Annotated in this window: 46 protein-coding genes and 1 riboswitch; of the genes, 15 read left to right on the top strand and 31 right to left on the bottom strand. The window is 68.0% G+C overall.

The genetic code is table 11. From position 1 onward, the window contains the following. Positions 1 to 410 precede the first annotated feature (410 nt). Together AWC31_RS18475 and AWC31_RS18470 are read right to left on the bottom strand one after the other, a co-directional pair. Positions 411 to 1,496 carry a sulfate/molybdate ABC transporter ATP-binding protein gene (locus AWC31_RS18475; protein ID WP_085145559.1) on the bottom strand — a complete coding sequence of 362 codons (1,086 nt, stop codon included), beginning with the start codon at positions 1,494 to 1,496 and terminating at the stop codon, positions 411 to 413. Further along, positions 1,493 to 2,287: an ABC transporter permease gene (locus AWC31_RS18470; RefSeq protein WP_067851856.1), complete on the bottom strand. Its 795-nt coding sequence runs from the start codon at positions 2,285 to 2,287 to the stop codon at positions 1,493 to 1,495. Before AWC31_RS18470 ends, AWC31_RS18475 begins: the two co-directional genes overlap by 4 nt. A 196-nt stretch (positions 2,288 to 2,483) precedes the next feature. On the opposite strand from AWC31_RS18470, the gene AWC31_RS18465 reads away from it, so the two are divergent. From AWC31_RS18465 to AWC31_RS18455, 3 genes are all read left to right on the top strand, one after another. Further along, positions 2,484 to 3,158, top strand: coding sequence for an SDR family oxidoreductase (locus tag AWC31_RS18465; RefSeq protein WP_085145558.1), 675 nt, complete (start codon positions 2,484 to 2,486; stop codon positions 3,156 to 3,158). Between the two features lie 18 nt (positions 3,159 to 3,176). After that, entirely contained in the window at positions 3,177 to 4,103 is a 927-nt protein-coding gene (locus AWC31_RS18460; protein WP_085145557.1) for an LLM class F420-dependent oxidoreductase, read from the top strand. Positions 4,104 to 4,200: 97 nt separating this feature from the next. Beyond that, positions 4,201 to 5,574: a type II NADH:quinone oxidoreductase Ndh gene (locus AWC31_RS18455; protein ID WP_067851859.1), complete on the top strand. Its 1,374-nt coding sequence runs from the start codon at positions 4,201 to 4,203 to the stop codon at positions 5,572 to 5,574. On the opposite strand, the gene AWC31_RS18450 is transcribed toward AWC31_RS18455, so the two are convergent. The 8 genes from AWC31_RS18450 to AWC31_RS18415 form a co-directional block, all read right to left on the bottom strand. Continuing rightward, positions 5,571 to 6,224 carry an urease accessory protein UreD gene (locus tag AWC31_RS18450; protein ID WP_085145556.1) on the bottom strand — a complete coding sequence of 218 codons (654 nt, stop codon included), beginning with the start codon at positions 6,222 to 6,224 and terminating at the stop codon, positions 5,571 to 5,573. The genes AWC31_RS18455 and AWC31_RS18450 overlap by 4 nt on opposite strands. Then, a complete protein-coding gene (gene ureG / locus AWC31_RS18445) occupies positions 6,224 to 6,910 on the bottom strand; it encodes an urease accessory protein UreG (protein WP_067851861.1) in 687 nt (228 codons plus the stop codon). Before ureG ends, AWC31_RS18450 begins: the two co-directional genes overlap by 1 nt. An 18-nt stretch (positions 6,911 to 6,928) precedes the next feature. After that, positions 6,929 to 7,564 (bottom strand): urease accessory protein UreF, encoded by a 636-nt coding sequence (locus AWC31_RS18440; protein ID WP_085145555.1) that lies wholly within the window; start codon positions 7,562 to 7,564, stop codon positions 6,929 to 6,931. After that, positions 7,565 to 9,286, bottom strand: coding sequence for an urease subunit alpha (locus AWC31_RS18435; protein ID WP_085145554.1), 1,722 nt, complete (start codon positions 9,284 to 9,286; stop codon positions 7,565 to 7,567). It abuts the gene before it with no gap. After that, positions 9,283 to 9,597: an urease subunit beta gene (locus AWC31_RS18430; RefSeq protein ID WP_067851864.1), complete on the bottom strand. Its 315-nt coding sequence runs from the start codon at positions 9,595 to 9,597 to the stop codon at positions 9,283 to 9,285. The genes AWC31_RS18435 and AWC31_RS18430 overlap by 4 nt, the downstream gene beginning before the upstream one ends. A 47-nt stretch (positions 9,598 to 9,644) precedes the next feature. After that, the gene (locus tag AWC31_RS18425; RefSeq protein ID WP_067851865.1) at positions 9,645 to 9,947 is read right to left on the bottom strand and encodes an urease subunit gamma; all 303 of its coding nucleotides are present in this window, start codon (positions 9,945 to 9,947) and stop codon (positions 9,645 to 9,647) included. 52 nt (positions 9,948 to 9,999) lie between these two features. Next, positions 10,000 to 10,404 (bottom strand): PaaI family thioesterase, encoded by a 405-nt coding sequence (locus tag AWC31_RS18420; RefSeq protein WP_085145553.1) that lies wholly within the window; start codon positions 10,402 to 10,404, stop codon positions 10,000 to 10,002. A 156-nt stretch (positions 10,405 to 10,560) separates the two neighbouring features. Continuing rightward, on the bottom strand, positions 10,561 to 11,331 hold the full coding sequence (locus AWC31_RS18415) for an iron reductase (protein WP_067851867.1): 771 nt from the start codon (positions 11,329 to 11,331) through the stop codon (positions 10,561 to 10,563). A 224-nt stretch (positions 11,332 to 11,555) separates the two neighbouring features. Here AWC31_RS18415 and AWC31_RS18410 point away from each other — a divergent pair, with 224 nt between their 5' ends. From AWC31_RS18410 to AWC31_RS18395, 4 genes are all read left to right on the top strand, one after another. Further along, on the top strand, positions 11,556 to 11,972 hold the full coding sequence (locus AWC31_RS18410) for a BlaI/MecI/CopY family transcriptional regulator (RefSeq protein ID WP_067851868.1): 417 nt from the start codon (positions 11,556 to 11,558) through the stop codon (positions 11,970 to 11,972). 14 nt (positions 11,973 to 11,986) lie between these two features. Beyond that, positions 11,987 to 12,943: a M56 family metallopeptidase gene (locus AWC31_RS18405; RefSeq protein WP_085145552.1), complete on the top strand. Its 957-nt coding sequence runs from the start codon at positions 11,987 to 11,989 to the stop codon at positions 12,941 to 12,943. Between the two features lie 51 nt (positions 12,944 to 12,994). After that, positions 12,995 to 14,449, top strand: a complete 1,455-nt coding sequence (gene gndA / locus AWC31_RS18400; RefSeq protein ID WP_085145551.1) for an NADP-dependent phosphogluconate dehydrogenase — start codon at positions 12,995 to 12,997, stop codon at positions 14,447 to 14,449. Positions 14,450 to 14,539: 90 nt separating this feature from the next. After that, a complete protein-coding gene (locus tag AWC31_RS18395; RefSeq protein ID WP_085145550.1) occupies positions 14,540 to 15,976 on the top strand; it encodes a GuaB1 family IMP dehydrogenase-related protein in 1,437 nt (478 codons plus the stop codon). Here AWC31_RS18395 and AWC31_RS18390 read toward each other — a convergent pair. Genes AWC31_RS18390 through AWC31_RS18380 form a run of 3 tightly spaced genes read right to left on the bottom strand, consistent with a single transcriptional unit; the run spans position 15,959 to position 19,587 of the window. Beyond that, a complete protein-coding gene (locus tag AWC31_RS18390; RefSeq protein WP_234816905.1) occupies positions 15,959 to 17,011 on the bottom strand; it encodes an ABC transporter ATP-binding protein in 1,053 nt (350 codons plus the stop codon). The genes AWC31_RS18395 and AWC31_RS18390 overlap by 18 nt on opposite strands. Continuing rightward, positions 17,004 to 18,539 (bottom strand): ABC transporter permease, encoded by a 1,536-nt coding sequence (locus tag AWC31_RS18385; protein ID WP_085145549.1) that lies wholly within the window; start codon positions 18,537 to 18,539, stop codon positions 17,004 to 17,006. Before AWC31_RS18385 ends, AWC31_RS18390 begins: the two co-directional genes overlap by 8 nt. Positions 18,540 to 18,543: 4 nt before the next feature. Continuing rightward, a complete protein-coding gene (locus AWC31_RS18380; protein ID WP_085145548.1) occupies positions 18,544 to 19,587 on the bottom strand; it encodes an iron ABC transporter substrate-binding protein in 1,044 nt (347 codons plus the stop codon). A 348-nt stretch (positions 19,588 to 19,935) separates the two neighbouring features. Between AWC31_RS18380 and AWC31_RS18375 the strand changes: the two genes are divergently transcribed. Genes AWC31_RS18375 through AWC31_RS18355 form a run of 5 tightly spaced genes read left to right on the top strand, consistent with a single transcriptional unit; the run spans position 19,936 to position 27,927 of the window. After that, complete coding sequence (locus tag AWC31_RS18375; RefSeq protein WP_085145547.1) at positions 19,936 to 21,315, top strand: hemolysin family protein; 1,380 nt, start codon at positions 19,936 to 19,938, stop codon at positions 21,313 to 21,315. Further along, on the top strand, positions 21,308 to 22,360 hold the full coding sequence (locus tag AWC31_RS18370) for a hemolysin family protein (RefSeq protein ID WP_067851876.1): 1,053 nt from the start codon (positions 21,308 to 21,310) through the stop codon (positions 22,358 to 22,360). Before AWC31_RS18375 ends, AWC31_RS18370 begins: the two co-directional genes overlap by 8 nt. After that, complete coding sequence (locus tag AWC31_RS18365) at positions 22,353 to 23,276, top strand: 3-methyladenine DNA glycosylase (RefSeq protein ID WP_085145546.1); 924 nt, start codon at positions 22,353 to 22,355, stop codon at positions 23,274 to 23,276. Before AWC31_RS18370 ends, AWC31_RS18365 begins: the two co-directional genes overlap by 8 nt. A gap of 51 nt (positions 23,277 to 23,327) precedes the next feature. Then, the gene (locus AWC31_RS18360; protein ID WP_085145545.1) at positions 23,328 to 25,556 is read left to right on the top strand and encodes a malate synthase G; all 2,229 of its coding nucleotides are present in this window, start codon (positions 23,328 to 23,330) and stop codon (positions 25,554 to 25,556) included. Between the two features lie 46 nt (positions 25,557 to 25,602). After that, positions 25,603 to 27,927, top strand: a complete 2,325-nt coding sequence (locus AWC31_RS18355) for a substrate-binding domain-containing protein (RefSeq protein ID WP_085145544.1) — start codon at positions 25,603 to 25,605, stop codon at positions 27,925 to 27,927. A gap of 67 nt (positions 27,928 to 27,994) precedes the next feature. Here the strand turns inward: AWC31_RS18355 and gcvP are convergent, their stop codons facing one another. The 11 genes from gcvP to secA2 all read right to left on the bottom strand — a co-directional run bounded on the left by gcvP (position 27,995) and on the right by secA2 (position 39,633). Further along, positions 27,995 to 30,826: an aminomethyl-transferring glycine dehydrogenase gene (gcvP, locus tag AWC31_RS18350; RefSeq protein ID WP_085145543.1), complete on the bottom strand. Its 2,832-nt coding sequence runs from the start codon at positions 30,824 to 30,826 to the stop codon at positions 27,995 to 27,997. 155 nt (positions 30,827 to 30,981) lie between these two features. Continuing rightward, positions 30,982 to 31,080, bottom strand: a riboswitch (glycine riboswitch). 92 nt (positions 31,081 to 31,172) lie between these two features. After that, on the bottom strand, positions 31,173 to 31,793 hold the full coding sequence (locus AWC31_RS18345) for a MerR family transcriptional regulator (RefSeq protein ID WP_067851881.1): 621 nt from the start codon (positions 31,791 to 31,793) through the stop codon (positions 31,173 to 31,175). 249 nt (positions 31,794 to 32,042) lie between these two features. After that, positions 32,043 to 32,537 (bottom strand): bifunctional nuclease family protein, encoded by a 495-nt coding sequence (locus AWC31_RS18340; protein ID WP_036439829.1) that lies wholly within the window; start codon positions 32,535 to 32,537, stop codon positions 32,043 to 32,045. A 96-nt stretch (positions 32,538 to 32,633) separates the two neighbouring features. After that, positions 32,634 to 33,377, bottom strand: coding sequence for a transcriptional regulator FtsR (gene ftsR / locus AWC31_RS18335; RefSeq protein WP_085145542.1), 744 nt, complete (start codon positions 33,375 to 33,377; stop codon positions 32,634 to 32,636). A 5-nt stretch (positions 33,378 to 33,382) separates the two neighbouring features. After that, complete coding sequence (gene garA, locus AWC31_RS18330) at positions 33,383 to 33,865, bottom strand: glycogen accumulation regulator GarA (RefSeq protein ID WP_085145541.1); 483 nt, start codon at positions 33,863 to 33,865, stop codon at positions 33,383 to 33,385. Positions 33,866 to 34,051: 186 nt separating this feature from the next. Continuing rightward, positions 34,052 to 34,447: a glycine cleavage system protein GcvH gene (gene gcvH, locus AWC31_RS18325; protein ID WP_085145540.1), complete on the bottom strand. Its 396-nt coding sequence runs from the start codon at positions 34,445 to 34,447 to the stop codon at positions 34,052 to 34,054. Positions 34,448 to 34,491: 44 nt separating this feature from the next. Next, entirely contained in the window at positions 34,492 to 35,238 is a 747-nt protein-coding gene (locus tag AWC31_RS18320) for a DUF881 domain-containing protein (protein ID WP_085145560.1), read from the bottom strand. Positions 35,239 to 35,356: 118 nt separating this feature from the next. Beyond that, complete coding sequence (locus AWC31_RS18315; protein WP_036439818.1) at positions 35,357 to 35,689, bottom strand: small basic family protein; 333 nt, start codon at positions 35,687 to 35,689, stop codon at positions 35,357 to 35,359. A 29-nt stretch (positions 35,690 to 35,718) separates the two neighbouring features. Then, entirely contained in the window at positions 35,719 to 36,618 is a 900-nt protein-coding gene (locus AWC31_RS18310) for a DUF881 domain-containing protein (RefSeq protein WP_085145539.1), read from the bottom strand. A gap of 28 nt (positions 36,619 to 36,646) precedes the next feature. Next, entirely contained in the window at positions 36,647 to 37,276 is a 630-nt protein-coding gene (locus AWC31_RS18305) for a CDP-alcohol phosphatidyltransferase family protein (RefSeq protein WP_085145538.1), read from the bottom strand. Between the two features lie 11 nt (positions 37,277 to 37,287). Then, entirely contained in the window at positions 37,288 to 39,633 is a 2,346-nt protein-coding gene (gene secA2, locus AWC31_RS18300; RefSeq protein WP_067851889.1) for an accessory Sec system translocase SecA2, read from the bottom strand. Between the two features lie 97 nt (positions 39,634 to 39,730). Here secA2 and AWC31_RS18295 point away from each other — a divergent pair, with 97 nt between their 5' ends. Together AWC31_RS18295 and AWC31_RS18290 are read left to right on the top strand one after the other, a co-directional pair. Continuing rightward, positions 39,731 to 41,662 (top strand): ABC transporter ATP-binding protein/permease, encoded by a 1,932-nt coding sequence (locus tag AWC31_RS18295; protein ID WP_085145537.1) that lies wholly within the window; start codon positions 39,731 to 39,733, stop codon positions 41,660 to 41,662. A 24-nt stretch (positions 41,663 to 41,686) separates the two neighbouring features. Beyond that, positions 41,687 to 43,597 (top strand): ABC transporter ATP-binding protein/permease, encoded by a 1,911-nt coding sequence (locus AWC31_RS18290; protein ID WP_085145536.1) that lies wholly within the window; start codon positions 41,687 to 41,689, stop codon positions 43,595 to 43,597. On the opposite strand, the gene AWC31_RS18285 is transcribed toward AWC31_RS18290, so the two are convergent. The 5 genes from AWC31_RS18285 to AWC31_RS18265 are packed head-to-tail and all read right to left on the bottom strand — an operon-like array spanning position 43,594 to position 47,305. Then, positions 43,594 to 45,069, bottom strand: a complete 1,476-nt coding sequence (locus tag AWC31_RS18285) for an FAD-binding protein (RefSeq protein WP_085145535.1) — start codon at positions 45,067 to 45,069, stop codon at positions 43,594 to 43,596. The two genes, AWC31_RS18290 and AWC31_RS18285, sit on opposite strands and share 4 nt — an antisense overlap. Next, entirely contained in the window at positions 45,066 to 45,560 is a 495-nt protein-coding gene (locus AWC31_RS18280; RefSeq protein WP_085145534.1) for a VOC family protein, read from the bottom strand. Before AWC31_RS18280 ends, AWC31_RS18285 begins: the two co-directional genes overlap by 4 nt. A 44-nt stretch (positions 45,561 to 45,604) precedes the next feature. Next, positions 45,605 to 46,243: an SRPBCC family protein gene (locus tag AWC31_RS18275; RefSeq protein WP_085145533.1), complete on the bottom strand. Its 639-nt coding sequence runs from the start codon at positions 46,241 to 46,243 to the stop codon at positions 45,605 to 45,607. After that, entirely contained in the window at positions 46,236 to 46,583 is a 348-nt protein-coding gene (locus tag AWC31_RS18270) for an ArsR/SmtB family transcription factor (RefSeq protein WP_085145532.1), read from the bottom strand. The genes AWC31_RS18275 and AWC31_RS18270 overlap by 8 nt, the downstream gene beginning before the upstream one ends. A gap of 32 nt (positions 46,584 to 46,615) precedes the next feature. Continuing rightward, entirely contained in the window at positions 46,616 to 47,305 is a 690-nt protein-coding gene (locus AWC31_RS18265; protein ID WP_085145531.1) for a TetR/AcrR family transcriptional regulator, read from the bottom strand. A 109-nt stretch (positions 47,306 to 47,414) separates the two neighbouring features. Between AWC31_RS18265 and AWC31_RS18260 the strand changes: the two genes are divergently transcribed. Further along, positions 47,415 to 47,855 carry a nitroreductase/quinone reductase family protein gene (locus tag AWC31_RS18260; RefSeq protein ID WP_085145530.1) on the top strand — a complete coding sequence of 147 codons (441 nt, stop codon included), beginning with the start codon at positions 47,415 to 47,417 and terminating at the stop codon, positions 47,853 to 47,855. Here AWC31_RS18260 and AWC31_RS18255 read toward each other — a convergent pair. Together AWC31_RS18255 and AWC31_RS18250 are read right to left on the bottom strand one after the other, a co-directional pair. Beyond that, a complete protein-coding gene (locus AWC31_RS18255; RefSeq protein WP_085145529.1) occupies positions 47,852 to 48,556 on the bottom strand; it encodes an Rv1815 family serine proteinase in 705 nt (234 codons plus the stop codon). The genes AWC31_RS18260 and AWC31_RS18255 overlap by 4 nt on opposite strands. Before the next feature lie 176 nt (positions 48,557 to 48,732). Further along, positions 48,733 to 48,941 (bottom strand): LysM peptidoglycan-binding domain-containing protein (locus tag AWC31_RS18250; RefSeq protein WP_133060184.1); only part of this gene is annotated, 209 nt, incomplete at its 5' end.

Genomic DNA, 48,941 nt, shown 5'->3' with positions numbered 1-48,941 from the left:
GGCGGAGCCGGCAGGAAGGTGTTGCCCGGCGCCGGAGGAGGCGGGGGCGGGGCGGGCTCCGCATGCGCCACCGTCGGCAGCGCAACGGCCACCGCGGTCGCGCCGGTCATCGCGGCCAGGGTCAGCTTCTTCGACAGGCCTCTGCGTCGATGAGACATCGCGTCCGACTCGTCCATGGGGAAGAAACTACCGTGTTACCGCCGTGACGCAAGTGTGAGTTGCTCTTAGAGTGTTTTTCTGGACGATTGCTGTGCACGCCAAACCCACACATCAACAGCGATCACCGAAATTGCTGGCACGACAAGGCCTCAGGCGCCACGCCCGAGCCCCGCAACAGCGGCCCGCAACACCTTAACGTCGATGAATCTGCCAGGAACATCGGCGCCCGGCGGCGTCCCGTTACGCACCCCTCACGGCGCCGGATGGACGGCCACTTCCTGAGCCTTGACCGAGAAGAACACCCGCTCCCCCGGTGCCAGGCGCAGCTCGGCGGCCGACTCGGCGGTGATGTCGGCGGCAAGCCCCGGCGCACCGTCCGGCTGCTCGTCGGCGCGCACCCGGATGCCCGGGCCGCGGCTGTCGAGTTCCGCGACCGTCACCGCGATGGTGTTCCGCGGACTGCCGTGCGGCTCGTCGCGATACACCGCCACCGCCGAAGGTGCGAACACCGCGACCGCACGCGCACCCGCCATCACGTCGTCGGCAGGCGTGCCGTGCCAGTGCGCGTTCCACGCCGTGGTGAGCACACCACCTTCGGCCGCCGTGCCGCCGATCAGGTTGACACCGGCGAAGCGGGCGGCGAAGTGGCTGCGCGGCGTCGCGAGAACCGTTGCCGTCGAACCGTTTTCAACGATCTTGCCCGACTCCAGGACGAGCACCCGGTCGGCGAGTGTGAGCACGTCGAGCAAATCGTGGGTGATCAGCACGGCGCATCGGGACTCCCGGGTCAGCACCCGGCGCAGCACCTTGCGCATCGCGCTGGCCGCCGCCACGTCCAGCCCCGTCAAGGGTTCATCGAGCAACAACACGTCGGGATCGGCGGCCAATGCACGGGCCAGCGCGACCCGTTGCGCCTGCCCGCCCGAGAGCTGACGCGGACGGCGCCCGGCCAGCTCGGCGGCGTCCACCTCGGCCAGCCACCGCTGCGCGGAATCGCGAGCGGCGGTTCGCGACGACCGGCGCATGCTGCGGGGGCCGAACGCGACGTTCGCCTCGACGGACAGGTGCGGAAACAGCAGCGGATCCTGCAACAACAGGCCGACCCGGCGGTCATGCGTGGCGATCTGCACACCGGCCGCGGTGTCGGTGAGCACCCGGTCCCCGACTCGGACCCGGCCGGCGTCCGGGTCGATCAGGCCCGCGATCACGTGCAGCGTCGTCGACTTGCCCGCGCCGTTGGCGCCCAGCACCGCCAGCACCTCGCCCGCGGCCACGTCGAAATCGATGTCGAGGCCCCGCTGCTCGACGACGGCACGCACCTGCAGACGCTGGGTCATGTCCAGCCTCCGGCCCGCAAGCGCCTGCTGCCCAGGCCGATCACCACCACGGCCGCCACCGCCACCAGCAGCACCGACAGTGCCACGGCCGCATCGGCATCGCTTTCGCGCTGCAGATAGACCTCCAGCGGAAGCGTCCGGGTGACCCCCGCGCGGGATCCGGCGAATGTGAGTGTGGCGCCGAACTCCCCGAGCGCACGCGCGAACGCCAACACCGCACCCGACACCAACCCCGGTCCGAGCAGCGGCAGCGTCACCCGCCACCACACCGACCCGGGCCGGGCGCCCAGCGTCGCCGCGACGACCTCGTAGTCCGACCCCGCGGTGCGGGCCGCACCCTCGAGCGAGATGACGAGGAACGGCAACGACACGAACGTCTGTGCCAGCACGACGGCCGCCGTCGTGAACGCGATCTGCACCCCCGCGGCCTCCAGGTACCGCCCGATCAGCCCGAGCCTGCCGAACGCGTAGAGGAGCGCGATCCCGCCAACGACCGGGGGCAGCACCAACGGCAACAGGATCAGCGGCCGGGTGAGCCGGACCAGCCTGCCGTCGTTGCGCGCCAGCACCAGTGCCAGCGGCACGCCCAGAAGCAGGCACAGCACGGTGCTCGCCGCAGCGGTCTTGAGACTCAGCACCAGCGCCGCGGTGGACGTGTCGCTGGAGATCAGTGTCCAGAACCGCGGCCAATCCACCCGGGCGGCCATCGCCACCAGTGGCAGCACCACGAACGCCGCGCCGAGCGCGGCGGGTAGGTAGATCCAGCGCGGCAGGCCGGGCGAAGTCCTCAACGTCCGACGGAGCCGACGACGGCCGTGGTCAGGGCAAGGGTTTGCCTCATTGGACAAACCCTTGCACACGCGCGGGCGAACTCGCCGGACAAGGCAGGGCGCGTCGAATTTCGCGACCTAGCTACTGTCCAGTAACATCGGTCGTTGATCGCTCCCAAACCGGCGCGGCGATCCCGGCAGTACATGGAGGTACATCATGGCGGAGGTGCTTGTCACCGGCGGCGATGCCGAACTCGGTCGCGTGATCGCGGCAGGCTTCCGGGACGCCGGCCACAACGTGGTCATCGCGGGCGCCCGCCGTGACGATCTCGAAGTGGCCGCCAAGGAACTCGACGTCGAGTCGATCGTGTTCGACAACACCGACGCGGCGAGCCTCGAAGCCGCCCGCGCCCAGTTCCCGCACCACCTCGACACCCTGGTGAACGTGCCTGCCCCGCTGTGGGAGGCCAAGGATCCCCGCACCTACACGCTGGCCGATCTGGCCGCGGCCTGGCGCAACAACCTCGACGCCACCGTGGTCTCGGCCGCGCTGACGGTGCAGATCGTCGGTGACCATCTGCGCTCGGGCGGCTCGATCATCAACGTCCTGCCCGACAGCCCGCGCGAAGGCAGCGCCGAAGCCGCGGTCAAGGCGGCCCTCTCGGATTGGACCGCCGGACAGGCGAGCTACTTCGGCACCCGTGGCATCACCGTGAACGCGGTCGCCGCCGGACGCAGCGCCGAACCCGGCTACGACGGTCTCGGCACCACCCCGCCGTCGGTCGCCGACGAGTTCGCCCGCCTCGCAATCTTTTTGAGCACGTCGTCGGCACGCCACATCACCGGGCAGACGCTGCACGTCAGCCGCGGTGCGCTCGCGACTTTGGGATAACGCGTTAGGGTCGGAGAAGTGACAATCCGACTCGGACTCCAGATTCCCAATTTCTCCTACGGCACCGGCGTAGCCGAGCTCTTCCCGACGGTCATCGCGCAGGCTCAAGAAGCCGAGAACGCAGGCTTCGATTCCGTCTTCGTGATGGACCACTTCTATCAGTTGCCCGGCCTGGGCACACCCGACCAGCCGATGCTGGAGGCCTACACCGCACTCGGCGGGCTGGCCACCGCGACCCAGAAGGTGCAGCTCGGCACCCTGGTCACCGGCAACACCTACCGCAACCCGACCCTGCTGGCCAAGGCGATCACCACGCTGGACGTGATGAGCCAGGGCCGCGCGATCCTCGGCATCGGCACCGGCTGGTTCGAGCTCGAACACGACAGCCTCGGCTTCGAGTTCAACACGTTCACCGAACGGTTCAAGAAACTCGACGAGGCGCTGCAGATCATCGTGCCGATGCTCAAGGGCGAACGCGTCACGGTCGACGGCGCCTACTACCGCACTCAGGAGGCGTTCGCCGAACCCCGGTTCCGCGAGCACATTCCGTTGATGATCGGCGGCAGCGGCGAGAAGAAGACCATCCCGATGGCGGCGCGGCACTTCGACCACCTCAACATCATCGCCAACTTCGACGAGCTGCCGCGAAAGCTCGACGTCATCCGGCAGCAGTGCGAGCAGATCGACCGGGATCCCGCGACACTGGAGACCAGCATGCTCGTGATCGCCCTGATCGGCGAGAACTTCACCGCCGACGCCATCCCGCCCGACTTCAAGCAGCGCGCGGTGTTCGGCAGCCCCGAGCAAATCGTCGAGCAACTCAAGACCAAGCTCTTCGACGTCGGCGTGGACGGGGTCATCCTCAGCCCGGTGACCATCGGCGGCTACGTGCCAGGCGGTGTCACCGAGGTTGGCGAAGCATTGAAACCGCTGATATCCGGGTAAACATTCAGTGCGGTTGCCTACGTCACCGCGCTGACCGGAATCGTGCCGACTAACCTATCGGTTGTATCAAGTGGGAAAACGTCCGCGAGGAGCAGCAATGAGCCATCCCGGAGCTACGGCGTCGGATCGGCATAAAGTCGTCATTATCGGATCGGGTTTCGGTGGTCTGACCGCCGCCAAGACCCTCAAACGCGCCGACGTCGACGTCAAGCTGATCGCCCGCACCACCCATCACCTGTTCCAGCCACTGCTCTACCAGGTGGCGACGGGGATCATCTCCGAAGGCGAGATCGCGCCTGCCACGCGCGTGATCCTGCGCAAGCAGAAGAACGCACAGGTGTTGCTGGGCGACGTCACCCATATCGATCTCGAGAAGCAGACGGTGGATTCGGTGCTGCTGGGTCACACCTACTCGACGCCGTACGACAGCCTGATCATCGCGGCAGGCGCGGGGCAGTCGTACTTCGGCAACGATCACTTCGCCGAGTTCGCGCCCGGCATGAAGTCGATCGACGACGCCCTGGAGCTTCGCGGTCGTATCCTCGGCGCGTTCGAACAGGCCGAGCGGTCGAGTGACCCCGTGCGCCGGGCGAAGCTGCTGACGTTCACCGTCGTCGGTGCCGGCCCCACGGGCGTCGAAATGGCCGGGCAGATCGCCGAATTGGCGGATCAGACGCTGCGGGGCAGCTTCCGCCACATCGATCCGACCGAGGCCAGGGTGATCCTGCTCGACGCCGCACCCGCCGTGCTGCCGCCGATGGGTGAGAAGCTCGGCAAGAAGGCGCAGGCCCGGCTGGAGAAGATGGGCGTCGAGGTGCAGCTCGGCGCCATGGTCACCGACGTGGATCGCAACGGTCTGACGGTCAAGGATTCCGACGGCACCATCCGGCGCATCGAATCGGCCTGCAAGGTGTGGTCGGCCGGCGTGTCGGCGAGCCCGCTCGGCAAGGATCTCGCCGAGCAGTCCGGGGTCGAGCTCGACCGGGCCGGTCGCGTCAAGGTGCAACCCGACCTGACCGTTCCCGGCCACCCGAACGTGTTCGTGGTCGGCGACATGGCGGCGGTCGAGGGGGTTCCCGGCGTGGCCCAGGGCGCGATCCAGGGCGGCCGCTACGCAGCCAAGCTGATCAAGCGCGAGGTCAGCGGCACCAGCCAGAAGATCCGGGCCCCGTTCGAGTACTTCGACAAGGGCTCGATGGCGACGGTGTCGCGGTTCTCGGCAGTGGCCAAGGTCGGCAAGGTCGAGTTCGCGGGTTTCTTCGCCTGGTTGTGCTGGCTGGTGCTGCACCTGGTGTACCTGGTGGGGTTCAAGACCAAGATCGTCACCCTGCTGTCGTGGACCGTGACGTTCCTGAGCACCAAACGCGGCCAGCTCACGATCACCGAACAGCAGGCGTACGCCCGTACCAGGATCGAGGAGCTCGAAGAGATCGCGGCCTCGGTACAGGAAACCGAGAAAGCGGCGTCCTAACTCGTGTCGTCGGCCGGCAGCCGGTCACCTTGCCAGGTGGCCAGGCTACCGCCGCGCGCCAGCGCGAGTACGGTTCCCGCACCGTCGAAAGATGGTGCGGGGTAACGCATTTCGCTGATGCATGCCCGCGGCGCGGCCAGCTCGTCGTCACCCACTGCCCCACTGCCGAGCTCGATCCGGTGCCTAAGCAGCGGCACGGGCGTATCCGCGCCGACGTCGGCGTGCAACGCACCCGACCAGAACCCCACCCGCTCCCCCGACCTGCCGATCTGGATGCGTTCGCGTATCCGCACCTCGGCGGTGCCTGCGAGCTGTAACCGCGTAGTGGTCCGGTGATCGGAACCGCCTGCCACGACCGTCGGCTGGGGGTCCAGATCGAGGTGGCCGGCGACTTCGATCGTCCAGCACGCCCGCGATTGCCGCGTGTGCGCGCCGGGTAGCACCAATGTCGCAGCGGCAGTCCGGATCCGCAGCGTGGCCCCGGCCTCGACGACCACCCGCACCGCGAGTGTGTCGCCGCCGAGCGGCGTGGCGGCGGTCGACACCAGGTGCACGGTGTCGGGCTCGGTGCAGCGGGCCGTGAGGCCGCCGGTGGCCTCGATGCACGGCAGGTGCCCCGGCCGCGCGACGATGACGAGGTCGGAGTGCATCAGACCGACTGTGCCCGGGCGACCTCCAACTGTTCGCGGACCCAGGCCAGCACCGGCCCCGCCGCCGGGTCCTCGGTGAGTGAGATCAGCACCGTCGGCCGGTCCTGGCGGACTTTGGCCGCATCGCGGCGCATCACGTCGAGATCGGCGCCCACAAGTGGGGCGAGGTCGGTCTTGTTGACCACCAACAGGTCTGAGTACGTCACTCCCGGCCCGCCCTTGCGGGGGACCTTGTCGCCGCCCGCGACGTCGACGACGAAGATCTGTACGTCCACCAGACCCGACGAGAACGTCGCGGTGAGGTTGTCACCGCCGGATTCGACGAGGATCAGATCCAATGCGGGGTTGCCCTCGATCAGATCATCGATCGCGTCGAGGTTGGCGGTGATGTCGTCGCGGATCGCGGTGTGCGGGCAGCCGCCGGTCTGCACGGCCGCGATCCGCTCGTCGGGCAGCACGGCGTGCCTGCGCAGGAAGTCCGCGTCCTCGGTGGTGTAGATGTCGTTGGTCAGCACGGCCAGTGACAGTTCGTCACGCAACTGCCGGCACAGTGCGGCCACCAGTGCGGTCTTGCCCGAGCCGACCGGACCGCCGATGCCGATACGCAACGGCTCGCCCGGTTGCCGTATCCGTTTCGGGCGTTCGGTATGAGCGTGCGGTTCACCGTCGAGGAAATGCGGTGGCATGAGGGGCCTTTCGTGATTTCAGGAAACGAACAGGGGACGTTCGCGTTCGGTGTGGCGCTGGGCCAGCACATCGAGCAGCGGATCGGACAGGTCGGCGAGGCCGGCGGTGGCTTCCCCGGCGACCGAGTCACACAGCGCGGACAGCGCGAAAGTCACTGCGGCGACGTCGCCGGGGTCGAGGGCGAGCAGGCGCTGCGCGGCGGTCGCCGAACCGGTCATCGTCGTGTAGACCACCGAAAGCGCCGTCTGGTCGGCCCGCAAGCCGGCGGCGGCGCCCGCCGCGCCTGCCGCGACCGCGAGATGAGGTCGCGGGCCCAACGCGGCCCACCGCTCCCCCGGCCACACCCGCCGCGCCAACCGGACCAGGCCCCGGCCCTGCGCCCGCGACGCGTCGCGCGCGGCCGGAGCCGGTGTGCGGGCATCGGTCTCGGCGTCGGCCGCGTCGGGAGTCAACGCACCGGAATGCACGGCGACCGCCAGCGAGGCGGCCACGAGGCCGTGACTGCGGATACGCCGGACGAGGTAGGCGTGCAGCGTCGGGATATCGGTGAGCAGGCCGCTGGTCACGGCCTCCTCGACGCCGCCGGAATGGACATGCCCGCCGGTCGGCAATCGCGAGTCGGCCAGGGTGAGAAGTGTTGCGAGACTGCTCATCTAGAACAGGAAGTATCGCTGTGCCATGGGTAGCTCGGCCGCCGGTTGTTCCTGCCACACCTCACCGTCGATGCGCACCGTGAACGTGTCGGGCTCCACCTCGATGTGTGGCAGCGCGTCGTTGAGTGGCATGTGGGACTTGCCGACCTGCCGAACGTTCTTGGTGGCCGCGAGTTTCCGGCGGATGTCGAGGCGACCGGCGAGACCGTCATCGATCGCGTGTTCTGAGACGAAGTGCACCGAGGTCGCGGCCGCCGCCGCGGGAGCCGCGCCGAACATGGGTCGCGGCAGCACGGGCTGCGGCGTGGGGATCGAGGCGTTGGCGTCGCCCATCGCGGCCCACGTGATCATGCCGCCCTTGAGCACGGCATGCGGGCGGACGCCGAAGAACGCCGGTTCCCACAGCACCAGGTCGGCGAGCTTGCCCACCTCGACCGAACCGATCTCGTCGTCGAGCCCGTGCGCGACCGCCGGGCAGATCGTGTACTTCGCGACGTAGCGGCGCACCCGATTGTTGTCCGCGCGGCTGTCGCCCTCCAGCGCACCGCGCCTGCGCTTCATGACATGTGCGGTCTGCCACGTGCGCAGGACGACCTCCCCGATGCGGCCCATCGCCTGCGCGTCACTGCCGATCATCGAGATCGCGCCGATGTCGTGCAGCAGATCCTCGGCGGCGATCGTGGACGGGCGGATCCGGCTCTCGGCGAATGCCAAGTCCTCCGGCACAGCGGGATTCAGGTGGTGACACACCATCAGCATGTCGAGGTGCTCGTCGAGGGTGTTGACGGTGTGCGGGCGCGTCGGGTTGGTCGAACTCGGTAGCACATTCGGATGGCCGGCCACGGTGATGATGTCGGGCGCGTGGCCGCCGCCGGCTCCCTCCGTGTGATAGGCGTGGATCGCGCGGCCCTTGATGGCGGCCAACGTGTCCTCGACGAAACCGGCCTCGTTGAGGGTGTCGGAGTGCAGATTGACCTGCACGCCCGCCACGTCGGCGACGGTCAGGCACGCATCGATCGCCGCGGGCGTCGTGCCCCAGTCCTCGTGCAACTTGAATCCCGCTGCGCCGCCCCGCAGTTGCTCCCACATCGACTCGGCGCTGACGGTGTTGCCCTTGCCGAGCAGGGCCACGTTCAGCGGCCACGAGTCGAGTGACTCGAGCATCCGGGCCAGGTGCCACGAACCGGGTGTCACCGTGGTGGCCTTGCTGCCCTCGGCGGGGCCGGTGCCGCCGGCGACGATCGTGGTGATGCCGCTGCCGAGCGCCTCCTCCATGACCTGCGGACAGATCAGGTGGACATGGCAGTCGATCGCGCCGGCGGTCAGGATGCGGCCGTTGCCTGCGATGATCTCGGTGGACGGACCGACCACGAGATCGGGATGCACGCCCGCCATGATGTCCGGATTGCCCGCCTTGCCGATGGCGGTGATGCGCCCGTCGCGAATGCCGATGTCGGCCTTGATGATTCCCCAGTGGTCGATGATCACCGCACCGGTGATGACGGTGTCGGGCGCGCCGTCGGCACGCGTCGCCCTCGACTGTCCCATCGATTCCCGCAGCACCTTGCCGCCGCCGAACACCGCCTCGTCACCGGCCAATCCCGGCCCGCCGCTGCGGTCCTCGGTGATCTCGACGAACAGGTCGGTGTCGGCCAGCCTGATCCGGTCACCGGCGGTCGGCCCGAACAACGCGGCATAGCGGGCCCTGGAGAGTTGCGTCATGAGGGGTCCAATCGGCCCGGAGGGTTGAGACTGATGCCGTGCACCTCACGCGCCCCGGCCAACGGCACCAGCGAGACACGCTGGGCCACACCGGGTTCGAAGCGAACCGCGGTACCGGCCGGGATGTCGAGCCGGTGGCCGTGCGCGGCGGCCCGGTCGAAGTCCAGCGCGGCGTTGGCCTGCGGCAGATGCACATGGCTGCCGACCTGCACCGGCCGGTCACCGGTGTTCACGATGTCGAGGGTCAGCCGTGCCGCACCGCGATTGAGTTCGATCACGCCGTCCCCGAACAGGATTTCACCTGGAATCATGCGCGGTCCGCCTTCGGCTACTCGCTGAGAAATCATGCGCGGCCGCCTCAAGCGATCGGCTGGTGGACGGTCACCAGCTTCGTGCCGTCCGGAAACGTCGCTTCGACCTGGACGTCGGGCAGCATTTCGGGAACCCCCTCCATGACCTCGTCCCGGGTCAGCACACTGCGGCCGCTCACCATCAATTCGGCGACCGTGCGGCCGTCGCGCGCACCTTCGAGTAGATGATCGGTGATCACCGCGACCGCTTCGGGATGATTGAGCCGCAGACCGCGAGCCTGCCTGCGGCGCGCCAGCTCTGCGGCATACGAGATCAGCAGCCGGTCCTGTTCATGCGGCGTTAAACGCATAGTGGGCGATACTGCCACGCCACCCGCACCGGCGCGCGCCGTACCGAAGCGGCTAGGCGGCCGGCATGTTCTGCAGGCGCACCTGACCGCGAGCCACCAGCCGGTCGTTCTCGTCGGTGATGGTGATGAGCCACAGCTGCTGGCGGCGCCCACGGTGGATCGGCGTGGAAACCGCTGTCACAGTTCCTGATCCGATCGCACGCAAAAAGTCGGTGTTGTTGTTGACGCCCACGACGGTGCCGCCGCCGTTCTCGGACAGCCAGATGTGACCGCACACGCTGGCAAGGCTCTCGACGATCGAGCAGTACACGCCGCCGTGCACGATTCCCCACGGCTGCAAGAGCTTGTCGTGGATCTTGAGCTCGGCGCGCCCACCATCCGGGGTGAGCTCGAGATAGGTCAGGCCGAGTTCGGAGTCGAATCCTTTACCCAGCCCTTCGGGCGCTTCTGTCGTCACAGTTCTCGTGTCTACACGGCGGGCCGCCATAAAGATGCGGGCGGGTCCCGTGCAATTCGCACGGGACCCGCCCTCGAGTGGACCGGGGGTCTCTGCAGCCCTCAGGACTCCGGCGCGGTCCGTTAGCCTCGTACCGAAAGAATAGGCAAGGCTGCCCTAATTTAGCAAGACCTTCCCTGCGCGACTCGCGCCGCGGACCGGCAGACCGAAGCCCACCAGCGCATCGAGCACCGCCTGACCGCGACGCATGCTGACCAATTCGCTGCAGCCGGCCAGCAGCGGCACCTGCGTCGCCGCGCTCACGACAGCCGCACCGACCATGTGCCACATGGCCGCAACCGACATCGCGCCGCCACTGATCTCCACCAAACGGGTGAAGAGCGGCTCCAGCGCACGGTGGCTGCGGTGCGCCACCCACGTCGTCAGCGCGGCCTCGCTCGGCAGCGCGACGATTCCGTCGTGGGCGGCGTCGGCGATGCGGGTCACGCCGGCGCGGAAATGCGGATCGTCGGGCAGGGCGCGCAGAATCGGATCGACGACACCTACCCAGTCGATCGCGCCCTCAGAGTCGACGTGCACCCACAGGTTCTCCAGGCCGGTATCCCAGGCCCGGCCCTCCAGCACCAACAGTGGCACCACCCGGCCGATGACGACGTGGGCCAGCGTGGCGGCCAACTGCTGGGCCACCGCGGCGCGGTTGTCGGTCTCGGCGATCGCGGTGTCGAACATCAGCTGCAGCCGATCGCCGCTCAGCGCCTCGGCCAGCGGCCACCACCGCCGGCGCGAGAGGTCGCCCATGACGGCAACACCGTAGACCCGTGGACACTCCGGATACAGCTCACGCAGGCGCCGACTGGACTCGTGCAGCGGCAGTGCCCGCTTGATGGCCATACCCGCGATCAGGGGGTCCTCGATCAAGACCGTCATGACACCTCCGAAGGCTCCAATGTGACTTAGGTTAGCCTTACTATAGTCACGAGATGATCGAGGGCTACCTGCTGTGACTCGATTCACAACAGACCCGTGAATGGTCGTTGACCTTGAAGTAGACGCTCGCCGACAACGGCGGGACACTTGCTCGTTGATGGATACGACACGCGGTAGTAAGCCCGTAGTACGCTGGCCTTACTGCTCAGGAGAGTGAACGGAACATGGCCAAACTGACGCGTCTTGGGGAATTGGAGCGCGAGGTGATGGATCACCTCTGGTCCGCACCGGAACCCCAAACTGTGCGCCAAGTCCACGAGGCGCTGGCCGCCCGCCGCGACTTGGCCTACACCACGATCATGACCGTGCTGCAACGCCTGGCGAAGAAGAACCTGGTCGTGCAGCACCGTGATGACCGTGCACATCGCTATGCGCCCACGCATGGCCGCGATGAACTGGTCGCCGGCCTCATGGTCGACGCCCTCGACCAGGCCGCCGATTCCGGCAGCCGCCAGGCCGCGCTCGTGCACTTCGTCGAACGTGTCGGCGCCGACGAGGCCGCGGCGCTGCGCCGGGCCCTCGCCGAGCTCGAGAGCAAGCATCGGATCCCACCACCGACTGGTAATTCCAGCACCGCCTGAGAGAGACTTACGGCGTGTCCGCGCTGGCTTTCACCCTCGTCGCGCTGGCCCTGGTTGGACCAGTGCCGGCGATGCTGGCGCGGGCGTCATGGCCGCTGCGGGCACCGCGCGCCGCGATCGTGCTGTGGCAGTCGATCGCCCTTGCGGCCGTTCTCTCGGCGTTCTCGGCAGGTATCGCGATCGCTAGCCGGCTGTTCGTCCCCGGGCCGGACGGGCGGCCCACCGCGACCATCACGAGTGAGATCAAGGTACTGGGCTGGCCGCTGTGGCTGCTCTATGTCGTGGTCTTCACCCTGACCCTGCTGATCGGTGCGCGGCTGTGCGTCGCGGTGATCCAGGTGGCCGTCGCGACCCGCAGGCGCCGGGCGCATCACCGCATGATGGTCGACCTGCTGAGCAGGTCGCGCGATGCCGTGCCGACTCACCTCTGTACCTCGGCCAGTGGCTTGCGCATCCTGGATGTGGCGCAGCCCCTGGCCTACTGTCTGCCCGGGGTGCGCAGCCGGGTCGTGGTCAGTGAAGGGACACTGAACACGTTGTCCGACAACGAGGTCACCGCGATCCTGACCCATGAGCGAGCCCATCTGCGCGCCCGCCACGACCTCGTCCTCGAGATGTTCACCGCCGTGCACGCCGCCTTCCCGCGGTTCGTCCGCAGCGCCAGTGCGCTCGATGCGGTGCGCCTGCTGATCGAGCTCCTCGCCGACGACGCCGCCGTGAGGACCGCCGGGCCCACTCCCCTGGCCCGCGCCCTGGTCGCATGCGCGGGCGGTCGCACACCGTCCGGAGCGCTGGCCGCGGGCGGGCCCACCACGGTGATCCGCGTGCGACGCCTCGGCGGCAAGCCGAACAGTCTGGTCCTGTCCGCGATCGCCTATCTGGCAGCGGTAGCCGTACTCGTCGTCCCCACTGTCGCGGTCGCCGTGCCCTGGCTCACCGAGTTGCACCGCCTGTTCGCCGGTCTGGGATAAGGCCATACCGGTCGGGCGTTCATCTACAACAAAACAACGAAAGGCTCCTGCATGACCAACACGAGCACTTCCGGCACGGCGCAGATCGGCGTCACCGGCCTGGCGGTGATGGGTTCGAACATCGCGCGTAACTTCGCCCGCCACGGCTACACCGTCGCTCTGCACAACCGGTCAGTGGCCAAGACCGATGCGCTGCTGGCCGATCACGGGTCAGAAGGAAAGTTCGTGCGCAGCGAGACCATCGCCGAATTCCTCGACGCACTCGAAAAGCCGCGCCGGGTCCTGATCATGGTCAAGGCCGGCGAGGCCACCGACGCCGTCATCAACGAGCTCGCCGACGCCATGGAAGAAGGCGACATCATCATCGACGGCGGCAACGCCCTCTACACCGACACCATCCGGCGCGAAGCCGCCATGCGTGAGCGTGGGCTGCACTTCGTCGGCGCAGGCATCTCCGGCGGCGAGGAAGGTGCCCTCAACGGGCCCTCGATCATGCCCGGTGGCCCCGCCGAGTCCTACAAGAGCCTCGGCCCGCTGCTCGAGGAGATCTCGGCCCACGTCGACGGGGTGCCCTGCTGCACCCACATCGGCCCCGACGGCGCCGGGCACTTCGTCAAGATGGTGCACAACGGCATCGAATACTCCGACATGCAATTGATCGGCGAGGCCTACCAACTGCTGCGCGACGGCCTCGGCAAGAGCGCAGGCGAGATCGCCGACGTGTTCGACGAATGGAACAAAGGCGACCTCGACAGCTTCCTCGTCGAGATCACCGCCAAGGTGCTGCGCCAGACCGACGCCAAGACCGGCAAGCCGCTCGTCGACGTCATCGTCGACGAGGCCGAACAAAAAGGCACCGGACGCTGGACGGTGAAGTCCGCACTCGACCTCGGCGTGCCGGTCACCGGCATCGCCGAAGCCGTGTTCGCCCGAGCCCTGTCGGGTTCGGTACCCCAGCGCAAGGCCACCGTCGGCCTGGCCTCCGGCGACCTCGGCGCCGCACCCGCCGACGCGGCCCAGTTCACCGAGGACGTACGCCAGGCGCTCTACGCCTCCAAGATCGTCGCCTACGCCCAAGGGTTCAACCAGATCCAGGCCGGCAGCGCCGAATACGACTGGAACATCACCCCCGGTGACCTCGCGACCATCTGGCGCGGCGGATGCATCATCCGGGCCAAGTTCCTCAACCGGATCAAAGAGGCCTACGACGTCGAGCCGGACCTCGCGACACTGATCGCCGCCCCGTACTTCCGCAGCGCCGTCGAGTCGGCGATCGACAGCTGGCGGCGCGTCGTGGTCACCGCCACGCAGCTGGGCATCCCGATCCCCGGATTCTCCTCGGCGCTGTCCTACTACGACGCACTGCGCACCGAGCGGCTGCCTGCGGCATTGACCCAGGGCCTGCGTGACTTCTTCGGCGCACACACCTACGGCCGCATCGACGCCGAACCCGGCCAGAAGTTCCACACCCTGTGGAGCGGCGACCGCAGCGAAGTCCCCGCCTGATTCTCGCCGCGAGCAGACACGGAATCGCGCTACCAGGGCCTGGTTCGTGCGACTCTGTGTCTGCTCGGCGTCCAACTAGACTCGGCAACGATGAGATTTCTTGACGGGCACACACCGCCCTACGACCTGACCTACAACGACGTCTTCGTCGTCCCGGGCCGGTCGGATGTGGCGTCACGCTTCGACGTCGACCTGTCGACCGTCGACGATTCTGGCACCACGATCCCCGTGGTGGTGGCCAACATGACGGCCGTGGCAGGCCGGCGCATGGCCGAGACCGTCGCGCGGCGCGGCGGCATCGTGGTGCTGCCGCAAGATCTGCCGATCACCGCGGTCAGCGAGACCGTCGAATTCGTCAAGAGCCGCGACCTGGTGGTCGACACCCCGGTGACCTTGGGCCCCGACGACTCGGTGTCGGACGCCACCGCGCTGTTGCACAAGCGTGCACACGGCGCGGCCGTCGTGGTTTTCGAAGGCCGGCCGATCGGGCTCGTGACCGAGGCCAGCTGTGTCGGGGTGGACCGATTCGCGCGCGTGCGTGACGTGGCGCTGTCCGATTTCGTCACCGCGCCGGTCGGCACCGACCCCCGCGAGGTGTTCGACCTGCTCGAGCACGCGCCGATCGACGTGGCCGTGATGACCGAGCCCGACGGCACCCTGGCCGGGGTGCTCACCCGCACCGCCGCGATCCGCACCGGCATCTACGCGCCCGCGGTCGACGCCGCCGGACGGCTGCGCATCGCCGCCGCCGTCGGCATCAACGGCGATGTAGCGGCCAAGGCCAGGGCACTGGCCGAGGCCGGCGTCGACCTCCTGGTCATCGACACCGCACACGGTCACCAACTCAAGATGCTCGACGCCATCAAGGCCGTGGCGTCACTGGATCTGGGCCTGCCGCTGGCGGCGGGCAACGTGGTGTCGGCCGAGGGCACGCGCGACCTCATCAGTGCCGGCGCCTCGATCGTCAAGGTCGGCGTCGGCCCCGGCGCGATGTGCACGACGCGGATGATGACCGGGGTGGGCCGGCCGCAGTTCTCCGCCGTCGTCGAATGTGCCGCGGCCGCAAGGCAACTCGGCGCGCATGTGTGGGCGGACGGCGGCGTGCGGCACCCGCGCGACGTGGCACTGGCACTCGCCGCGGGCGCATCCAACGTGATGATCGGCTCGTGGTTCGCCGGCACCTACGAATCTCCTGGCGATCTGTTGCACGACCGCGACGACCGGCCGTACAAGGAGAGCTACGGCATGGCGTCCAAGCGTGCGGTCGCAGCCCGCACGGCCGGTGACAGTGCGTTCGACCGCGCGCGCAAAGCCCTGTTCGAAGAAGGCATTTCGTCTTCGCGCATGGGTCTCGACCCGGCCCGCGGCGGCGTCGAGGATCTGCTCGACCACATCACGTCGGGCGTGCGCAGCACATGCACCTATGTCGGCGCATCGAACCTCGCCGAGCTGCACGAGAAGGTCGTGCTCGGTGTGCAGTCGGCGGCCGGATTCGCCGAAGGCCATCCGTTACCCAGTGGCTGGTGACGGGTAGGCCAGCACGTCGCCGACGACCTCGACGGTGACCGTACTGTCGGTGGCGACGCGAGCGTCTCCCGGGCTGCGCAACCGCAGGGCGGTTCCGTCGCGCAGCACGACGTGCACCACGGTGTCCGCACCGTAGAACCGGCTCGCGCACACGCGGGCCACAGCATCGGCGTCACCGTCCGGCGCGCGCATCCGTAACTGCTCGGGCCGCAACACCACCACAACCGGTCCATCGGCTACCGCGATGCGCACGGGATGGGCGCCGAGCGCGGTGTGTGCGACACCCGCGCGGCATGTCCCCGCCAATTCGACTGTGGCGCCAACGAATCGGGCGGTCGCGAGGTTGGCGGGCCGACCATACAGGTCGGCAGGCGCGGCGTGTTGGGCCACCGCGCCGTCGATCAGCAAGGCCACCGAATCCGCGAGCGACAACGCCTCGGTCTGGTCGTGCGTCACGAGGACGGCGGTAGTGCCTGCGGCACGCAGGATTTCGGCGATGTCCTCGCGGACCCGGGTCCGCAGCCCCGCATCGAGCGCGGCGAACGGCTCGTCGAGCAGCAGGACGCGGGGCTGGGCGGCCAGGGCCCGCGCGAGCGCAACCCGCTGTTGCTGGCCGCCGGACAATTCGTGCGGGCGGGCATCGGCCAGCCCGGGCAGACCGACGACGTCGAGCCAGTGGGCCACCTCAGCGGCCACGCCGTTGCGGGCCGCGAGACCGAACGCCACATTGCCGCCGACCGTCAGGTGCGGGAACAGCGCACCTTCCTGCGGCATGAGGCCGACCCGGCGCCGATGTGCCGGCACCACCGGCCCCCGACCGATCATCGGCTCGCCCGCGATGTGCACCGTTCCCGCGTCGGGGTCATCGAATCCGGCCAGGATGCGCAGCAATGTGGTCTTGCCGCAGCCCGACGGTCCGAGCACCGCGGTGATCGTGCCGGCCGGGACCTCGAGATCGGCCCCGGCGAGCACGCGCCGCCTGCCGTACGACTTGTGAATCCCAAGTGCCGCAACCCCTGCCGCGCCGTCAGTCACTGCGGACCCCGCTGCGGCCCGCGCTGAAGAATCCGAGTGCGGCGGTCGGGACGGCGGCGAACACCACAAGCGCCGCGGCATACGGTGCGGCGGCGGCGTAGTCGCTGACCGAGCTGTAGCCCCACAGCCGCGTCGCGAGCGTGTCGACACCGGTCGGGTGCAGCAGCAGGGTCACCGGCAGCTCCTTCATGCAGGTCAGCAGGATCAGTGCCGCGCCTGCCCCGATACCCGGCACCGAAAGGCGTGCGGTGACCGCCCCGAACGCGCGTAACGGGCTGCGCCCGAGCGACTGTGCGACCTCCTCGAGCCGCACCGGCGTCGTCTCGACGGCCGCCCGCACCGAGCCGACCGCCAACGGCACCAGCAGCACCGCGTACGCCAGGATCAGCAGCGGCGCATGCTGATAGAGAGGTCGCAGCAACACCACCCCGAGCGACACCATCGAGATACCGATGACGATCGCCGGAAGCCCGTGCGCCACATAGCTCGCGCCCTCCAGGACCCGGGTGGCCCGGTCGCGGTAGCGCGCCGCGAGCACGCCGAGCGGCAGCGCGGCGACTGTGCACACCACGGCCGCGATGACCGACAGCCACACCGTCGCGGCGAGCGCGGCCACCCATTCCCCGCCGTCCCACCGCGCACCTGCGGTCAGCAACCAACGCACCAACGCGAGCGTCGGTACCCCGATCGCGGCGGCCAGCACCGCCATCGGGACCAGCAGGGCGACCGGCCACCACCGCCGTAACCGGTTGAGCGGTGCGGGCCGCGGTGTGCCGCCGCCGATGCGGGCGGCGGCGATCCCACGCGCCCGCGCCTCGGCCAGCACCAACACCAGCGCCAGTACGAGCAACACGAGCGAGAGCACCGCCGCGCGCGACGGATTGAATCCCGACCGGTAGGCGCCGTAGATCACCCAGGTGAACGCCTCGTAGCGCATGGCGGCGACCGCGCCGAAGTCGCTGAGCACGTAGAGCGCCACCAGCAGGGCACCCGCCGTGATGGCACCCCTGGCCTGCCGCAGCGTCACCCGGAACAGCACCGAGAGACCGCCGTGGCCGAGTGAGCGGGCCACCTCCTCCAATGCCGGGTCCACCCGCGACAGCGCCGCGACGGTGGTGAGGAAGACGAGCGGATAGCTCACCAACACCAGAACCAGGCAGGCGCCCCAGAAACCCTCGACCGCCGGGTATACCGAAACCCAAAGGTAGGCAAGCAGATAACTGGGCATGGCCAGCGGGAGCGTCAGCGCGACGGCAAGGCCGCGCCTGCCTCGCAGATCGGTCCGCGACACCAATACCGCAAGCCCCACCCCGAGCACCACGCAGATCGCCGTGACCACGACGACCAGGGTCAGCGACCGCCCGACCAGCGCCGCGGTGCGTTCCTGCCACAGTTCGTCGACGACGAAGCCCCACCCCCGCTCCACGGCACGTTCACCGAGATAGACCAACGGCACCAAGGTCGCGAGTACGACCAGCGCCGCGGCACCCACCAACGGCACCGGAGCACGTCGGCCACGTCCGCTCATCGAGTCAGTTGGTCAGCAGGCCGGTTTCCACCAGCAGTTCCTGCGTCGCTTCCAGGTCCGACAGCGCCGACAGGTCGACGGGCGGCGGCTGCAGGTCGCTCAGTGGCGGCATCTCTCCCGACGGCGCCACCCCCGCGATCAACGGGTACTCCATCGTCTCGCCCGCGAAGTACTCCTGCGCCGACTTGCCGACCAGATACGATGCGAACTCTTGTGCGCCTTGAGGATTCGGTGCGGATTTGAGCACGCCGACCCCGGCCACGTTGATCAGCCCGCCCGGGTCGCCCGGGGCCATGAACTTGTTGCGCGCGGTCACCGCCTGCGCACCTTTGGCGTCGATCAGCTCATACAGGTAGTAGTGATTGGCGAGACCGAGCGGCAACTGGCCGGAGTCGACCGCGTCGCGCACCGCGACATTGTTCTCGTAGGCCCTGGGCTCCTGAGCCTTGAAGGCCTGCAACCATTGCCGGGCCCCGTCGTCACCGCGAAGCACCCGCAGGCCGGTGACGAACGACTGCCACGACGCATTGCTGGGCGCGAACCCGATCTTGCCCTTCCATTCCGGCGCCAGCAGCCCGTCGATGGTGTCCGGGGCGTTGGGTGCAAGCGTCGGGTTGTACACCACGACGCGAGCGCGGCCGGAGACCCCGACCCAGGTGCCGTCGGCAGCCGAGAACTTGGCGGGCACGGCCTTGAGCGTCTCCTCCTCGATCGGTGCGAACAGCCCCGCCTGGGTGACCGCGCCGAGCGCGCCGGCGTCTTGCGACAGGAAGACGTCTGCCGGTGATTTGTCGCCCTCGGTGATCAGCTGCGCGGCCAGTTCGCCCGAGCCGGCGTACCGGGTTTCCACCTCGATGCCGGTGTCGGTCGTGAACTGTTCGATCAGCGGTGCGACGAGTTCCTCACTGCGGCCCGAATACACCACGATCTTGTCGGCCGATTCCGCCGGCTGCGACCCGCACGCGCTCAGCGTGACCATCGCGGCAACGGCGCCGAGCACACCGGCCAGGCGGACAACATGCTTGGATCGAGCCAGGAAAGACGTCATGGAGGACCTGCCTTCGGCTGCCTGACGGGATGGGATGACCCTACCCGCGCAACTTTGGTTAGGCTGCGTAAACCGCAGGACAAGGCGCCATTTTGCAGGCACGACGTGGTGGTTGGCCGCGGCGACCGGCTACGTACGCGTTAGTATTGAGCTTCACTGCATCCATGGCCGGCCACGTCCGATGGCCGGCGCGAAAGAAAGGGCTCACGTGCCGCAGGCACCGACTGAGGCCTCCGGTTCTGAACCGGCCTTCCGGGCGGAGCAGCAATCAGTCCTGAACGCCGAAGCTGACGACCCCTCTCCTAGTTGGCCGGGCCTCGTGCCCGGCGCCCTGCGGGTGAGATCCCGATGAGTTCGAGCGTCGTTTTCTCGCTGTTGTCGATCTTGGCGGTCGTGCTCCTGACCGCCGGCACCGCGGTGTTCGTGGCCGCCGAATTCTCGCTCACCGCCCTCGAACGCAGCACGGTCGAGGCCAACGCCCGCGACGGCGACCGCCGTGACCAACTGGTCCGGCGCGCCCACCGCACCCTGTCCTTCCAGCTGTCCGGCGCGCAGGTCGGTATCTCGATCACCACCCTGGCCACCGGTTACCTCGCCGAGCCCGTCGTCGGACGGTTGATCCAGCCCGGCCTCGACGCGATCGGCGTACCGGCCAACCTCACCGGTGGCCTGTCGCTGTTCCTCGCGGTGCTGATCGCGACGTCGCTGTCGATGGTGTTCGGCGAGCTCGTGCCGAAAAACCTCGCGGTGGCCCGGCCGGTGCCGACGGCACGTGCTGCCGCGCCGTTCCAATTGCTGTTCTCGATGTTGTTCACACCGGTGATCCGGTTGACCAACGGCACAGCCAACTGGATCCTGCGCAGGCTCGGCATCGAACCGGCCGAGGAACTCCGTTCGGCACGCTCGGCTCAGGAGCTCGCATCGCTGGTCCGGAACTCGGCACGCAGCGGATCACTCGATCAGACAACGGCGTTGCTCGTCGACCGCTCACTGCGGTTCGGGGAGCGCACCGCCGAGGAGTTGATGACGCCACGGTCGAAGATCGAGGCGCTCAATGCCGACGACACCGTCGCCGACCTGATGACCGCCGCGATCGACACTGGATTCTCGCGGTTCCCGATCGTCGAAGGAGATCTCGATCAGACCATCGGCGTCGTGCACGTCAAGCAGGTGTTCACGGTGCCACTCGACGAGCGGTCCCGGACCCGGCTGGCGGGCCTGGCCCAGCCCGTCGCAACCGTGCCGTCCACGCTCGACGGTGACGCCGTGATGACCCAGATCCGCGCCAACGGTCTGCAGACCGCACTCGTCGTCGACGAGTACGGCGGCACCGCGGGCATGGTGACCGTCGAGGACCTGATCGAGGAGATCGTCGGCGACGTCCGCGACGAACACGACGATGCGACGCCCGACGTCGTGCCCGCCGGTCAGGGCTGGCAGGTGTCGGGGCTGCTGCGCATCGACGAAGTCGCCGCCGAGACCGGGTTCCGCGCCCCTGAAGGGGAATACGAGACGATCGGCGGCCTGGTCCTGCAGGAGCTCGGCCACATCCCCGAGACGGGCGAGGCGGTCGAGCTCACGGCATTCGACCCGGACAGCGGAGCCGACGAGCCGGCTCGGTGGCTCGCCACAGTGGTCCGGATGGATGGCCGCCGCATCGACCTGCTCGAGCTGACCGGCTTGGGCAACGGCAACGGCAGCGGCAACGGAGGTGAGCACCGTGGGTGACATCTTCGGCGTGCTGCTGACCGTGCTGCTGCTGGCGGCCAACGCGTTCTTCGTGGCCTCGGAGTTCGCGCTGATCTCGGCCCGCCGGGACCGGCTGCAGGCGCTGGCCGAGCAGGGCAAGCGAAGCGCCGTCACGGTGATCCGGGCCGGCGAGAATCTGTCGCTGATGCTGGCCGGCGCCCAGCTGGGCATCACGATCTGCTCGATCCTGCTCGGCCGCGTCGGCGAGCCCGCTGTCGCGCATCTGCTGGAGAAGCCGTTCGGTCTGCTCGGCGTGTCCGACGCGGTGCTGCACACGGTGTCGTTCTTCGTCGCGCTCGCCATCGTCGTGATCCTGCACGTCCTGCTCGGCGAGATGGTCCCGAAGAACATCGCGATCGCCGGGCCGGAGTCCGCGGCGATGCTGCTCATCCCGGCCTATCTGCTCTACATCCGGGCGGCGCGGCCGTTCATCGCGTTCTACAACTGGTGCGCCAACACGACGCTGCGGGCGTTCCGGGTCGAGCCGCGCGACGAACTCGAATCGGCCGTGTCCACCGTCGAGCTGTCGGAGATGATCGCCGAATCGGTTTCGGAGGGCTTGCTCGACCCCGAGGAACACCACCGGCTGACCCGTGCCCTGCAGACCCGCACGCGCACCGTGGCGGACGTCGCCATGCCGCTGGACGAGATCCACGCGGTCCAGGTTGCCGCGCAGGACACCGGACCGACGGTCGGCGCCGTCGAGCGGGCCCTCACCGAGACGGGTTACTCGCGATTCCCAGTGGTCGACATGTTCGGGGTGTTCATCGGCTATCTGCACATCAAGGATGTGCTGCCGCAGGTCAATGAACCCGACGCCGTGGTCGACCGCGCGATGGTGCGCCCACTCCCGCAGTTGCCGGCCACCCTGCCGCTGCCCGACGCCCTGTCGCGATTGCGCCGCAGCAACAGCCACCTGGCCCTGGCCACCTCGCCCGACGGCGCGGTGACCGCGATGGTCGCGCTCGAAGACCTGGTCGAGGACCTCGTCGGCACCGTCCGCGACGGAACGCACCGTGTCTGAGCTGGCGCCCGTCGCCACCCTGGTCACCCGGATTCTCGACGAATCCGAGTGGACCGCGGCCGAACAGCGTCATCGCGAGCGGGTCGAGACGTTTCTCGCGCCGCACGTGCGCCGGCAGGAACGCGGAGAAGCCCACCCGGTGTGGGACTTCCTGTTCACCTACTACAGCCTGCGGCCCCGTCAACTGCGTCGTTGGCATCCGGGGTTCCGGGTGGTGCTGTCCGGCCCGTCCGCACGCCGCTATCTCGACGCGAGCGGGTACGGCCGCTGCGCCGACGGCGTCACCGTCACCCGCGACCACCTCGCGGCCCGCACGGAAACGGTGCGGTTCATCGCGTCGCTGTTGCGCGCCACAGCCGCGCGCCCGGCCCGGCTGAACTGCTTCGGGCTGCACGAGTGGGCCATGGTGTATCGCACCGGCGCGGTTCGCCACCCGCAGGTCCCGCTGCGGCTCGGCGCGGCCGACACCGACGCCGTGGTCGACTCGATGCCGTTGCGGTGCAGCCACTTCGACGCGTTCCGGTTCTTCACCGAACCGGCCGCCGTCCGCAACGACCGCCAACTCAGCCGAGAAGCGCAGCTCAGCGCCGAGCAGCCGGGCTGTATCCATGCGGCGATGGACCTGTACAAGTGGGCGTACAAACTGGGCCCGCTGGTGTCTTCTGAACTGGTGGTCGATGCGCTCGAGCTCGCCGCCGACGCGCGGGCGGTGGACATGTGCGCGAGTCCATACGACCTGAGGCGCTATGGTTTCGAGCCGATCCCCATCGAAACACCGGCCGGGCGTGCCGAATACGTCCGGGCCCAACAGGAGATCGCCGAGAGGGCCGCCCCGCTGCGGGCCACTCTGGCAAACCGATGTGAGCTGTTACTCATCAGCGCGGACGGTGAAAAAGCCGACGTTACCGATGGGTAAGCTGGATAAACGGCAGGCGCCGCGCGGTGTCTGGAGCCGAGGGAGGAAAGCATGACCAGCGATCGTGTGACGGTCGGAAATCTGCGCGTCGCGCGCGTGTTGCACGACTTCATCACGAATGAGGCGCTGCCCGGAACCGGCATCGACCCCGACACCTTCTGGTCCGGCGTGGACAAGGTGGTCGCCGACCTCACCCCGCAGAACCAGGACCTGCTGGCCCGTCGCGACGAACTGCAGGCCCAGATCGACAAGTGGCACCGCTCGCACGTGCTCGAACCGGTCGACCCGGCTGCCTACAAGCAGTTCCTCACCGATATCGGCTACCTGCTGCCCGAGCCCGACGACTTCACGATCACCACGGCCGGTGTCGACGACGAGATCACCACCACCGCGGGCCCGCAGCTCGTGGTGCCGATCCTCAACGCCCGGTTCGCGCTCAACGCCGCCAACGCGCGGTGGGGCTCGCTGTACGACGCGCTGTACGGCACCGACGTCATCTCTGAGGAGGACGGCGCGGAGAAGGTACGGCCGGGTACTGACGGCGGATACAACACTGTGCGTGGCGACAAGGTGATCGCCTACGCCCGCAAGTTCCTCGACGAGGCCGTGCCGCTCGCGGCCGGTTCGTGGAGCGAGGCGACCGGCCTCAAGATCGACGACGGACAGTTGCTCGTGACCTACGGCGACGACCTGTCGAGCGGGCTCGCGACGCCCGAGCAATTCGTCGGCTACACCGGTGAGCTCGGCAAGCCCCAGTGGTCGGTGCTACTGCGCAACCACGGCCTGCACATCGAGATCCTGATCGACCCCGACTCCCCCGTCGGCGCCACCGACGCCGCGGGCATCAAGGACGTCGTGCTGGAGTCCGCGATCACCACGATCATGGACTTCGAGGACTCGGTCGCCGCGGTCGACGCCGACGACAAGGTGCTGGGCTACCGCAACTGGCTGGGCCTGAACCGCGGCGATCTGTCCGAAGAGGTCAGCAAGGGTGACAAGACGTTCACCCGCGTCCTCAACGAGGACCGCACCTTCACGACACCGGACGGCGAGGGTGAGCTCACGCTGCCCGGCCGCAGCCTGCTGTTCGTGCGCAACGTCGGTCACCTCATGACCAACGACGCGATCGTCGACGCCGACGGGAACGAGGTGTTCGAAGGCATCCAGGACGCGCTGTTCACGAGCCTGATCGCGATGCACGGCTTGAAGGACGGCGCGGACAACGACGGGGCCAACGGCCCGTTGCGCAACAGCCGCACCGGCTCGGTGTACATCGTCAAGCCCAAGATGCACGGGCCCGACGAGGTGGCGTTCACATGTGAGCTGTTCAGCCGCGTCGAAGACGTGCTCGGGCTGCCCGAGGCCACCCTCAAGGTCGGCATCATGGACGAGGAACGCCGCACCACGGTCAACCTCAAGGCGTGCATCAAAGCCGCCGCCGACCGCGTGGTCTTCATCAACACCGGATTCCTGGACCGCACCGGCGACGAGATCCACACCTCGATGGAGGCGGGCCCGATGGTGCGCAAGGGCACCATGAAGAGCCAGCCGTGGATCAAGGCGTACGAGGACGCCAACGTCGATGTGGGTCTGGCGGCCGGCTTGTCCGGCAAGGCCCAGATCGGCAAGGGCATGTGGGCCATGACCGACCTGATGGCCGACATGGTCGAACAGAAGATCGGACAGCCCAAGGCCGGTGCCACCACGGCGTGGGTGCCGTCGCCGACCGCGGCGACCCTGCACGCGATGCACTACCACCAGGTGGACGTGTTCGCGGTGCAGAAGGAGCTGACCGGCAAGAAGCGCGGCAAGCTCGAAGATCTGCTGACGATCCCGCTCGCCGACTCGTCGCTGACGTGGTCGCCGGAAGAGATCCACGAGGAGGTCGACAACAACTGCCAGTCGATCCTCGGCTACGTGGTGCGCTGGATCGACGCAGGCGTCGGCTGCTCGAAGGTGCCCGACATCCACGACGTCGCACTGATGGAAGACCGCGCCACGCTGCGTATTTCGAGCCAGCTGCTGGCGAACTGGCTGCGCCACGGCGTCATAACTGCCGAGGACGTCAAGGCGAGCCTGCGCCGGATGGCCGCGGTGGTCGACGAACAGAACTCGAAGGATCCCGCCTACCTGCCGATGGCGCCCAACCCGGAGGCCAGCATCGCCTTCGCCGCGGCGCAGGAGCTGATCCTGTCCGGCACCGAGCAGCCCAACGGCTACACCGAGCCGATCCTGCACCGGCGCCGCCGCGAGTTCAAAGCGAGCACCGCTGCCCAGTGATTAGACTTCGGCGGGGCCGGATGAGTGACGAGTCGAGGGGTTAGGAATGGGTAGGCACAGCATTCCCGACCCCGAAGACTCCGCGGACGAGCCCGATTTCGGGCCCGGCCACGACGCCGGGTACGAAACGCCGGGCCGTCACGAGTCGTACCGCGAGCCCGGGTACGAATCCGACTACGACCGGGGCGGCTACGGTCCGTCCGACTACGGGCGTTCGGAGTATCCGCAGGCCGACGAACCCGACCATGGGTACGAACGGGAGGCGGGGCATCGACCCGATCCCGGCTATCGGGAGGATCGCGGCTACCAGCCGCCGCAGCCCGAGTATCCGAGCGATCGTGGGTACCGTCCTGAACCCGGGCGCCGCCCGCACCGGTACGCCGATGACGCCGATGACGCCGACGATTATTCGGGCGGCGACTCCGACTACCCGGATTACTCGGATTCGGACTACACCGACGACTATGCCGACGAGTACGGCGATGATTACGCCAATGAGTATGCCGACGAGTATGCCGACGGCTACCCCGAAGACGACGACCGCGACGCTCCGACCGCGAAGCTGAGTGCGGCCGGACCACCACCTCCGCCATCCACGCCGTCCCGCCGGGCACGTGGCGGCGACTGGGACGGCGAATGGACGGGTAGCCACCGAGCGGTGGCGTCGGGACGCCGCGGTGTCAGCGTCGGGGTGATCGCGGCCCTCGTCACCGTCGTGGCGGTGGTCGCCGGGGTGATCCTGTGGAAGTTCTTCGGCGACGTCCTGTCGGATCGCAGCGACGCCGCGGCGGCACGCTGTGTCGCCGGTGAACTCGGCGTGGCCGTGATCGCCGATCCGACCATCTCGTCGCACGTCGAAACCTTGGCCAACAAGTACAACGAATCGGCGAGCCCGGTCGGTGACCGCTGCGTCAAGGTACGGGTGCAATCGGCCGAATCCGACCGGGTGGTGAGCGGTTTCGCGAACACCTGGCCGAGCGAACTCGGTGACCGACCTGCGTTGTGGATTCCGTCGAGCAGTATCGCCGCGGCCCGGCTCGAAGCCACCGCGGGCGCCGAGACCGTCAGTGACAGCCGGTCACTGGTCACCTCACCGGTTCTGCTCGCCGTCTCCCCTCAGCTCAAAGACGCTCTCGGCCGGCAGAACTGGGCGAAGCTGCCGGAACTGCAGAGCAACCCGGCCGCGATGAACGGGCTGCGGCTGCCGGGCTGGGGAACGCTGAAACTGGCCCTGCCCAACCGCAACAACGGCGATGCGGCGTATCTGGCCGCCGAAGCCGTCGCGACGGAGTCCGCCCCGCCCGGGTCACCCCCGACGGCAGGCATGAGCGGGGTCAACACCCTCCTGGGCGGACAACCCAAACTCGACGACGGTGAACTGGGGACCGCCTTCGACGCGATGCTCAACGCGTCCGATCCCGCGGCCGCTCCGGTCCACGCGGTGGCCACCACCGAGCAGCAGTTGTTCACGCATGCCGCGACTCTCGGCGACGCCAAGGACTCGTTGGCCGGCTGGGTGCCGGACGGGCCGACGGCCGTCGCCGATTACCCCGCCGTGCTGCTGGCCGGTGACTGGCTCGAGCAGGAACAGGTCACCGCCGCCAGTGAATTCGCCCGCTACCTGCGCAAGCCCGAGCAACTGGGCGAACTCGCCAAGGCCGGCTTCCGGGCCGAGGGCACCACGCCGCCCTCCAGCGATGTCACCGACTTCGGGCCGCTCGCCGCGCCGCTGTCGGTCAGCGACAACTCGATGCGCGTCACGCTGGCCAACGCGACGGCCGCCCCCGCCGAGAGCCCGGCCGTGACGATCATGCTCGACCAGTCGATGCCGACCGAGGAAGGCGGCAAATCCCGGCTGGCGAACGTCGTCGCGGCACTCAACAGCCGGCTCAAGGCACTGCCCGCGACATCCGAGGTGGGCCTGTGGACGTTCGACGGCACCGAGGGACGCTCCGAGGTGTCGCTAGGACCGCTGGCCGAACCCGTCAGCGGGCGCGCGCGGTCACAGGTGCTCAGCTCGACCCTCGACGATCAGTCCGCGTCGAGTGGCGGGGCGGTTTCGTTCACCACGCTGCGGCTTGTCTACAACGAGGCGATGGCGAATTACAAAGACGGCCGGGCCAATTCGATCCTGGTGATCACCACCGGCCCACACACCGACCAGAGCCTGGACGGTGCGGGGCTGCAGGAGTTCGTGCGCGGCGCGTTCGAACAGGCTCGTCCGGTCGCGGTGAACGTCATCGACTTCGGCGGCGACTCCGACCGTGCCACGTGGGAGGCCGTCGCCCAGATCAGCGGCGGCAGCTACCAGAACGTGGCCAGCTCGGCGTCGCCCGAACTGACCACCGCGATCACTACCCTGCTGGGCTGACCGCTTCCGCAGACGCGTTCCGGCCTACCTCGGCACAACAGACGAGGTAGGCCGGAAACAGCCGTCGCTACGCGAACGCCTCGACGGGCGGGCACGAGCACACGAGATTGCGGTCGCCGTAGGCTCCGTCGATGCGGCGCACCGGCGGCCACACCTTCGGCCGGAAGCCCTTGCCCAGCGGGTAGGCGGCCTGCTCGCGGGTGTAGGGGTGATCCCAGTCCGACACCAGAAGGCATTCGGCCGTGTGCGGGGCGTTGCGCAGCGGGTTGTCCTCCGCCGGCCACTCGCCCGAGCCGACGCGGTCGATCTCGGCGCGGATCGCGATCATCGCGTCGCAGAACGCGTCGACCTCGGCGAGGCTCTCGCTTTCCGTTGGCTCAACCATGAGCGTGCCCGCGACCGGGAAACTCATGGTCGGAGCGTGGAAACCGTAGTCCGCCAAGCGCTTTGCCACGTCGTCGACCGTCACGCCGGTGGACTTGGTGATGGCGCGCAGATCCAGGATGCACTCGTGGGCGACCATGCCGTTCTCGCCGGTGTAGAGCACCGGGTAGTACTCGTCGAGGCGGCGGGCGACATAGTTGGCCGACGTGATCGCGGTCAGCGACGCCGCGCGCAGCCCGTCGGCACCCATCATCCTGATGTAGGCCCAGGTGATCGGCAGGATCGAGGCCGATCCGTACGGCGCGGACGACACGGTGTGCTCGTCGGGTAGTTCGTCGGCCAGCGGATGGCCGGGCAGATACGGCGCCAGGTGCGACCGCACCGCGACCGGCCCGACTCCGGGGCCGCCACCGCCGTGCGGGATGCAGAACGTCTTGTGCAGGTTCAGATGGCTGACGTCGCCACCGAAGCGGCCCGGGCGGGCGAGCCCGACGAGCGCGTTCAGGTTCGCACCGTCGACGTAGACCTGGCCGCCCGCGTCGTGCACGGCGGCGCAGATCTCGGCGACGTCGTGTTCGTACACGCCGTGCGTGGACGGATACGTGATCATCAGTGCCGCAATGCGATCCGCGTGCTCGGCCACCTTGGCCCGCAGATCGTCGAGATCGACGTCGCCGTTCGACCGGCACGCGACCACGACGACGCGCATACCGGCCAGCGCCGCCGAGGCCGCGTTGGTGCCATGTGCGCTCGACGGGATCAGGCACAGGTCGCGGGCGTGATCGCCGCGGGCATCGTGGTAGGCCTTGATCGCCAGCAGCCCGGCGTACTCCCCCTGCGAGCCGGCGTTGGGCTGCAGTGACACCTCGTCGTATCCCGTGATGCCACTCAGCCAGGTCTGCAGATCGGCGATCAGCTTGCGCAGGCCCGGATTGTCGGATGCCGGCGCGAACGGGTGTTGACGAGCGAACTCCGGCCAGGTGATGGGTTCCATCTCGGCCGCGGCGTTGAGCTTCATGGTGCACGAGCCGAGCGGAATCATGCTGCGGTCCAAGGCGATGTCCTTGTCCGCCAGCGACCGCAGGTAGCGCATCATCTCGGTCTCGGTGCGGTAGCGGGTGAACGCCGGATGGGTGAGGAACTCCGACGTACGCGTGACGATGCCGGCGCAGCGCGGTTCGGCGGCGCTGACGCCGAACGCGTCGAGCACCGCGGCGACGTGGTCATCGGTCGTCGCTTCGTCGCACGACACCGAGACATGGTCGGCGTCGACGCGCCACAGGTTGATGCCCTTGGCTTTTGCGGCCGCGATCACCTCGTCGGCGCGTCCGGGGACGTTCGCGAGCACGGTGTCGAAGTACTTGTCGTGCACGAGCGCATCGCCCAGTGCCGCCGCGATCGCCTCGGCATGACCGTGGACACGGCGCGCGATGGCCGTGAGCCCCTCCGCACCGTGGTAGCTGGCATACATCGCGGCCGTCACCGCGAGCAGTACCTGGGCAGTACAGATGTTGCTGGTGGCCTTGTCGCGGCGGATGTGCTGCTCGCGGGTCTGCAACGCCAGTCGATATGCCGGTGCCCCGTCGCCATCCACGGACACGCCGACCAGGCGGCCCGGCAACTGACGGGCATGCTTTGCGTGCACGGCCAGATACCCGGCGTGCGGTCCGCCGAATCCCATTGGCACACCGAACCGTTGACTCGTGCCGAAGGCGACGTCGGCCCCGATCTCGCCGGGCGGGGTGATCACGGTCAATGCCAGCAGGTCGGCGCCGACGGCGACCAGGGCACCACGTTCGTGCGCCGCGCTGATCAGACCCGACCAGTCGTCCACGCGTCCGCTCGCGCCGGGCAATTGCACGATCACGCCGAAGAACTCACCGTCGGGCAGTCCCTCGCGGAGGTCGGCGGTGACGATCTCGATGCCGAGCGGTTGTGCCCGCGTGGCGAGCACCGCTGCCGTCTGGGCGTAGACGTCCACGTCGACGGCGAGGCGGTTCGCCGGGCCCTTCACGGCGCGGTGCATCAGGGTCATGGCCTCGGCCGCGGCGGTGCCCTCGTCGAGCATCGAGGCGTTCGCCACCTCGAGCCCGGTCAGGTCCGACACCATGGTCTGGAAGTTGAGCAGGGCCTCCAGCCGGCCCTGGCTGATCTCCGGCTGGTACGGGGTGTAAGCGGTGTACCAGGCCGGGTTCTCGAGGATGTTGCGTCGCAGCACCGGCGGCGTCAGCGTGTCGAAATAGCCTTGGCCGATCATCGACACCGCGATGGTGTTGGAGTCCGCGAGCCCACGCAGCTCGGCCAGCGCCTGTTCCTCGGTGGCCGCCGCAGGTAGCTGCGCGAGCCCGGGTGCGCGCCCCTCGCCGTCGAGGCCGTCGAGGATGCCTGCGGGCAGCGCCTTCTCGGCCAGCTCGTCGAGGGAGCTGACACCGATCACGTCGAGCATGGTGGCGACGGCGGAGGCGTCCGGACCGATGTGACGATCGACAAAACGCGGCAGATGCTGGTCGGACAAGATCTCTCCCCTGATCGAGGCGTAGACGTACGAGACGTACTACCGTCCCTCTCCCTCTGTCGTCGACCCGCACGGGCGCCTGAGAGATTCGGCCCAGGTCGTGGGCCTTTCCCCATGGGCGGGCGCCACAACGGCACCGCTTTCCAGAGGCATCGGGGCCTGGCGCGGTCCTGGGTGCCTGAGAGGTTGACGGAGAGGTGTTGCTCCTTCGGCGTCCGTGACTGGCGATCACGGAACTCTCCCGCACAAGGGCGATGCGCTGCTGATTCTACCGGTCCGCCCGCTCAGAGCGGGAAACGTCGGCCGCAACGCCGGAAGCGTTACCGCTCAGAGAGTTTGCGCGGGCTCAGCCGATCTTGCGATCGCGGCTCTTGCGCCGCGAGGCCAGTTCGTCCTCGGGGGTCGCGATCGACTCGCCGCCGTCGGCACGCTCGCCGGGGAAGTCGGCGATCGCGCCGGTCAACTCGCGCATGGCACCCGACACCGCGATGCCGAACACGCCCTGACCGCCCTGCAGGAGGTCGACGACCTCTTCTGCCGACGTGCATTCGTACACCGTGGTGCCGTCGGAGAACAGGGTGATGTTGGCCAGATCCTGGACACCGCGCTGACGCAGGTGATCGACCGCGACGCGGATGTTGTGCAGGGAGATCCCGGTGTCCAGCAGGCGCTTGACGATCTTGAGGACGAGGATGTCCTTGAAGGAGTACAGCCGCTGGCTGCCCGAACCGGCCGCGCCCCGGATCGAGGGCACCACGAGCGAGGTGCGGGCCCAGTAGTCGAGTTGCCGGTAGGTGATGCCGGCGATCTGGCACGCGCTCGGGCCGCGGTAGCCGACGAGTTCGTCCGGCACGGAGTCATCGGGGAACAACCCGGCTTGAACAGGTTCGCTGGACACCCTGACGGGCGGCTCCGCCCCACTTCCGGTGGTCAGATCCAGCTCTTCCTGCCGTGGCGTGTCACCCACTGTGAATCCTCTCGCCGTTCGAACTCGCCCGCGGTCTACCGCAACGACCTGCACTGCGGCGGTTTGCTACAAGCCCGAGTGTGTCGAGCATACGCTTCCCGTCGAGCCATGACTGCTCGCTGCAACCAAAGTATGGCTGCCGGATTCCCCGTTGAATGACTCCCGCGCCGCGTGTCGACACCGATGAGGCCAGTTGAGACGTATCCGTGACCTCAACCGGCACAGCCGGCTCAGCGACGCGGGGCGAGCTCATGTCGCCTTGAAATCGTCCGGCGACACGCTGTCGAGGAACTCCTTGAACTTCTCGACCTCGTCCTCGCGGACGGTGCCTGCCGCTTCCTCGTCGTTCTCGTCGGGGATCAGCAGCCCGGCCTCGGCCAGCACTGCCTCCTCGACGTAGATCGGCACGCCGACCCGCAGGGCGATCGCCACCGAGTCCGACGGCCGGGCCGACACCTTGATGTCGCGGTCGAAGATCAGGTCGGCGTAGAACGTGCCTTCCTGCAGGTCGACGATGCGCACCTCTTTGAGCGAATGCCCCAGCGCGGCAATGAGATCTCGGATCAGGTCGTGCGTCAACGGCCGGGCGGGCTCGACGCCCTGCTGTTCCAGCGCGATCGCGGCGGCCTCCGACTGGCCGATCCAAATCGGCAGGTAACGGTCACCATTGGACTCGCGAAGCAGCAGCACCGGCTGGTTCTGCGGCTGCTCCACGCGAATGCCGACAACCCGAACCTCAGCCATCTGTGCCTACCCTCCGCACCGCTGTGCTGTTTCGTCCGTGATTCATCCGAAGCGGACCTGACCTTGACGAAGTAGCCGTCAAAACGAGTCTAATCCTCAGCGATCCAGAACGTCGCGTACGGCCGACTTGATCAGCGACGTGTGCAACGTGATCGCCAGCGCCGCCACTTCGCGGGCCAAATCGTCGGCCCGGTCCCTGGCGCCCGCCTTGTCCGCCTTGACCACCGGTCCGGCGATCTGGGCGATGAGGTCCGACTGCCGGTCGGCGGCCGAACGGAAGGCCCGCAGATGCCGGGGCTCCACCCCGTAGTCGGCCAGTGCTCTCGCGCATTGGGCGATCACCACCGAATGCTCGTCGAACAGGCCGGCGGGCCCGGTGGTGATGACGCCGTTCTTGACGAGGGCGCCCAACAACTCCTCGTCGATGCCCGATCGGGCCAGCAGATCTTCCCGGGACAGCCGCACCTGGGTCGGCGCCACCGCCGACACGCCCGGCGTGCCGTCGCCGTCGGTCTCGCCGGCGACCGTGACCAAACGCGGTACGGCATAAGCGGATCCGGCCTGCGGCAGCTCACCGTCCGGTTGCGCGTCCAGCTGTGCCTTGATCACCTTCAGCGGCAGGTACTGGTCTCGCTGCGCGGTCAGGATGAACCGCAGCCGGGCGCAGTCGTAGGCGGTGAACCGCCGGTAACCCGACGCGGTGCGCTCCGGCGTGACCAGTCCCTCGGCCTCAAGGAACCGGATCTTGGAGATGGTCACATCCGGAAAGTCGCCTCGCAGCAGGTCCAATACCGCGCCGATCGACATCCCGGCCAGTGCAGGTCTGTCGGGGGCAGTCATTTCGGCTAGGCGGTCGTGCCGCTGTCGTCGTCGGACTTGGGGCCGGTCAGGAACACCAGGCGGAACTTGCCGATCTGCACCTCGTCGCCGTTGGCCAGCACCGCGGAATCGACCGGCTCGCGGTTGACGTAGGTGCCGTTGAGGCTGCCGACGTCCACCACCTGGAATTCACCGCTCTCCAGCCGGAACTCCGCGTGGCGGCGGCTGACGGTGACGTCGTCGAGGAAGATGTCGCTGTCCGGGTGCCGCCCGGCCGACGTGGTCGGCTGGTCGAGAAGGAAACGCGACCCCGCATTCGGTCCGCGCTTGACGACAAGCAAAGCCGACCCCGACGGCAGGCCCTCGACGCCGGATACGGCGCCCTCGGTTCCCGCCGCGGCGGGGGCATCCAGTTCGTTCAGGAAGTCCGCACGGAAGACCGACGTGGTCTCCACCGTTACATCTTCCGACGTCTGATCAGCCCCCAGATTGCTGTCTTTGTCCGTCACCCGCTGCTCCTCACTGGCTGCTGTGGCGTTGCCCGGCGGGGCCGCAGCCCTCGCCGGTCTCACGTCGACCGTACCGCGCAACAGGCGTCGCTGTATCCACCACCGCCGGATCCGATGGGGTAGATATCTGCGCGCCGGGCATGGTCGATCCGGTCATCGAACCGGCCCCGAAACCCTAACAATCCCTCATTCGGTCACGACCGCGCGGTAGCCGTCGGCGTCCAGCAAACCGGTTAGGGCGTCTTCGACGGCACCCTCCTCCAGCCGCAGATCGACCAGCCAGCCCTCACCGTACGGATCGGAATTCACCAGCTGCGGGCTGCCGTCCAGATCCCCGTTGACCGCAACGACTTTCGCGGTGACCGGGGCATAGAGGTCCGACACCGACTTGGTGGACTCGACCTCACCGAACGCGTCACCGGCCGCGAAGTCGGCACCCACGTCGGGCAGTTGCACGAACACCACATCGCCCAGCGCCGACTGGGCGTAGTCGGTGATTCCGACGCGGACCGTGTCGTCACCGGTGCGCAACACCCACTCGTGTTCGGAGGTGTAGTACAGGTCGGCTGGGATCTCGCTCACGACGCTCCTTGCGGGTCAGGGTCGGTGGTCAGATTAACGGGCAATCACTTGACGGGCTGAGAGTATTGGCGCGGTTTCGGTTGCCGCAAGGCGGTGACGTCGACACGCTCGGCCTGTTGTACCACCATCGTGCCGCCCACCCGCTTCACACTGTCCATCGCCCCGCCGGGTATGTTCATCGCCGCCGCGAGCGTGGGCGGATCGCCAATGGCAAGAACCGAATACGGCGGACGCAACAGGACGTTGTCGACCGTCAGTTCGCCGGGGGCGCCGACGATCCAGGTGTCGACCCCGACGCGCACCGCCGTTTGCTGATCGCGGATCTCGATCGCTTCGGCGCCCGCGGCCCGCAGTTCGTTGATGACATCGAGCATGATCTCGGCCGCGACGCCCGGCCCGTTGTCTTCTATGGTCAGCGTCACCCCGGGCCCGGTCGCCCCGACCGTGCCGATCTGGATGGACAACGCCGCCAACCGGTCCTGCGCGTTCTCGATCGCGGCTTGATCGCTACTGCCGGACGCCTGCAATTGCTGCAGGGTCCGCTGCAGGTCGGCGACCTCGGTGTTCAGCGAAGCCTCACGCTGCTGCAGCGAATCCAGCAGCGTCAGCAGATCGGCCGGGCGTGCGGTCTCCAGTGAGTCACCGGACTCGTTCTGTCGCACCTGAGTGACGATCGCCACACCGAGCAGTACGCACAACAGCACCCCCAACGCACCGAACATCAGCTGTGAGCGGGTGCGCCGGAAGACGCGCAGATTACGGAACCGCCGCGGCGACACGTCGTCGGGCATCTCGTGTCGGCCGTGATGCTCTGCCGGCCCACCGGCGTGATGGTCTGCCGGCCCACCGGCGTGATGGTCCGGCGGCCGCTCTGCGGCCCATTTCTGATCGGGATCGGATTCAGTCATGTCATGCGCCGAACAGCCTGCGCCGCAACGCGGCGGCGTTTCCGAAGATGCGGATACCGAGCACCACGATGATCGCGGTGGACAACTGGGTACCCACCCCGAGCTGATCTCCCACGTACACGATCAGGGCGGCCACCAGGACGTTGAAGACGAACGACACGACGAACACCTTGGAGTCGAAGATCCGCTCCAGATAGGCACGCAGACCGCCGAACACCGCGTCCAGCGCGGCAACCACGGCGATCGGCAGGTACGGCTCGACGAACTCCGGCACGCTGGGGTGAAACACCAGCCCCAGCACGATTCCGACGACGAGTGCGGCGATCCCGATCATCTAGCCGATCAATCCTGTGCTACCCACTGTTATCCAATCTGCTTGGCGAAGTTGACATCTCGTACGCCGACCGCGGGCACATCGAGCCCGTCCCCGGCGCTGACGTTCACCCCGACGCCGTACGAGGTCTCGAGCAGGCGCAGGCGCTGCAGCCCGGGACTGCGGTCGAACGCATCCGACATCCCGTTCGGCGGGCCGATGGCCACGATGACATATGGACTTGTGATCGGTTGATTGTCGACCAGAATCCCGCCGCCGGCCTGTCGAATGGTGACCCCGGCGCCGACGCGCACGCCGCCTACCGAAATCGCCTCGGCACCGCTTGCCCACAGCGAATTGACCACCAATTGCAGATCCCGGTCGAGGATGACCTGCTGGCTGCCCGCCACGCGCTGTTTCGACACGTCGCTGAGATCCTTGGAGACACCGGGATCGGTCACCGTCACAGTGAGTCCCGGACCGATCATCGGGACCGCCGCCGCGGCGATGTTCGCAGTGTCCAGGCTCGACAGCAGCTGCTGGCCGTCCTCGTCCATGCCGAGCCGGGCCCGGCGCTCGGCGTCGACCTGGTCGACGAGCGCGCCGCGTTCGGCACTGGCCTTATCGGCGCCGGCCTCGGCGGCGCGCACCCGCCCGGCCAGCGCGTGCTGGGCCTCGCGGGCGGCCGGCGCCGCGGTCTGTGCCTGCGCGGCGGCCACTGCGAACACCGTGGCGATCGCCAGTGCCGCCAGGATCTGCCAGCCCCACTCCCGAACCCGGGGCCGCGCCCGCCCCGTGGACTCCCGCTCGGCCGCGGCAGCGGCATATCCGGGATCGAGATGATCGGACAGCAGGGATCGCAGCAGCGAGGGCACCGGGATGCGTTTGGGCGCATCGGCCTCGTGGTGGTTGAGGCCGGCGCCCGACTCGTAGCCACCGAGCAGACTCATCGGTGCTGTCTCTCTTCGCGCAAGCGGCTCATCGCACCACCGGCATGCGGCGCACCACCAGCACCACCTGGATCAGGTACAGCACGGCCGACCACAGGTACAGCGCCAGGCCCCAAATCAGGAACGCCCAGCCGCAGGCCAGGATCACCCTGCTCCACAACGCATCCCACTGCCCGAGCAGGATCAGCGGGAAGCCGGACATGAGCGCGAACGTCGCCGCTTTGCCGATGTAGGTGACGGGCAGCGCGGCCAGCCCGCGGCTGCGCAAGATGGGCAGCGTGGCGGCCAGCACCGCGTCGCGTCCCAGCAGGGTCAGCACGATCCACCACGGCACCGCGCCGTAGAACGCGAGCGCCACCGGGACGGTGACCATGTAGATGCGGTCCACCAACGGGTCGAGCAGTTCCCCGAGCCGCGATGACTGGTTGGCCACGAGCCGGGCGATCTTGCCGTCGGCCCAGTCGGAGAAGCCGCTGAACATCAACACCGCGACGGCCCAGCCCTGCGCGTGTGCCACGAACAGCAGGTACAGGAACACCGGCACCAACACGAGCCGCACCAGACTCAGCGCGTTGGGCACCGTCACCACGCGGTCACGGGCAGATGACTCACCACCCGACACTGCGCTCCTGCCCTGCGGAGCAGGCGCGTCCTCCATGGAACTAAAACTTAGCGGAACACCCCGGGCAGGCTCAGCGCAGACATCGTGTCGTCGGCGAGCGGATTGTCGTGGACCATGTAAGTCCACGTCGACGTCGGCCGTGCGAGCTTCGACAGGTCGATGCCCGGTTCGTCTTCGATCGACTCGGCCGTTTCGAACGTCTGCTGCGCCGCCTCGATCGCGTCGGCGGCCAGCGAGGCGAACGCGTCGACGGCCATCCGGTGGAACTCGTCGAGCGGGTTCTGCCTGCCCAGCGCCCGCAGGTGGATGCTCTCGCGGATGTCGGCCAGATAGGCCAGGTGCTCACACCAGCCACGGTCGAGGTGGTAGAGCATGATCAACCGGCAGATCTTCTCCAGCCGCTCCTCGGCGTCCTCCCCCAGGTCCTCGGCCAGCTTCTCGTAGCGCTCGGGCGAGCGCTCCTTGAGTTCGTCGCGCGCGGTCGCGGTGCGCAGCAGCGTTTCGCGGCGCTCGACGATGATCGCGCGCTGCTGGGCGATCAGCTGGTTGTACCGCCAGGTGTTGGCGTGCACGTCGAGCAGCCTGCCCTCGGCGACGCGCTGCGCATGGTCGAGCAGCCCGGCCGCCTTCGGTGCGACGATTCGCCCGTCCTCGTCGGTCTCCATCGGCAGCTTGCTGCGCTCGAGGTGCGCGGCCACCACCTCGTCCTCCCAGCTGGAGAAGAACACCGTCGAGCCGGGGTCGCCCTGCCGGCCTGCGCGCCCGCGCAGCTGGTTGTCGAGGCGCTCGGTGTGGTGGCGGCCGGTTCCGACGACATGCAGACCGCCGAGTTCGGCGACCTTCTCCTTTTCGGGGGCCTGGTCGCCGACGTCCGAACCGCCCAGCCGGATGTCGGTGCCGCGCCCGGCCATCTGCGTCGAGACGGTGACGGCGCCGAGCTTGCCCGCCTCGGCGATCACCGCGGCTTCCTCGGCGTCGTTCTTGGCGTTGAGCACCACCGCCGGAACCCCCGCCTTCACGAGTTTCTCGTGCAGTTCCTCGGATTCGGCCACGTCGTGGGTGCCGACGAGGACCGGCTGACCCGTCTTGTGGATCTCGGCGATGTGCTCGACGATCGCGTCGTTCTTGGCCGCCACGTTGATGTACACGCGGTCGGTTTCGTCCTCGCGGATGTTCGGCTTGTTCGGCGGGATGGGCGAAACGCCGAGCTTGTAGAACTGCCGTAGCTGCTCGCCTGCGGCGAGCGCGGTGCCGGTCATCCCGCACACCGTGGGATACCGGTTGATCAGCGCCTGCACGGTGATGGTGTCGAGCACCTCACCGGTCTCGGTGGTCTCGATACCCTCCTTGGCCTCGACCGCGGCCTGCAGCCCGTCCGGCCAGCGCTGCAGCGCGGCGATGCGGCCACGCGACGCGTTGATGAGCTGTACGGCGTTGTCCCGCACGATGTAGTGCACGTCGCGCTGCAGCAGTACGTGCGCGTGCAGGGCAACGTTGACCTCGGTGAGGGTCGTGACGACGTGTTCCTCGGAGTACAGGTCGATGCCGCCGAGTTTGGCCTCGATCGCGCGGGCGCCCGCATCGGTGAGGTGCACGTTGCGGCTGTCGGCGTCGGTGTCGTAGTGCTTGCCCGGGGTCAGCTCACCGACCATGCGGATGATCTCGACCCGGGGCTGCTCGCGGTGGCTGGTACCCGCCAGGACGAGCGGCACGAGCGCCTCGTCGACGAGCACCGAGTCGGCTTCGTCGATGAGCGCGACGTCGGGGTTCGGCGACACCAGGTCCTCGACGTCGGTGACCAGCTGATCGCGCAGCACGTCGAAGCCGATCTCGTTGACCGAGGCGTAGGTGACGTCGCACTGATACGCCGCGCGGCGTTCCTCGGCAGTCGAGTCGGCGGTGATCCAGCCGACCGACAGGCCCAGCGCCTCGATGAGCGGCCCCATCCATTCGGCGTCGCGGCGGGCCAGGTAGTCGTTGATCGTGATGACGTGGACGTTGCGCCCGCCGATCGCGTAGCCGGCCGCGGCGATCGCGCCGGCCAGGGTCTTGCCCTCACCGGTGGCCATCTCGACGACGTCGCCGGCGAGCATGCGCAGCGCCGCGAGCAGCTGGACGTCGAACGGACGCAGCCCGGTCGTCCGCTCGGCGGCTTCCCGCGCGAGGGCGAGGAACTGCGGGATGTCGGCGGCGGCGGCCAGATCCTCGAGCTGCAACAGTTTGGCGGCCTTGGTCAGCTGTTCGTCATCGAGCCCGGCGGCCTTCTCCTCGAAGTCCGCCGCCCCTTTGACCTCCGACAGCGAACGGGCCTGATTCCGCTCGGTGCTGGCACCCAGAAGCTTCCAGAACTTGCTGCTCAAGCGCCCCGGTTTGGCGCTGGACGTCTTTGGCACATGTTCACGGTACGCGGAGGACCGCAGACGCCGAACGGGACCGGTTGCACGGAGCCTCCGCGACGCCATCCGCAGGATTGCGGGGTACCTTGCCCGCATGGAGATGTTCACCCCGACTCTCGACTGGGGCAACGAGCTTCTGACATCGCTGGTGTGGATCGCCAAGGGCTGGGTCATCGCGGCGGTGTCGACGATGGTGATCCTGTTCCTGATCGCGCGCTTCACCGAGTGGGGCAGGCAGTACTGGCGCGTCAGCAGCGGTTACTTCACCGGTCCGGACAGCGTCAAGGTGTGGCTCTGGCTGGCCGCGCTGTTGTTGTCGGTGATCACCGGCGTGCGGCTCAGCGTGTTGTTCAGCTTCCAGGGCAACGACATGATGACGAGCTTCCAGGTCATCGCCTCGGGCATCTCCAGCGGCAACGAGGCCGTGCGGGTGTCCGGCCGGGACGGCTTCTGGATGTCGCTGGGAGTCTTCACGATCCTGGCGGTGCTCAACGTCGCCAGGATCATGCTCGACCTGTACATGACGCAGCGCTTCATGCTCCGCTGGCGCGCGTGGCTCACCGACCGGCTCACCACGGACTGGCTCGACGGCAAGGCGTATTACCGGGCCCGCTTCATCGACGACACGATCGACAACCCGGATCAGCGAATCCAGACCGACATCGACATCTTCACCGGCAGCGCCGACTCGTTGCCGAACCGGCCCAACAACACCTCGACCGCGACCCTGCTGTTCGGCGCGATCAGCTCGATCGCCTCGATGATTTCGTTCACCGCGATTCTGTGGAATCTGTCGGGTGAGGTGACGCTGCCGCTGATCGATGTCGACCTGCCCCGTGCGATCTTCTGGATCGGCATCGTCTACGTGTTGTTCGCGACGGTCATCGCGTTCTGGATCGGCAGGCCGATCATCTGGCTGTCGTTCAACAACGAGAAGTACAACGCCGCGTTCCGCTACGCCCTGGTGCGCCTGCGCGACGCGTCGGAGGCGGTCGCGTTCTACCGCGGTGAGATCGCCGAACGCACCGGCCTGCGGCGGCTGTTCGCGCCCGTCGTCTCGAACTACAAGCGCTACGTCAACCGGATGACGAAGTTCCTCGGCTGGAACCTCTCGGTTGACCAGGCGCAGGAACTGATTCCGTACGTCGTGCAGTTCCCCCGCTTCTACAGCGGCGAGATCACGCTCGGTGCGCTGACGCAGACCGCGAGCGCGTTCCGCAGCCTGCTCGACGGCCTGTCGTTCTTCCGCAGTGCCTACGACAACTTCGCCGGCTACCGGGCCGCGATCATCCGTCTGCACGGTCTGGTCGTGGCCAACGACGAGGCCCGCGAACTGCCCGAGGTGACGACCACACCGTGCGTCGACGGCACGGTCAAGCTCAGCGAGGTCGAGGTCCGCACCCCGGACGGCAGGCAACTGATCAAGCCGCTCGACATCTCCCTCGACGTCGGCGACACGCTGGTGATCACCGGACCGTCGGGAAGCGGCAAGACCACGCTGCTGCGCAGCCTGGCCGAGTTGTGGCCGTTCACGTCGGGCACGCTGACCCGGCCGTGCGGACCCAACGAGACGATGTTCCTGTCCCAGCTGCCCTACGTGCCGCTCGGCGATCTGCGCGCGGTCGTCACCTATCCGGGCGAAGAAGGCTCGGTCGACGACGACACCCTCAAGCGCACGCTCAACGACGTGGCACTGGCGCACCTCGTCGGCCGGCTCGACGAAGTCCAGGACTGGGCCAAGGTGCTCTCCCCCGGCGAACAACAGCGAATCGCGTTCGCGCGCATCATGCTCGTCAAACCCAAGGTGGTGTTCCTCGACGAGTCGACATCCGCGCTCGACGAGGGCTTGGAGTTCATGCTCTATCAGCTGGTGCGCACGGAGCTGCCGGACACCATCCTGGTGAGCGTCAGCCACCGCACCACCGTCGAGCAGCACCACACCCACGAACTTCAGCTACTCGGCGACGGCGAATGGCGGCTGGGCCGCGTGGAGGGCGAGGAAGACTCGAAACCCGCTCTGGTGTAACCCGGCCACGGTAGCTTGCCGGGCATGGAGATGTTCACCCAGTCGCTGGACTGGGGCAACGAGATCCTGGCGTCGCTGTTGTGGGTGGCGAAAGCGTGGGCCGTCGGCGCGCTCTCGATGGTCGTCGTGCTGGCCGGGCTGGCCCGGTTCACCGGGTGGGGCAGGCAGTTCTGGCGAGTCACGAGCGGCTATTTCACCGGGCGCCAAAGCATTCCGGTGTGGGCGCTGTTGGCCGTGCTGCTGTTGTCGGTGATGGTTTCGGTGCGCATGGACGTGCTGTTCTCCTATTACGCAAACGACCAGTTCACCGCGCTTCAAGTGGCTTTCGAGGGGGCGGGAGCGGGCAACGACGCGGTGCGCGATTCGGGCATCGCCGGTTTTTGGAAGTCCATCGTGATCTTCGCGATGCTGGTGACGGCCGACATCACCCGCACGCTGCTCGACCTGTATCTCATGCAGTACTTCATCATTCGGTGGCGCGTCTGGTTGACCGACCGGCTCACCGGCGACTGGCTCGACGATCGGGCCTACTATCGCGGCCGCTTCCTCGGCGCGTTCGGCGGCCGGCCGATCGACAACCCGGATCAGCGCATCCAGCACGACATCGACGTCTTCACCACCGGCACCGGACCGGAGACGAACAACCCGACGGTCGCGACGTCGCAGACGCTGCTGTTCGGTTCGGTGTACGCGCTCGTCTCGGTTGTCGCGTTCACCCCGATCCTGTGGAACCTGGCCGGGCCGTTGACGATTCTGGGCGTGACGGTGCCCAAGGCGCTGTTCTGGATCGCGTTGTTGTGGGTCGCCGTGACGACGGTCGTGGCGTTCTGGATCGGCAGGCCGATCATCCGGCTCACGTTCCGCAACGAGCTCACCAACGCCGCGTTCCGCTATGCGCTCGTGCGCATCCGCGATTCCGCCGAGGCCGTCGGGTTCTACCGCGGTGAGCGCACCGAACGCGACACGCTCGGCGTGCGATTCGCCCGCATCATCGCGAACTATCGCAGGCTCGTGTTGCGGGGCGTGGCGTTTCTCGGCTGGAACCGGTCCATCAACCAGATCATCGACCCGCTCCCGACGATCATCCAGGCGCCCCGGCTGTTCGCCGGTGAACTCCAACTGGGCGATGTCACCCAGTCGGCGAGTGCGTTCAACCGCGTGCAGAGTTCGTTGAGCTTCTTCCGGTCGGTGTATGACGCATTCGCCGGATACCGCGCCGCGATCATCCGCCTCGACGGATTGGTGACCGCCAACGAACAGGCCAGGGCGCTGCCGCGGTTGGCGTCCGGGGTCAGCGACAACGGTGGCGTCGAGCTCGCCGACGTCGAAGTGCGTTCCCCCGCAGGCGAACTGCTTCTGGACAACCTCGACATGGAGCTGACGCCCGGCGACCGGCTGGTCATCACCGGCCCGTCCGGCACCGGCAAGACGACGCTGCTGCGCAGCCTCGCACAACTGTGGCCGTACGGTTCGGGCACCGTGCGATACCCCGAGGGCACGGTGATGTTCCTGTCGCAGTTGCCCTATGCCCCGCTGGGCGACCTGCGCGAAATGGTGAGCTACCCGGATCCCGCCGCCGCGTTCGGCGATGACGAGATCCGGCGAGCGCTGAGCGCCGTGACCCTGGGCCACTTGTCGTCGCGGCTCGACGAGGAAGCGGACTGGTCGAAAATACTGTCGCCCGGTGAGCAGCAGCGGATCTCGTTCGCCCGCGTCCTGCTGGCCAAGCCGAGCGTGGTGTTCCTCGACGAGTCGACGTCGGCGCTCGACCCGGGTCAGGAGTTCGCGATGTACGAGACTCTGCGGACCGAGCTACCCGACTGCATCGTGGTCAGCGTCAGCCATCGCGAAAGCGTCAACCGGCATCACGAGAAGCAGCTCGCGCTGCTCGGCGATGGGCGCTGGCAGCTGAGCGCCATCGCCGAACAGGCCTAGCGCGCCGCGGCGTGCGCGCCGGCGCGGCGGCCGAAGAACGATCCTTCACCGAGCTGTGTGCCGCTGGCATAACCCTTTCCGTCCTGCGCGATGTTGGAGGCGCACGCCCCCGCCGCGTACAGACCGGGCACGGCGGTGCCGTCCGCCCGCAACACCTCACCGTCGATCGAGACCGCGAGGCCGCCCATGGTGAAGCCCGAGTACATCGCGCGGCCCAGCGACAGGTCGAACGCCGCCCACGGCCCGCTGTCCTGCACCGCGACGTATTCCGGCTGCTTGTGGAAGTCGGGATCCTCGCCCTTGGCCGCGTTCTCGTTGTAGCGCTGCAGCGTCGCCGCCAAGTTGCCCTTCGGGATACCGAGCGCGGTCTCCATCTCCTCGATCGTCTCGTAGCCGTCGATGAACCGGATCAACGGCATGGCAGGCATCTCCATGTGCGCCTCGTCGACGATGAGATAGGCCTCCTGGTCGGCCTGCTCGAGCACGAAAGCCGATGTGCGCGAATGGTAGGAGTCCTCGGCGACGAAGCGCTGACCCTGGTTGTTGACGATCACGCCGGTGAGCAGGATCTCAGGCGGATAGGCCGCGGCGGTGATGAACAGCTGATCGAGGTCCTTGGCGACGCCGCCGGCCGAGACGCCCATCCGAATTCCCAAACCGTCGTCGTTGGGATTGCCGAGGATGTAGGGCTCGACCTCACCGTGGTGCTTGGTGCGCCGCTTGGTGCCCAGCGCGGGCGTGTACTCGGCGACCATCTCGGCGTTCATCGCGAAGCCGCCCGCCGCGATGACCACTGATTTCGCTCTCACACAACCGGTTTCGCCGAAGTGCTTCCACTTCACGCCGACGACCGACCCGTTCTCGACCACCAGGTTCGTCGCGCCGACCTCGTAGCGGATCTCGACCCCGAGCGCATCGGCGCGCTTGAGCAGCAGGTCGATGACCATCGCCGCACCACCCAGCTCGCCGGGCACCGGTACCGAATGGCCGCGCGGCGCCGGCTTGGCCTGTTCGCAGAACGGCCACACCTTCTCGTTGCCGGTGTAGGACAGCCCTTCGGTGCCGGGCGGGACGACCACCTTGCCCGGGTAGAAGCTGCGCTCGAACTGAAAGCCCAGCGATTCCAGCCAGTTGAAGTGCTCGACGCTGCCGTCGCAATACGCGCGGATCTTGTCGAGATCGGGGTCGCGGGCCACCGAGACCAGGTACTTGTACATCTCCTCCGGGGTGTCGGGGTGCCCGGTGGCCTCCTGCACCGCGGTGCCGCCGCCGAGGTAGAAGTGCCCGCCTGCCATCGACGTGGTGCCGCCCGCGGCGGCCGCACGCTCGAGTACGAGAACCCGAGCTCCGGCCGCGGCCGCACTGACCGCCGCACATCCGCCCGCGATGCCGAAGCCGATCACGACGACGTCGACCTCGTCGGACCAGGACGCGACCTCGGCGGCGCCGACAACCTCGGGGATCTCTTTCACTGCTGCTCCTGTTTCACATGGTCGAAGAACGCCCGGATCTCGGGCGGGATGTAAGCGACTTCCAGATACGGCACCCCGGCCCCTGGCGCCGACAGATAGGCGAATCTCATGCCGCCGGGCATCTCGCCGTGACACACCGCGGGCGTGCCGTCGCGTTCGGCGTCGCGCAGGCGGGCCTCGAACGCCGCGGGGTCGGGCGCCTCGACGCAGACGTGGTGCAGTCCTTGGCCGCTGCGATCCAGGAACTCCGAGTACACGCTGTCACCGCGGACCGGCGCGATCAGTTCGAGCTGTGTGTCCCCGGCGTAACTCAGCGAGATGTCGGCCACGAAATCGGCGGGCCTGCCGCGATGGAAGCAACTGTCGGGGGCGAAGTGGACTGCGGGCATGCGCACCCAACGGCGCGCGCCGAGCAGGGTGGTCAGCGCCTGTTCAGTCGCCGCCAGGTCGCCCGTCACCCAGGCAATCTGGACAGGTGTCTGATTCAGCACGACACGAGGATATCGCCGACCGCGCGGGATGGCTAGAACGCGTTCTAGTTCTGCGGTTCGCCCTGGTAAAAGGCGGCACAACGCTGCGTCGCGGCGCGGGCCCACTCGGGATCGGCGCCGCAGGCCACCAGGGCCTGCTGCCATTGCCCGGCCGCTTCGGTCACGAACCGCTTGCCGTCATCGCTCGCCGACCACGTCTCCTCGAAGCCGGCTTCGATCGCCTCACCGGTCTCCAGGTGAATGGCCAGCCCGACGAGTCCGAGATCCCAGCCGATGCCGACCGCGGCCGGTCCGTACTGGCGCCAGGTGTCGTCGTCGACGTGCGCGATGTGGTCGAGTTCGAATCGGGATCGATCCGGCCCCTCATCGAAGACGCGGACCTCGATCCAGCTGACGTCCCCGCCGAACTCCCACGTGGCGGTGAACTCCCGGGGTGGGTCACAGCTCAGCACCGTGCCGTTGGCATTGCCCTCCAGCTGGTACTGGCCACCGACCCGCAACTCGCCGGTGATCGGCAGGAACCAGCGCGGGATGCGCTCGATGTTGGTCAGCGCGTCCCACAGATCGGCGGCGTCGGTCGGATATGTCTGGCCGAGCGTGATGACGTGCGCCTCCCCCGCTTCGAGCACTCGGGTGCCGACCGTGCGGCGCACGGCGTTGACTTGGTGGGTTACGTCAATCATGGTGTTTCCCTTCGATTCTGCGTTGCCTTTTGCCGCGCGCGATCTCGGTTGCCAATGCGTCCAGGTGCGGCGTCCAGAACCGCCGGAAGGTGTCCAGCCACTGGTCGATATCACGCAGCGGCGCACTGTCCACCGAATACAGCCTGCGCTGTCCTTCGGCTCGAACGTTGGCAAAACCGTTGTCCCGCAATACTTTCAGATGCTGCGACACCGCCGGCTGGCTGATGCCGAACTCCGCTTGGACCTCGGCCCCGATCGCGCCGGCGGTCAGTTCACCGTCGGCCAGCAATTCCAAGATGCGCCGTCGCACCGGGTCGCCCAGGACGTCGAACGCGTGCACGGCTCAAACATAAAAGCTATTGCTTATATAAGTCAAGATTGATGTACGGGGCGCGTCAACGTATCGATCAACAACCCGATCTGAAGCTCGAACATCTGCGCCGGATCGGTCAGGGTGTCGGCACCGTACTGCCCGAACACTTCGAGACTGACCGCGCCGACCAGGCCCGCCCACACCAGAAAGCACTTCGCCACGACCGCGTCGTCGCCGGTGAAGGCGAACTCGGCCCGAAGGCGCTCAAGGTCGAACGAGAGCGGTTGCGCCACAGCTTCTTTCGTCGCCATGATGTCCCCGGCCGCGATACCGGCGGCGACTGCCGCGAACAACGCACCGACCACCCGCGTGCCGGGCCCGACCGTACGCTCGGCCGGGGCGTGATAGCCGGGCACCGGGCTGCCGTACAACAACGCCCAGCGTGCCGGCTGGTCGATGGCCCAGTCGCGCGTCGCGTGTGCGATGGCGCGGATGCGCGCACGCCAATCGGATTGCGTTGCCGCGCCGTCGACCGCATCGGCGAGTTCGGTGTAGGCGTCCACCACCAGCAGGGTCAGCAGCTCGTCGCGGCTCGCCACGTAGCGGTACACCGCCGACGACACCATGCCGAGGTCGCGGGCTATCGCACGCAGCGACAAGCCCGCCGCACCCTCGGTGACGAGGTGTTGCCGACCGATCTCGATGATCGCGGCCTCGATCCGCTCGCGACTCTCCTGACGCTTGCCCACAGTGCGAGTGTGCCAGAACCGAGATCACTGCTCTTGAAATTCGTGCCCACCCGTGCGACTCTTGAAAGAGAGCACTGCTCTCGAAACGTTTCCCTGCGAAGGAGCCACGATGACAACGCGATACGACGCACCCGGCCCGGTCGCCCGCGCCGGCAACGACCTGATTCGCCACCTCGCCGAACTCGGCATCAGCATCGCCGGTACGACGGCGCTGCGGGTACGCGGGCGGCGAACCGGCAAACCGCACGCCGTTGTGGTCAACCTGCTGTCGGTGGACAGCGAGAAGTTCCTGGTGTCACCGCGCGGCAACACGCAGTGGGCCCGCAACGCGAGAGCGGCCGGAGCCGTCGAGATCGGCCCGCGGTGGCGTCGCCGCACCGTGCCGATCACCGAGGTGCCCGATGACGGCAAGCCCCCGCTGCTGAAGCGTTACCTCGACCGGTGGTACTGGGAGGTCAAGGGGCATGCCGCCGGTTTGACACCGCAATCGACCGATGCCGAGCTACGGGACGGCGCGCGCTCGATCCCGGTCTTCAAATTGCTCGATTAGGGCTGCGGCACAACAGCGTTCGCGATGTCACCGGACGCCTGCACCACCGCATTGCGGGCCTGCCCGCTCGCGCTCTGCCACGACACCGCCGCCGGGTACTGACCCCACGTGCTGTTGAACATCCCGACGATCGCAGCACGGCCGTCGGGAGTGACGACGTACACCGGCCCGCCGGAGTCGCCTTTCTGACTGACCACGCCGTGCGCCATCGTGAACCAGCCGTTGTTGACGGCTTCGATGGTTCCGCAACTCTCGCCGGTGACCACCCCGAAGTGGCACACCGGCAGACCCGGCGCGGGCACGACCGCGGGGTCCTCGACCAGCAGGCGACCACCCGGCAGGATGTTGTTGACCGCGACGTCGCCCGCGAGTTGGATCGTCTCCCAGTCGGAGATCATGTGATTCGTGTCGATCGTCGCACCGTCGGGCGTGTTGTCGCGGAATGACGTCTGCTGGCCGATGAAGTTCCCGTTCCGGTCCCCCACGGGGCCGCTGCCCCGGCAGTGGCCTGCGGTGAACCCGATCCGGCTGACCGGGTCGACGTAGCCGAGCGTGCACACATTGGTGTCCTGGCGGATTTCCATGCCGGGGTACACGAGTACACCTGGCATGGCCTGCGCCATCGGGGCCGCATGCAGCAACACCGCCAGTGGGGCCGCCAGCACGAGTGATCGCAGCGCGCGAAGCCACGGGTGGCGCACGGGCGGCCTCCCATCGGTTTGCGGTCGTGGTGATTTCCAAGGGTACCGGGGCGATGGCCGGTTGCGCGCCGGTTCACCCGCATGAGCGGCGCTTGCGCGCGAATCATCCCGCGGCACATCGGATGAGGCGACGACGGCCCGGACCGCTGAGGTCCGGGCCGTCGGTTCGGTGCAGGTCAGGGAATCGTCAAAACCTGTCCGGGATGGATGAGGTCAGGATTGGAGATTCCGCTGGCATTCGCGATCTGCTGGTACTTGCTGCCGTCGCCGTAGAACCGCTCGGCGATCGCCCACAGCGTGTCACCGGAGACCACCGTGTAGGTGCGCGGTGCCGGTGGCGGCGGAGGCGGCGGCGGGGCGGCCGGCGCAGCGGCAGGCTCGGGGG

It is taken from the genome of Mycolicibacterium wolinskyi (assembly GCF_002101965.1).
Lineage (GTDB): Bacteria > Actinomycetota > Actinomycetes > Mycobacteriales > Mycobacteriaceae > Mycobacterium > Mycobacterium wolinskyi.
The sequence above is the reverse complement of the archived record's forward strand: the minus strand, read 5'-3'. Positions and strand labels throughout refer to the sequence as shown.

What these genes read in the sequence shown, in the direction of transcription:
- AWC31_RS18475 (WP_085145559.1), bottom strand. Translation starts at nt 1,496, where the DNA reads ATGACCCAGCGTCTGCAGGTGCGTGCCGTCGTCGAGCAGCGGGGCCTC.
- AWC31_RS18465 (WP_085145558.1), top strand. Translation starts at nt 2,484, where the DNA reads ATGGCGGAGGTGCTTGTCACCGGCGGCGATGCCGAACTCGGTCGCGTG.
- AWC31_RS18455 (WP_067851859.1), top strand. Translation starts at nt 4,201, where the DNA reads ATGAGCCATCCCGGAGCTACGGCGTCGGATCGGCATAAAGTCGTCATT.
- AWC31_RS18450 (WP_085145556.1), bottom strand. Translation starts at nt 6,224, where the DNA reads ATGCACTCCGACCTCGTCATCGTCGCGCGGCCGGGGCACCTGCCGTGC.
- ureG (WP_067851861.1), bottom strand. Translation starts at nt 6,910, where the DNA reads ATGCCACCGCATTTCCTCGACGGTGAACCGCACGCTCATACCGAACGC.
- AWC31_RS18440 (WP_085145555.1), bottom strand. Translation starts at nt 7,564, where the DNA reads ATGAGCAGTCTCGCAACACTTCTCACCCTGGCCGACTCGCGATTGCCG.
- AWC31_RS18435 (WP_085145554.1), bottom strand. Translation starts at nt 9,286, where the DNA reads ATGACGCAACTCTCCAGGGCCCGCTATGCCGCGTTGTTCGGGCCGACC.
- AWC31_RS18430 (WP_067851864.1), bottom strand. Translation starts at nt 9,597, where the DNA reads ATGATTCCAGGTGAAATCCTGTTCGGGGACGGCGTGATCGAACTCAAT.
- AWC31_RS18425 (WP_067851865.1), bottom strand. Translation starts at nt 9,947, where the DNA reads ATGCGTTTAACGCCGCATGAACAGGACCGGCTGCTGATCTCGTATGCC.
- AWC31_RS18415 (WP_067851867.1), bottom strand. Translation starts at nt 11,331, where the DNA reads ATGACGGTCTTGATCGAGGACCCCCTGATCGCGGGTATGGCCATCAAG.
- AWC31_RS18410 (WP_067851868.1), top strand. Translation starts at nt 11,556, where the DNA reads ATGGCCAAACTGACGCGTCTTGGGGAATTGGAGCGCGAGGTGATGGAT.
- gndA (WP_085145551.1), top strand. Translation starts at nt 12,995, where the DNA reads ATGACCAACACGAGCACTTCCGGCACGGCGCAGATCGGCGTCACCGGC.
- AWC31_RS18395 (WP_085145550.1), top strand. Translation starts at nt 14,540, where the DNA reads ATGAGATTTCTTGACGGGCACACACCGCCCTACGACCTGACCTACAAC.
- AWC31_RS18385 (WP_085145549.1), bottom strand. Translation starts at nt 18,539, where the DNA reads ATGAGCGGACGTGGCCGACGTGCTCCGGTGCCGTTGGTGGGTGCCGCG.
- AWC31_RS18380 (WP_085145548.1), bottom strand. Translation starts at nt 19,587, where the DNA reads ATGACGTCTTTCCTGGCTCGATCCAAGCATGTTGTCCGCCTGGCCGGT.
- AWC31_RS18375 (WP_085145547.1), top strand. Translation starts at nt 19,936, where the DNA reads ATGAGTTCGAGCGTCGTTTTCTCGCTGTTGTCGATCTTGGCGGTCGTG.
- AWC31_RS18360 (WP_085145545.1), top strand. Translation starts at nt 23,328, where the DNA reads ATGACCAGCGATCGTGTGACGGTCGGAAATCTGCGCGTCGCGCGCGTG.
- AWC31_RS18355 (WP_085145544.1), top strand. Translation starts at nt 25,603, where the DNA reads ATGGGTAGGCACAGCATTCCCGACCCCGAAGACTCCGCGGACGAGCCC.
- AWC31_RS18340 (WP_036439829.1), bottom strand. Translation starts at nt 32,537, where the DNA reads ATGGCTGAGGTTCGGGTTGTCGGCATTCGCGTGGAGCAGCCGCAGAAC.
- ftsR (WP_085145542.1), bottom strand. Translation starts at nt 33,377, where the DNA reads ATGACTGCCCCCGACAGACCTGCACTGGCCGGGATGTCGATCGGCGCG.
- AWC31_RS18320 (WP_085145560.1), bottom strand. Translation starts at nt 35,238, where the DNA reads ATGCCCGACGACGTGTCGCCGCGGCGGTTCCGTAATCTGCGCGTCTTC.
- AWC31_RS18315 (WP_036439818.1), bottom strand. Translation starts at nt 35,689, where the DNA reads ATGATCGGGATCGCCGCACTCGTCGTCGGAATCGTGCTGGGGCTGGTG.
- AWC31_RS18310 (WP_085145539.1), bottom strand. Translation starts at nt 36,618, where the DNA reads ATGAGTCTGCTCGGTGGCTACGAGTCGGGCGCCGGCCTCAACCACCAC.
- AWC31_RS18305 (WP_085145538.1), bottom strand. Translation starts at nt 37,276, where the DNA reads ATGGAGGACGCGCCTGCTCCGCAGGGCAGGAGCGCAGTGTCGGGTGGT.
- AWC31_RS18295 (WP_085145537.1), top strand. Translation starts at nt 39,731, where the DNA reads ATGGAGATGTTCACCCCGACTCTCGACTGGGGCAACGAGCTTCTGACA.
- AWC31_RS18290 (WP_085145536.1), top strand. Translation starts at nt 41,687, where the DNA reads ATGGAGATGTTCACCCAGTCGCTGGACTGGGGCAACGAGATCCTGGCG.
- AWC31_RS18275 (WP_085145533.1), bottom strand. Translation starts at nt 46,243, where the DNA reads ATGATTGACGTAACCCACCAAGTCAACGCCGTGCGCCGCACGGTCGGC.
- AWC31_RS18260 (WP_085145530.1), top strand. Translation starts at nt 47,415, where the DNA reads ATGACAACGCGATACGACGCACCCGGCCCGGTCGCCCGCGCCGGCAAC.